At 74.0% G+C, this 57,671-nt stretch carries 40 protein-coding genes (1 of these 40 running past the window's edge); 28 read left to right on the top strand and 12 right to left on the bottom strand.

The window, feature by feature from the left end; all coding sequences use genetic code 11:
* The 4 genes from efeO to ACZ404_RS30750 form a co-directional block, all read left to right on the top strand.
* Positions 1 to 1,026, top strand: the 3' portion of a protein-coding gene (gene efeO, locus ACZ404_RS30765; RefSeq protein WP_468445531.1) for an iron uptake system protein EfeO. Its footprint begins 111 nt before the window's first position; the window shows 1,026 of its 1,137 coding nt (coding positions 112–1,137); its start codon lies off the left edge, out of view; it ends in the stop codon at positions 1,024 to 1,026.
* A 17-nt stretch (positions 1,027 to 1,043) separates the two neighbouring features.
* Entirely contained in the window at positions 1,044 to 2,330 is a 1,287-nt protein-coding gene (efeB, locus tag ACZ404_RS30760) for an iron uptake transporter deferrochelatase/peroxidase subunit (protein ID WP_468445529.1), read from the top strand.
* Between the two features lie 2 nt (positions 2,331 to 2,332).
* Positions 2,333 to 3,208, top strand: a complete 876-nt coding sequence (gene efeU, locus ACZ404_RS30755) for an iron uptake transporter permease EfeU (RefSeq protein WP_468445527.1) — start codon at positions 2,333 to 2,335, stop codon at positions 3,206 to 3,208.
* A 100-nt stretch (positions 3,209 to 3,308) separates the two neighbouring features.
* Complete coding sequence (locus ACZ404_RS30750) at positions 3,309 to 4,301, top strand: SCO2278 family lipoprotein (RefSeq protein ID WP_468445525.1); 993 nt, start codon at positions 3,309 to 3,311, stop codon at positions 4,299 to 4,301.
* Between the two features lie 24 nt (positions 4,302 to 4,325).
* On the opposite strand, the gene ACZ404_RS30745 is transcribed toward ACZ404_RS30750, so the two are convergent.
* The 4 genes from ACZ404_RS30745 to ACZ404_RS30730 all read right to left on the bottom strand — a co-directional run bounded on the left by ACZ404_RS30745 (position 4,326) and on the right by ACZ404_RS30730 (position 8,652).
* Positions 4,326 to 5,060 (bottom strand): bifunctional DNA primase/polymerase, encoded by a 735-nt coding sequence (locus ACZ404_RS30745; RefSeq protein ID WP_468445523.1) that lies wholly within the window; start codon positions 5,058 to 5,060, stop codon positions 4,326 to 4,328.
* Between the two features lie 116 nt (positions 5,061 to 5,176).
* Positions 5,177 to 6,199 (bottom strand): small ribosomal subunit Rsm22 family protein, encoded by a 1,023-nt coding sequence (locus ACZ404_RS30740; RefSeq protein WP_468445521.1) that lies wholly within the window; start codon positions 6,197 to 6,199, stop codon positions 5,177 to 5,179.
* Positions 6,200 to 6,235: 36 nt separating this feature from the next.
* Positions 6,236 to 7,405, bottom strand: coding sequence for a serine hydrolase domain-containing protein (locus ACZ404_RS30735; protein ID WP_468445519.1), 1,170 nt, complete (start codon positions 7,403 to 7,405; stop codon positions 6,236 to 6,238).
* On the bottom strand, positions 7,357 to 8,652 hold the full coding sequence (locus ACZ404_RS30730; RefSeq protein WP_468445517.1) for a multidrug effflux MFS transporter: 1,296 nt from the start codon (positions 8,650 to 8,652) through the stop codon (positions 7,357 to 7,359). Before ACZ404_RS30730 ends, ACZ404_RS30735 begins: the two co-directional genes overlap by 49 nt.
* Positions 8,653 to 8,738: 86 nt before the next feature.
* On the opposite strand from ACZ404_RS30730, the gene ACZ404_RS30725 reads away from it, so the two are divergent.
* The gene (locus tag ACZ404_RS30725) at positions 8,739 to 9,758 is read left to right on the top strand and encodes a Gfo/Idh/MocA family protein (protein WP_468445515.1); all 1,020 of its coding nucleotides are present in this window, start codon (positions 8,739 to 8,741) and stop codon (positions 9,756 to 9,758) included.
* A gap of 95 nt (positions 9,759 to 9,853) precedes the next feature.
* A complete protein-coding gene (locus ACZ404_RS30720; protein WP_468445513.1) occupies positions 9,854 to 10,612 on the top strand; it encodes an SDR family oxidoreductase in 759 nt (252 codons plus the stop codon).
* A gap of 281 nt (positions 10,613 to 10,893) precedes the next feature.
* On the opposite strand, the gene ACZ404_RS30715 is transcribed toward ACZ404_RS30720, so the two are convergent.
* The 3 genes from ACZ404_RS30715 to ACZ404_RS30705 form a co-directional block, all read right to left on the bottom strand.
* A complete protein-coding gene (locus ACZ404_RS30715) occupies positions 10,894 to 12,108 on the bottom strand; it encodes a D-alanyl-D-alanine carboxypeptidase family protein (RefSeq protein WP_468445511.1) in 1,215 nt (404 codons plus the stop codon).
* A 253-nt stretch (positions 12,109 to 12,361) separates the two neighbouring features.
* Positions 12,362 to 13,372: an aldo/keto reductase gene (locus ACZ404_RS30710; protein WP_468445509.1), complete on the bottom strand. Its 1,011-nt coding sequence runs from the start codon at positions 13,370 to 13,372 to the stop codon at positions 12,362 to 12,364.
* A 61-nt stretch (positions 13,373 to 13,433) separates the two neighbouring features.
* Positions 13,434 to 13,760 (bottom strand): nuclear transport factor 2 family protein, encoded by a 327-nt coding sequence (locus ACZ404_RS30705; RefSeq protein ID WP_468445507.1) that lies wholly within the window; start codon positions 13,758 to 13,760, stop codon positions 13,434 to 13,436.
* 128 nt (positions 13,761 to 13,888) lie between these two features.
* Between ACZ404_RS30705 and ACZ404_RS30700 the strand changes: the two genes are divergently transcribed.
* The 9 genes from ACZ404_RS30700 to ACZ404_RS30660 all read left to right on the top strand — a co-directional run bounded on the left by ACZ404_RS30700 (position 13,889) and on the right by ACZ404_RS30660 (position 23,458).
* A complete protein-coding gene (locus tag ACZ404_RS30700) occupies positions 13,889 to 14,434 on the top strand; it encodes a DoxX family membrane protein (RefSeq protein ID WP_468445505.1) in 546 nt (181 codons plus the stop codon).
* Positions 14,435 to 14,606: 172 nt separating this feature from the next.
* Positions 14,607 to 14,789: a hypothetical protein gene (locus ACZ404_RS30695; RefSeq protein WP_468445503.1), complete on the top strand. Its 183-nt coding sequence runs from the start codon at positions 14,607 to 14,609 to the stop codon at positions 14,787 to 14,789.
* Positions 14,789 to 16,528, top strand: a complete 1,740-nt coding sequence (locus ACZ404_RS30690; protein WP_468445501.1) for an acyl-CoA dehydrogenase family protein — start codon at positions 14,789 to 14,791, stop codon at positions 16,526 to 16,528. Before ACZ404_RS30695 ends, ACZ404_RS30690 begins: the two co-directional genes overlap by 1 nt.
* A 168-nt stretch (positions 16,529 to 16,696) precedes the next feature.
* Complete coding sequence (locus ACZ404_RS30685; protein WP_468445499.1) at positions 16,697 to 17,533, top strand: 4'-phosphopantetheinyl transferase family protein; 837 nt, start codon at positions 16,697 to 16,699, stop codon at positions 17,531 to 17,533.
* Positions 17,534 to 17,646: 113 nt separating this feature from the next.
* Complete coding sequence (locus ACZ404_RS30680; RefSeq protein WP_468445497.1) at positions 17,647 to 19,893, top strand: MMPL family transporter; 2,247 nt, start codon at positions 17,647 to 17,649, stop codon at positions 19,891 to 19,893.
* A complete protein-coding gene (gene sbnA / locus ACZ404_RS30675) occupies positions 19,887 to 20,894 on the top strand; it encodes a 2,3-diaminopropionate biosynthesis protein SbnA (protein WP_468445495.1) in 1,008 nt (335 codons plus the stop codon). Before ACZ404_RS30680 ends, sbnA begins: the two co-directional genes overlap by 7 nt.
* Positions 20,888 to 21,904 carry a 2,3-diaminopropionate biosynthesis protein SbnB gene (sbnB, locus tag ACZ404_RS30670; RefSeq protein ID WP_468445493.1) on the top strand — a complete coding sequence of 339 codons (1,017 nt, stop codon included), beginning with the start codon at positions 20,888 to 20,890 and terminating at the stop codon, positions 21,902 to 21,904. The genes sbnA and sbnB overlap by 7 nt, the downstream gene beginning before the upstream one ends.
* Positions 21,905 to 21,975: 71 nt before the next feature.
* Positions 21,976 to 22,944 (top strand): TauD/TfdA family dioxygenase, encoded by a 969-nt coding sequence (locus ACZ404_RS30665; protein ID WP_468445491.1) that lies wholly within the window; start codon positions 21,976 to 21,978, stop codon positions 22,942 to 22,944.
* On the top strand, positions 22,937 to 23,458 hold the full coding sequence (locus ACZ404_RS30660; RefSeq protein WP_468445489.1) for a GNAT family N-acetyltransferase: 522 nt from the start codon (positions 22,937 to 22,939) through the stop codon (positions 23,456 to 23,458). The genes ACZ404_RS30665 and ACZ404_RS30660 overlap by 8 nt, the downstream gene beginning before the upstream one ends.
* On the opposite strand, the gene ACZ404_RS30655 is transcribed toward ACZ404_RS30660, so the two are convergent.
* The 3 genes from ACZ404_RS30655 to ACZ404_RS30645 form a co-directional block, all read right to left on the bottom strand.
* Entirely contained in the window at positions 23,443 to 25,911 is a 2,469-nt protein-coding gene (locus tag ACZ404_RS30655; protein ID WP_468445487.1) for a sensor histidine kinase, read from the bottom strand. The two genes, ACZ404_RS30660 and ACZ404_RS30655, sit on opposite strands and share 16 nt — an antisense overlap.
* 114 nt (positions 25,912 to 26,025) lie before the next feature.
* On the bottom strand, positions 26,026 to 27,570 hold the full coding sequence (locus tag ACZ404_RS30650; protein WP_468445485.1) for a SagB/ThcOx family dehydrogenase: 1,545 nt from the start codon (positions 27,568 to 27,570) through the stop codon (positions 26,026 to 26,028).
* A 112-nt stretch (positions 27,571 to 27,682) separates the two neighbouring features.
* A complete protein-coding gene (locus ACZ404_RS30645) occupies positions 27,683 to 27,859 on the bottom strand; it encodes a hypothetical protein (RefSeq protein WP_468445483.1) in 177 nt (58 codons plus the stop codon).
* Between the two features lie 212 nt (positions 27,860 to 28,071).
* Between ACZ404_RS30645 and ACZ404_RS30640 the strand changes: the two genes are divergently transcribed.
* Entirely contained in the window at positions 28,072 to 28,902 is an 831-nt protein-coding gene (locus ACZ404_RS30640) for an AfsR/SARP family transcriptional regulator (RefSeq protein WP_468445481.1), read from the top strand.
* A 65-nt stretch (positions 28,903 to 28,967) separates the two neighbouring features.
* Here the strand turns inward: ACZ404_RS30640 and ACZ404_RS30635 are convergent, their stop codons facing one another.
* Positions 28,968 to 29,327, bottom strand: coding sequence for a DoxX family protein (locus ACZ404_RS30635; protein ID WP_468445479.1), 360 nt, complete (start codon positions 29,325 to 29,327; stop codon positions 28,968 to 28,970).
* A 135-nt stretch (positions 29,328 to 29,462) separates the two neighbouring features.
* Here ACZ404_RS30635 and ACZ404_RS30630 point away from each other — a divergent pair, with 135 nt between their 5' ends.
* Positions 29,463 to 30,068, top strand: coding sequence for a response regulator transcription factor (locus tag ACZ404_RS30630; protein WP_468445477.1), 606 nt, complete (start codon positions 29,463 to 29,465; stop codon positions 30,066 to 30,068).
* Positions 30,069 to 30,105: 37 nt separating this feature from the next.
* Here the strand turns inward: ACZ404_RS30630 and ACZ404_RS30625 are convergent, their stop codons facing one another.
* Complete coding sequence (locus tag ACZ404_RS30625; RefSeq protein WP_468445475.1) at positions 30,106 to 30,390, bottom strand: DUF6059 family protein; 285 nt, start codon at positions 30,388 to 30,390, stop codon at positions 30,106 to 30,108.
* 256 nt (positions 30,391 to 30,646) lie between these two features.
* On the opposite strand from ACZ404_RS30625, the gene ACZ404_RS30620 reads away from it, so the two are divergent.
* From ACZ404_RS30620 to ACZ404_RS30570, 11 genes are all read left to right on the top strand, one after another.
* The gene (locus ACZ404_RS30620; protein ID WP_468445473.1) at positions 30,647 to 32,959 is read left to right on the top strand and encodes a TOMM precursor leader peptide-binding protein; all 2,313 of its coding nucleotides are present in this window, start codon (positions 30,647 to 30,649) and stop codon (positions 32,957 to 32,959) included.
* 94 nt (positions 32,960 to 33,053) lie between these two features.
* The gene (locus ACZ404_RS30615) at positions 33,054 to 34,304 is read left to right on the top strand and encodes an FAD-dependent monooxygenase (RefSeq protein ID WP_468445471.1); all 1,251 of its coding nucleotides are present in this window, start codon (positions 33,054 to 33,056) and stop codon (positions 34,302 to 34,304) included.
* Between the two features lie 162 nt (positions 34,305 to 34,466).
* Entirely contained in the window at positions 34,467 to 35,534 is a 1,068-nt protein-coding gene (locus tag ACZ404_RS30610) for a 3-oxoacyl-ACP synthase III family protein (RefSeq protein ID WP_468445469.1), read from the top strand.
* On the top strand, positions 35,524 to 37,419 hold the full coding sequence (locus ACZ404_RS30605; protein ID WP_468445467.1) for an HAD-IIIC family phosphatase: 1,896 nt from the start codon (positions 35,524 to 35,526) through the stop codon (positions 37,417 to 37,419). The genes ACZ404_RS30610 and ACZ404_RS30605 overlap by 11 nt, the downstream gene beginning before the upstream one ends.
* Entirely contained in the window at positions 37,409 to 37,654 is a 246-nt protein-coding gene (locus ACZ404_RS30600) for an acyl carrier protein (RefSeq protein ID WP_468445465.1), read from the top strand. Before ACZ404_RS30605 ends, ACZ404_RS30600 begins: the two co-directional genes overlap by 11 nt.
* A complete protein-coding gene (locus ACZ404_RS30595; protein ID WP_468445463.1) occupies positions 37,651 to 38,412 on the top strand; it encodes a 2-oxo acid dehydrogenase subunit E2 in 762 nt (253 codons plus the stop codon). Before ACZ404_RS30600 ends, ACZ404_RS30595 begins: the two co-directional genes overlap by 4 nt.
* Before the next feature lie 76 nt (positions 38,413 to 38,488).
* Positions 38,489 to 44,728 carry an SDR family NAD(P)-dependent oxidoreductase gene (locus ACZ404_RS30590; protein WP_468445461.1) on the top strand — a complete coding sequence of 2,080 codons (6,240 nt, stop codon included), beginning with the start codon at positions 38,489 to 38,491 and terminating at the stop codon, positions 44,726 to 44,728.
* A 17-nt stretch (positions 44,729 to 44,745) separates the two neighbouring features.
* On the top strand, positions 44,746 to 53,655 hold the full coding sequence (locus tag ACZ404_RS30585) for an SDR family NAD(P)-dependent oxidoreductase (protein ID WP_468445459.1): 8,910 nt from the start codon (positions 44,746 to 44,748) through the stop codon (positions 53,653 to 53,655).
* Between the two features lie 10 nt (positions 53,656 to 53,665).
* The gene (locus ACZ404_RS30580) at positions 53,666 to 56,182 is read left to right on the top strand and encodes a beta-ketoacyl synthase N-terminal-like domain-containing protein (RefSeq protein WP_468445457.1); all 2,517 of its coding nucleotides are present in this window, start codon (positions 53,666 to 53,668) and stop codon (positions 56,180 to 56,182) included.
* Positions 56,179 to 56,937, top strand: a complete 759-nt coding sequence (locus tag ACZ404_RS30575) for a thioesterase II family protein (protein ID WP_468445455.1) — start codon at positions 56,179 to 56,181, stop codon at positions 56,935 to 56,937. Before ACZ404_RS30580 ends, ACZ404_RS30575 begins: the two co-directional genes overlap by 4 nt.
* Positions 56,934 to 57,671, top strand: a 738-nt coding sequence (locus tag ACZ404_RS30570; protein WP_468445453.1) for a thiamine pyrophosphate-dependent enzyme, incomplete at its 3' end; no start/stop codon positions are given. The genes ACZ404_RS30575 and ACZ404_RS30570, both read left to right, overlap by 4 nt.

The following is a 57,671-nucleotide window of genomic DNA, read 5'->3' as shown; positions in this document are numbered from 1 at the left end:
ACCGCGGCCGACGCCAAGTGCGAGACCTCCACCAAGTCGGTGCCGGCCGGCCAGGTCACGCTGAAGATAGAGAACAAGGGGTCGAAGGCCACCGAGGTCGAGATCCTGTTCCCGGACGACCGGATCGTCTCCGAGAAGGAGAACATCGGGCCGGGCACCAAGTACACGCTGACCGCCGAGGTGAAGGCCGGGTCGTACGAGATCGCCTGCCGCCCCGGCATGAAGGGCCACGGCGTCCGGCAGAAGCTCACCGTGACCGGCGGCGCCGCGACCGCCGAGCGCGACCCGAAGCTGGACCAGGCCGTCGCCGAGTACCGGCAGTACGCGCAGGACCAGGCCGACCGGACGCTGCCGCTCGCCGAGACGTTCGTGAAGGCCGTCAAGGCCGGTGACGTCGACGCCGCCAAGAAGGCCTACGCGCCCTCCCGCCTCGGCTGGGAGCGCACCGAGCCGGTCGCCGAGTCCTTCGGCGACATCGATCCCAAGGTCGACATCCGCAAGCCCGACCTGGAGCCCGGCCAGAAGTGGACCGGCTGGCACCGCCTCGAGCAGGCGCTGTGGCAGGACAAGAAGATCGGCGCCGAGGAGAAGACCCTCGCCGACCGGCTGCTCACCGATCTGAAGGACTGGAAGGAGCGGGTCGGCAAGGCCGAGATCACCCCGACCTCCATGGCCAACGGCGCCAAGGAGCTGCTGGACGAGGTCGCCCAGGGCAAGGTCACCGGCGAGGAGGAGTACTACTCGCACACCGACCTGGTCGACTTCAAGGGCAACGTCGAGGGTGCGCAGAAGGCCTACGAGCTGCTGAAGCCGGTCGCCGGCAAGAACGACCCGGCGCTCGCCAAGGAGCTGGACAAGCAGTTCGCGGCGCTGAACACGCTGCTGGACAAGTACCGCTCGGACAAGGACTCCTACGACTTCGTCTCCTACGACAAGGTCGGTGAGGACCAGCGCAAGGAGCTGTCGGACGCGGTGAACGCGCTCGCCGAGCCGCTGTCCAAGCTCGCCGCCGCGGTCGTGAAGTGAGCCAGGGGGACAGGGCGATGACCGAGATCCAGGACAACCGGGAAGCCCCGCAGAGCACGGCCGGCAGCCCGTCGCGGAGGGCGCTGATCGGCTGGGGAGGCGCCGGGCTCGCGCTCGGTGCCGCCGTGGCCGGCGGTGCCGTGGCGATGGCGAACGCCGGCGACGACATGGCGCCGGCCGCCGCCGACGCGGGCGGCGCGGTGGAGTTCCACGGCGCGCACCAGGCGGGCATCGCCACCCCGGTGCAGGACCGGCTGCACTTCGCGGCGTTCGACGTGAAGACCGACGACCGCGCCGAGTTCGTACGGATGCTCAAGGACTGGACGGAGGCGGCCCGGCGGATGACGGCCGGCAAGCCGGTCGGCGAGGGCGCGTTCGACGGGCTCGCCGAGGCGCCGCCGGACGACACCGGTGAGGCGATGGGCCTCAAGCCGTCCCGGCTGACCCTGACCATCGGCTTCGGCCCGTCCCTCTTCGGCAAGTTCGGGCTCGCGGACAAGCGGCCCGCTGCCCTGGTCGACCTGCCCGCCTTCCCCGGGGACAACCTGGACAAGACCCGGACCGGCGGTGACCTGTGCATCCAGGCGTGCGCGGACGACCCGCAGGTCGCCGTGCACGCCATCCGCAACCTGGCCCGCATCGGCTTCGGCAAGGTCGCCGTCCGCTGGTCCCAGCTGGGCTTCGGCAAGACCTCCTCCACCACCCCGGACGCGCAGACCCCGCGCAACCTCTTCGGGTTCAAGGACGGCACCCGCAACATCGCGGGAACCGAGACCGACCGCCTGAAGAAGTTCGTGTGGGTCGGCGCGGGGGACACCGGCGCCCCGGACGCCTGGATGACCGGGGGGTCCTACCTCGTCGCCCGGCGCATCCGGATGAACATCGAGACCTGGGACCGGACCTCGCTGCAGGAGCAGGAGGACGTCTTCGGCCGCGACAAGCGCGAGGGCGCACCGGTCGGCAAGGCCAAGGAGCACGACAAGCCGTTCCTGAAGGCGATGAAGCCGGACGCGCACGTGCGGCTCGCGCACCCGGACGCCAACGGCGGGATCACCATCCTGCGCCGGGGCTACTCCTTCACCGACGGCACCGACGGCCTCGGCCGCCTGGACGCGGGCCTGTTCTTCCTGGCCTACCAGCGGGACGTGCGCGAGGGATTCATCCCGCTGCAGCGCAAGCTGGCCGCGCACGACGCGCTCAACGAGTACATCCAGCACGTGGGTTCGGCGGTCTTCGCGGTGCCCCCCGGTGTCCGGGACTCCGGCGACTGGTGGGGCCGCACGCTGTTCTCCGAGGAGGCGTAACCGTGTTCTCCAACTACCTGATCGGCCTGCGCGAGGGCCTCGAGGCGTCGCTCGTCGTCTGCATCCTCATCGCCTACCTGGTCAAGACCGGCCGCCGGGACGCCCTGCGGCCCATCTGGACCGGCATCGGCATCGCGATCGCCATCGCGATGGGCTTCGGCTGCGCGCTGGAGTTCGGCTCCCAGGAGCTGACGTTCGAGGCGCAGGAGGCGCTCGGCGGCTCCCTGTCCATCGTCGCCGTCGGCCTGGTGACCTGGATGGTGTTCTGGATGCGGCGCACCGCCCGGCACCTGAGGTCGGAACTGCACGGCAAGCTGGACGCGGCCCTCGCGATGGGCACGGGCGCGCTGGTCGCCACCGCGTTCCTGGCCGTGGGCCGGGAGGGGCTGGAGACGGCGCTGTTCGTGTGGGCCTCGGTGCACGCGGCCAGCGACGGCACCCCGCGCCCGCTGATCGGCGTGGCGCTCGGCCTGGCCACGGCCGTGCTGCTCGGCTGGCTGTTCTACCGGGGCGCCCTGCGGATCAACCTGGCCAAGTTCTTCACCTGGACCGGCGGCATGCTGGTCGTGGTCGCCGCGGGCGTGCTGGCGTACGGCTTCCACGACCTGCAGGAGGCCAACTGGATCCCGGGCATCTCCGACCTCGCCTTCGACATCAGCGGCGCGATCCCGCCGGACAGCTGGTACGGCACCCTGCTCAAGGGCGTGTTCAACTTCCAGCCCGACCCGACGGTCGTCCAGCTCACGGTGTGGGCGGTGTACCTGGTCCCGACCCTGTCCGTGTTCCTGATCACGCCGGAGTTCCGCGCGTGGCTGAAGGGCCGGCAGAGCGAGGGGGCGGCTCCCGCGGTCGAGACCCAGGTGCCCGCGTCCGAGTAGGCGCACCGTGGCGTCGTGCCGAGTCGGGGGAACCGGCCACCCGCCCCCCTCCCCGTCCCGGTAGGGTTCGCCTCCGGAAAGGGGAGGGTGAAGGCACCTCATGAGCAGGGATCGCAGTCGTCGTGGGCTTCGCAGGCGGGACCGGAACGCACTCATAGCGGCCTCACTGACCGCTTTGTCGCTGACGGCGAGCGGATGTGTGGTGGTGCACGGGGAGCGCGAGGTGCTCCCGGCCGCCACCCGGGCCGAGGCCGCCAAGGCGCTCGCGCAGTTCACCGCCGCGTACAACAGGGCCGACCAGGCCTACGACCGCTCCCTGGACGCCGATCACGTCACCGGCGCCCTCGCCGACATCGACGGCGCCCGGCTGAAGGCCGGACACGCCAACAGTCCGTCGGGCAACGCGAACCACACGCCGCTGACGCTGACGGACGCGAAGTTCACCATCCCGAAGAAGGCCGGCTGGCCGCGCTGGTTCGTCGCCGACGCCCGGGGCAACAAGGGCGGGAACGTCCGCTGGCTGCTGGTCTTCACCCGCCAGGACCTCGGTGAGCCGTGGAAGGCGGCGTATCTGACGCTGGTCGCGCCCGGTGCCGTACCGGAGTTCAAGAAGGACAAGGACGGCTGGGCCGAGGCCGTGCCCGCGGATTCCACGCGGTTCGCCGTGCCTCCCGCGGACCTGAGCAAGGAGTACGCGGACTATCTGCAGGACGGCGGGAAGACGTTCGCCGACGGCCGCAACACCAGCGGCTGGCGGGCGGACCGCAAGAAGCAGGCGAAGAAGCCGGGCCTGGTGCGGCAGTACCTCGACGAGCCGCTGACACACGGCGACTACGCGCCGCTCGCGCTGCGCACGGCGGACGGCGGGGCGCTGGTGTTCTTCACCGCGCACCACTTCGAGAAGCAGACCGCCGCCGCGGGCACCTCCGTGCGGGTCCCCAACAAGGACGTGCAGGCGCTGACCAAGGGCGAGATCAAGCAGTCGCTGACGCTCGAGTCCATCTCCAACGAGGCCGCCCTGGACCCGGCGGGCAGCGGCCCGGTGCAGGTGCTGGGGCAGGTCCGGGGCCTGACGGCCGCACAGGGTTCGTAGCGGCGTCCGTACCGCCGGCCGGGCTCAGTGGCGCAGCGGCCAGGCGCTGCCCGGCCGGTCGGCCGCCGCGCCGACGTGGCGGGCGCAGGCGTCGGTGAGCGCCTCCAGCAGGCTCAGCGGGTCGGGCAGCGGATGCTCGGGGCCGCGCACCCAGCGCACCCGCCGGTCGTCGCCGGGCAGCCGGGCGGGCGGTACGAGGACGTAGGAGCCGCGGCAGTGCCAGCGCAGGCCGGGATGCTCGTCCATGGTCTCGGGGTGGCAGTCCAGTTCGCAGGGCCACCACTCGTCCTCGTCCTCGGGGGTGCCGCGGGTGAGGGTGAAGAACAGCATGCGGCCGTCGTCGCTCTCGGCCACCGGGCCGGTCTCGACACCGGCGCCCAGCAGCCGCTCCAGCGCCTCCCGGCCGGCCTCCAGGGGCACGTCCAGCACATCGTGGACCATGCCGGTGGCGGTGATGAAGTTGGCCTGCGGCTGGTGCCGGGCCCAGCGCTCGATCTGGGCGCGGTCGGTGGTGGACTGGGTCTGCCAGGCGAACGACACCGGGTGCCGGGCGGGGGTGGGACAGCCGACCCGGTCGCAGGAGCAGCGGTAGCCGTCGGCGGGGTGCGCGGCGGGGGCGAGCGGGAGTCCCGCCGCGGCGGCGGACAGCAGGAGGGCCTCGCGGCCGCCGTCGTCGGCGGCTTCCTTCGGGCGGCGTCCGAGCAGCCACTGGGAGAGTTTGCCCTGCCGGCCGGCCCGGCCGCCGAACGTCGCGCTCATCTGTCCCCTCAGTCCGTGGTCGCCTGCTGGTGTGCGGACAGCATGCCTCATGCTCCCATCTCCGTGAGCTTCGGGGGTCACCGGGGCGGATCCGGAGGAAGCGGACGAGACGTGCCTCACAGGGGTGACGGGCGGTCAGCAGGGTCGGGCCGCGGGTCCTCCGGGGGCCAGGGGTCGCCCCAGTCGGTGTCCCTGGCCGCCTTGTAGAGGTCGCCGTGACGCTTGGTGACCGTGGTGCGGCGCAGGTGTCCGTCCGGTTCGCACAGGTCGAGCAGCACCTGGCCCTTGCGGATCTGCGGGCGCCGGACGACGCGGGCGGGGGCCGGGGTGACGGGGAGCCGGGTGGCGGCGACGTAGGCGAACTTCTCGTCCTCGTACGCCAGTGAGCCGCCCTTGACCTGGCGGTGCAGGGAGGAGCGGCTGACCCGGGCGGAGAAGTGGCACCAGTCGGTGCCCGGGGCGATGGGGCAGGCGGCGCTGTGCGGGCAGGGGGCGGCCACCTGGAACCCGGCGCCGACCAGGCGGTCGCGGGCCTCGATGACGCGGGCGTATCCGGCGGGGGTGCCGGCCTCGACGATCACGACGGCCCGGGCGGCGGCCGCGGCGGCGTCGACGAGGGCGGTGCGGTCGCCCTCGGTGAGCTCGTTGAGGACGTACGACACGGTGACGAGGTCGGTGCTCTCGAGGGTGAGTGCCGCTCCGATCCGGGCGCGCTGCCAGCGGGCGTCGCGCAGGGCGGGGTTGGCCTCGGCGATGTCCCGGCCGAGCGCGAGCGCGGACTCGGCCCAGTCCAGCACGGTCACCGGACGCACCCCGGCCCAGGTGGCCGTCACCGCCCAGGTCGCCGCGCCGGTGCCGCCGCCGACGTCGGCATGGCTGCCGGGCGTCCAGCCGGGCACGGCCTCGGCGAACGCCTCCAGGGCCGCGCGGACCGCCTCGAACGTGGCCGGCATGCGGTAGGCCGCGTAGGCGGCGGCGTCGGCGCGGTCGCGCAGGATCGGGGCGGCGGTGGGGGTTTCGCCACGGTAGTGGCCGATCAGCCTCTCGACCGCTGCGGTGGCTTGCCTGGGCGGGAGGCCTGCGAGCAGCTCCGCGAGGGCTGCGCGGAGGGTTTCGGCCGGGGACAGGGGGTCGTTCACCTGCCGATTGTATGGCTGGGCGCCTTCCCGCGAGGTTCAGATCACCGCCCGCGCCAGACGTGTGCCCAGCCTCGCCCTCGGTGCGCTGTCCGGTGGCCGGCGCCTCGGGTGGACGGTGTTCGCCAGCAGTACCAGGAACGTGTCCGTCGCCGGGTCCAGGACCAGCGACGTCCCCGTGAAGCCGGTGTGGCCGGCCGCTCCCCGGCCCGCCAGCTCGCCCATGAACCAGGGCTGGTCCACGGCGAAGCCCAGGCCCGGCGGGGTGAGCAGGAGTTCCACGAAGTCGCGGCCGAGGATGCGGGCGGGGCCGTACGCGCCGCCGCCCAGCAGGGCACGGCAGAAGACCGCCAGGTCGGTGGCGGTGGAGAAGAGGCCCGCGTGACCGGCCACGCCGCCGAGCGCCCAGGCGTTCTCGTCGTGGACCACACCCCGCAGCATCCCCCGGTCCGCCTTGGCCCACGGCCGCCGCTGGTCCTCGGTGGCCGCGGCGCCGGGGCAGGGGCCGAAAGCGGTCGCCGTCATGCCGAGCGGGCGGGTGATGCCGTCCTCGATCAGGACGTCCAGGCTCCGGCCGGTGATGCGCTCCAGTACGTGCTGGAGCAGGAGCATGTTCAGGTCCGAGTAGAGGTGCGTGCCGGGCTCGGCCACCGGTGCCTCGGCACGGAGCAGCGCGAGCCGGGACGCGTCGTCCGGGCAGTCGTACAGCGGGAGTTCGGGGCGCAGCCCGGAGGTGTGGGTGAGCAGCTGCCGGACGGTGATGCCGTGTTCGGCCGCCGCCGTGAACTCGGGCAGGTAGGCGCCGACCCGGGCGTCCATGCCGAGGGTGCCGCGCTCGATCTGCTGCACGGCGGCGACCGAGGTGAACAGCTTGGTGAGGGACGCCAGGTCGAAGGGGGTGTCGACGGTGGCCGGGACCCGGTCGGTGGGCGGCAGTTCGACGCCGGTGTCGCTCTCGGGGTCGTAGCCGCGATGGCGCACCGCCCAGCCCGCGGCCTCGGCCAGGGCGAGGACGGGGCCGCGTCCGGCCACCACGACGGCACCGGCCGCCCAGGGGCGCGCTCCGGTGGTGAGGGCGTGCGCCTCGCCGGCCAGGTGCCCGAGCTCCCCGGGGTCGAGCCCGGCCCGCTCGGGTGTGCCGGTGCGCAGTCTCGGCGTGCTCAGCTGCCCACTCCCTCCGTCCTCGTACGAGTGTTCCAGGGACGGCACATTCCCACGAAGCAGGCCGCCGCGACCAGTGATCCCGCCAGTTGGACGATCGCCATGGGTACGGCGGTGCGCTCCCCCGCGATCCCGACGAGCGGGGAGGCGACGGCGCCGACGAGGAAGGAGCAGGTGCCGAGCAGCGCGGAGGCGGAGCCGGCGGCGTGCCGGGTGCGCAGCAGGGCGAGGGTCTGGGCGTTGGGCAGGGTGATGCCCATGGCCGACATGAGGACGAACAGGGCGGCGGCGACCGGGACGAGGCCCGCCCCGCCGAAGGCGCCCGCGGCCAGGAGCAGCAGGGCGGCCGCCGCGAGCACGATCACCGCGAGGCCGGTGGCCAGCACCTTGTCCAGGCTGACCCGGCCGACCAGGATCTTGCCGTTGACCTGCCCCGCGATCACCAGCCCGACCGAGTTGAGGCCGAACAGGAGGCTGAAGGTCTGCGGGGAGGCACCGTAGATCTCCTGGATCACGAACGGGGACGCGGCGACGTAGGCGAAGAGGGCGGCGAAGGCGAAGCTGCCGGCGAGCATGTACCCGGTGAAGGGCAGGTCGGCGAGCAGGGCGCGCATCGTGCCCAGGGCCTGCGCCGCTCCCCCGCCGTGCCGGGCGGCGGGCGGCAGGGTCTCGGGCAGCCGCAGCCAGACCACGGCCGCGAGGGCGGCGCCGACCGCGGTGAGGACGACGAACACGCCCCGCCAGTCCGTCACCCGCAGGATCTGCCCGCCGATGAGCGGGGCGACGATCGGGGCGGCCCCGGAGACCAGCATCAGGGTGGAGAAGAAGCGGGCCATGGCCACGCCGTCGTAGCGGTCGCGTACGACGGCCCGTGCGATGACGATGCCGGCCGCGCCCGCGAGCCCCTGCACCAGCCGGAAGGCGACGAGGACCTCGACGTCCGGTGCCACCGCGCACAGGGCGGTGGCGAGGAGGTAGACGGCGAGGCCGGTCAGCAGCGGCCGGCGGCGGCCCCAGCGGTCGCTCATCGGGCCGACGGCCAGCTGCCCGAGCGCCATGCCGAGCAGACACGCGGTCAGGGTGAGCTGGACGGTGGCGGCGGGCGCGTGCAGGGAGCGGGTGACCTCCGGCAGCGACGGGAGGTACATGTCCATCGCCAGCGGCGGCGTGGCGGTGAGGCCGCCGAGCATGAGGACGGTGAGCAGTCCGGTGCGGCGGGTGGCGGCGATGGCGGGCGGTGGGGTGAGGGACGTGCGCTCCGTTTCGGGTGTGTGTGCCGCCGCGTGCTCGGGCATGTGTCCCTCCCTCTGGTGCTGATCCGCCACCTATGCTCTCAGCTCGTACACGGTGCCGAAGAACACATATACGAGGGCGGGGCGGGATGGCGGAGCAGAGCGTGCGGTGGGGGATCCTGGCGACGGGCGGCATCGCCTCGGCCTTCGCGGCGGACCTGGTCGATCTACCGGACGCGGAGATCGTGGCGGTGGCCTCGCGGCGGCCGGCGGCGGCTGAGGCGTTCGCCGAGCGGTTCGGGGTGGCGCGGGCGTACGGCGACTGGAACGCGCTGGCGGCGGACGAGGACATCGATGTCGTGTACGTCGCCACACCGCACTCGGCGCACCGGGCGGCGGCCGGGCTGTGCCTGACGGCGGGACGCAATGTGCTGTGCGAGAAGCCGTTCACGCTGAACCTCCGCCAGGCCGAGGAGCTGGTGGAGCTGGCGCGGGAGCACGACCGCTTCCTGATGGAGGCGATGTGGATGTACTGCAGTCCGCTCGTGCGGCGGCTGAAGGCGCTGGTGGCGGACGGGGCGATCGGCGAGGTGCGGACGGTGCAGGCCGACTTCGGGCTGGCCGGACCGTTCCCGGCGGCGCACCGGCTGCGGGATCCGGCGCTGGGCGGCGGGGCGCTGCTGGACCTCGGGGTGTATCCGGTGTCGTTCGCGCAGCTGCTGCTGGGCGAACCGGACGGGATCACCGCCAGAGCGGTGCTCTCGGAGGAGGGGGTCGATCTCCAGACGGGTGCACTGCTCTCCTGGGAGAGCGGCGCTCTGGCCTCGGTGCACTGCTCCATCGTCGGTGGTACGGCGGTCACGGCGTCGGTCACCGGCTCGCGCGGCCGCATCGACATCCCGTCCGGCTTCTTCCACCCCGACCGCTTCGTGCTGCACCGCGAGGGCCGCGACCCGGAGGAGTTCACCGCCGATCCCGCCGACGGGCCGCGCACCAGCCTGCGGCACGAGGCGCGGGAGGTCATGCGGGCACTGCGGGCGGGCGAGAAGGAGTCGCCGCTGGTGCCCCTGGACGGCACCCTCGCGGTGATGCGCACGCTGGACGCGATCCGGGAGCGGATCGGGGTGCGGTACCCGGGGGAGGCGGGGGCGGCGGCCGTCGCCGGATAGCCGGGGCGGCGCCCGGCAGCACCGACGGGCGCCGAGCAGCCGTATGGCGGACATGGGATTCCGTATCGCGGACTTGCCGCCTACGCTGCTCAGCCATGACCGACAGGCAATCGAAGATCGCGGTGGTGACCGGCGCCGGCTCCGGCATCGGGCGGGCCGTCTCCGTGGAGCTGCTGCGGGCCGGCTGGTCGGTGGTCCTGGCCGGCCGGCGCACCGGGGCGCTGGAGGAGACGGCGGCCCTGGTGCCGCAGGGCCCGTGGCTCGCCGTACGCACCGACGTGTCGCGGCCCGAGGACGTCGAGGCCCTGTTCACGGCGGCCGTGGAGCGGTTCGGGCGGATCGACCTGCTGTTCAACAACGCGGGAACCTTCGGCCCGGGCGGGGTACCGGTGGAGGAACTGCCCTACGAGGCCTGGCGGCACGTGGTGGACACCAACCTCAACGGGGCGTTCCTGTGCGCGCAGGCGGCGTACCGGCGGATGAAGGAGCAGGAGCCGCAGGGCGGCCGGATCATCAACAACGGTTCCATCTCCGCCCACGCGCCCCGCCCGCACTCGGTCGCCTACACCGCGACCAAGCACGCGCTGACCGGCCTGACCAAGTCGCTGTCGCTGGACGGGCGGCCGTACCGCATCGCGGTGGGCCAGATCGACATCGGCAACGCTGCCACCGACATGACGGCCGGGATGCAGACAGGGGCGCTCCAGGCGAACGGGCAGACCGCTCCCGAGCCGGTGATGGACGTGGCCGACGTGGCGCGCACCGTGCGGCACATGGCCGAACTGCCACTGGAGGCGAACATGCAGTTCGCGACGGTGCTGGCGACCGCGATGCCGTACATCGGACGGGGCTGAGGATCCCCGGGGCGGACCGTGCGCCCCCGTGCCACCCCCCTTGCTCCCCTGTGCACAAGTGGAATTTGAACATCCGGGCCATTGCGGCCCGTCGGCCGCATATGCTCAACTCTCCTCCACGAGAGCTTCACAGTTGGAGCACATTGCTTCCGCAGACCACACCGACGGGGGGATGCGGCGGCCGTTCCACGGGCCGGAGTTGGGGGTGGACCTCGCGAGGGACCGCGAGGTACGCACCGGCCGATGGGGAACGGCCGCCGCACACATCGTGCGGCGGCCGGTCAACGCCGGTGCCGGCCCCCGGACTCGGCGGCCTCTCCCCCGCTCTCCTCCACGGCCACGGTCCCGGCCCCCGGAGCCGCCGCCTTGCGCCGCCTGCGCAGCGCCCAGGCACCCGCGCCCAGCAGCGCCGCCGTTCCGGCCGCGCCCTCCAGCAGCCGCCACGACGAGGGGTGCTTCCCGGACGCCGCGCCCGGCGCCCCGGCCGCGGCCCGGGCCGGCGTGTGCGCGGGCGCGGGGCTCGCGCTCGCCCCGCCCTCGCTGAGCGGGTCGACGAGCATGCCCACCGCCTGCGCCGAACGCCCGCGCCCGAAGCCCCAGTCGAGCAGCGCGGCGGTCTGCTCGTAGACGGCGTTGCTGCCCGTGGCGGGATGCATGACGGTGACCAGCAGGGTGCGGCCGCCCCGGGTGGCGGCGCCGGTGAAGGTGTTGCCGGCGTGGCTGGTGTAGCCGTTCTTCACGCCGAACAGGCCGTCGTACGTGTGCAGCCCCCAGGCCCCGGTGAGCAGACGGTCGGTGTTCTGGATCTGGAAGGTCTTCTTGCCGCCGGCCGGGAAGTCGGCGGTCCTCGTGCCGCAGTAGCGCCGGAAGTCGTCGTCCTTGAGGCCGTGGCGGGCGAACAGCGTGAGGTCGTACGCCGAGGAGATCTGCCCCTTGTGGTCGAAGCCGTCCGGGCTGACCACATGGGTGTCCAGGGCCTGCAGGTCCTCGGCCTTGGCCTGCATCTCGGCGACCGTCCTGGCGACGCCGCCGTTCATGTGCGCGAGCACGTGCACGGCGTCGTTGCCCGAGCGCAGGAAGACGCCCTGCCACAACTGGTCGACGGTGTAGGTGAGGCCGGGCTTGATGCCGACGAGGCTGGAGCCGGCCGGGACGTCGGCGAGGTCGGCGTCGGTGACCTTGTACCGCTGGGCGGGGTCGAACTTCTTCAGCACCGTGTCCGCGAAGAGCATCTTCAGCGTGGACGCGGGCGCGAGCCGCCGGTGCGCGTTGAACGACGCGAGCACCTCACCGCTCTCGCAGTCGGCGACCAGCCACGCGCGGGCGGTGAGCTTCTTGGGCAGCCCGCCCGCGCCGCGCACCTGGACGCCACCGCGTGCCAGTCGCTCCCCGCCGACGATCGTGGTGGCGGAGGCCGGGGCGGCCGCGGACAGGGGAAGGGCGGCGGCCGTCAGCCCGAGGACGGCACGCCGGCTGAGCCGGGAACAATCACGCACCCCGGGACCGTACACCGGGGCGAGCAGCGGATTCGCGGCAGGACGCCCGGTGCGCCCCAGGAGTTTGCCACCTCATGAAAATCTGATGAAGTACCCGGCTTTCTCAGCCCTCACACATCCCTTGCCCAGGCCGGTTCACCATCAGGGCGGGGCGGACCACCCCCACCGAGCAGGCCGCGGCGGCGGAGGAAGTCCGAGGGGCAGGGGGCGGTTCGCGCGGGAGCCGTCCTCGTCGTACGGCGGTCACGGGTACTCACCGTCCGAGCACCTGGTCGACCTCGGCCAGCTGCGCGGCGGTCAGGGGACCCTTGGCGATCGCACCGGCGTTCTGCTCGGCCTGGGCGACGGTGCGGAAGCCCGGGATCGGCACGGTGCGCGGGCTGCGTGCCCACAGCCAGGCCAGGGCACCCTGGGCGGGGGTGCGGCCGTCGCTGGTGAGGATCTCGCGCAGCGCCTCGACCCGCTCCAGCCAACGGGGATCGGCGCCGGAGCCGTCGCCCTCGAAGCCCGGCAGCCAGGCCGGCGGCCTGCTGCGGATGTCGCCGGACTCCAGCGCACCGCGCCGGACGCCGGTCAGCAGGCCCATGGCGAGCGGGCTGCGGTTGATGCTCGCCAGCTCCAGCCGCTCGCACAGCTCCACGAGCTCCGGCGCGTCCTGCAGCACGTTGAGCCGGTGCTGGACGGCCGCGGCGTGCGGGCCCTCGGCGAAGACGGCGGCCCGCTCGGGGTCGTCGGTGCTCCAGCCGTAGGCGCGGACGAGCCCCTCGCGGACGAACTCCTCGCACAGGTCGCGGAGTTCGGCGGCACGGCCGGGGTCGGCGTCGGAGAGGTGGAGCTGGTAGAGGTCGACGTGGTCGGTGCCGAGGCGGCGCAGGGAGGCGGTGAGGGCGCGGCGGGCGTAGGCCGGGGTGTCGTCGGTGCCGGTCAGGGTGCGGGTGTCCGGGTCGAAGACGTTGCCCCACTTGGTGGCGAGGACGACGTCGTCCCGGCGGCTGCCGAGGGCGCGGCCGAGGATCCGCTCGCTGTGGCCGGCGCCGTAGCAGTCGGCGGTGTCGAAGAAGGTGACGCCGAGGTCGAGGGCGCGGTGGATCGCCCGTACGGACTCCTCGTCGTCGACCTTGCCCCAGCCGAGGGGCTGCCCGTCGGCGGCCTGGTGCTCCCCGCCGATGGCCCAGCAGCCGAAGCCGAGCGGGCTCACCTCGATGCCGCTGCGTCCGAGGGTCCTGGTGGGTGTGGCGGTGGCGGGTGTGGTGGTGGTCTCCATGCCGGGGACGCTAGAAGTTGGAGTGCACGCGAGGGCAAGCCCTTTCGGCGCGGAGGTTCTCTCACGCCTGGCCGGTCTCGAAGCGCGAGATACGGCCGTCGTCCTCGACGGTGAAGGTCCACTTGGTGCGCATCTCGCCCCAGGTGTCGTTGCTGTAGCGGGCGAGGAGGGTGTGGCCGCCGTTGGACTCGTTGTCGACCTGCAGGTGGCCGTGGGAGGAGAAGATCTCCCGGTCGATCCACTCGGCGAGGTCGCGGTCGGAGCCGTCGTCGGACATCGTCGCGTCCGGCGCGAGCAGCGCCATGAAGCCGTCGCGGTCGTGGGAGTTGACGGCGGTGACGAAGGCCCGGACGGCCGGGTCGCTGAGCTTGGCCGGCTGAATGGTCATGGCAGTCAGGCTCACACCGGCGCGCCGGGGCCGCCACCCGAACGGCATCCAGGACGGGCCCGGTGGTGTGAGGGGTGCGACGGTGGAAACGCGGGAGAGGACCGCGCACCTGTTGATGGGGAGTCACCGTGAGCTGTTACGACCGACGTGATCTGGGCCTGCTGCTGCTCCGGCTGGGGACGGGCGGAGTGCTGGCCGCGCACGGCGCGCAGAAGCTGTTCGGCTGGTTCGGCGGGCACGGGCTGGAGGGCACCGGCCAGTTCATGGAGTCCGTCGGCTATACGCCGGGCAAGGCGAGCGCGACCGCGTCCGGCCTCGCGGAGACGGGCGGCGGCACGCTGCTGGCGCTGGGGCTGGCGACGCCGGCGGCGGGTGCGGCTGCGGCCGGTGCGATGGCGGGGGCGGCGGCGGTCCACGTGCCCAACGGCTTCTTCGCCCAGGAGGGTGGTTACGAGTACGCGGCGACCCTGGGCCTGGCAGCGGCCGGCCTCGCCGTCGCGGGCCCCGGCCGTCTCTCCCTCGACCACGCCTTCGGCCACGTCTTCGACCGCGGCTGGATGGTCCCGGCCGCCCTCGCCACGGCCGCCGCGGCAACGGCAGTGGTCGTCGGCGCCCGCACCAAGCGGGTCCGAGCGAAGAAGGAGGGCGAGCAGGAGGCCCTGTTCGAGGAGTAACCGCTGCACGACGCCTGCCCGGCCGGCCGGCCGGCCGCTGGATCATGCGCCGCCCGGTTCCGTCCCCCGCTGCTCCAGAGATCCTCAAGCGCCGTACCGCACCTTGAGCGTGGCGGTGCAGGTCAGGCCCGGCCCCCGGTGCGGGGCGGCCTTGGCGGAGCGGAGGAGTGGGATGGCAGGCCTGGCAGAGGCGGCGGGGGCCGGGACGGCCCGCCCCGCGACGGAGGCCGGGGCCCGGCGGCGGGCGGACGGGGCCGCGCCCCGCAGGCACGGCCGTGCCCTGCTCGTCGCGGGCGCGGTGAGCCGTGCCGAGCGGCCGGAACGGGCCGCCCGGACCCGGGAGAAGACGTTCTGATGCTGCTGCACAGCGAGCGGACGTCGCGGACCGGGGACCGCTGCGACGCCGTACGGCGTCGGGTCGGCGAGGTCGACCGCGCGTTCGGGGATCCCTGGGACGAGGCCAACCCGATGGGTTTCGGCCGGGTGCTGGCGGCGGACGCCACCGGGATGCCGGCCCGGGCCTCACTGGAGTGCTACGACCGGCTCGGCCTGAACGCGGAGTTCGTGCCCCGGGAGCTGGGCGGACGCCTGAACGGGCTGGACGTGGTCGGGGCGGTGTTCCGGCCGGTGATGCGGCGCGACGCCCGGCTGGCCGCGGTCGGCGGCATCTCCTCGCTGCTCGCGGCGTTCGTGGTGTGGGCCGGGGGCAGCCCGGCCCAGCGCCGGCGCACCGCCGACGTGCTGCTCGGCGGCTCCCGGCTGGCGATCGCCTGCCACCAGCTGGAGCACGCGAACATCTTCTTCCAGGAGGAGTTCCGGGCCCGCCGGTCCGGTGGCGGCTACCGCCTCTCGGGCCGCAAACCGGCGATCAACAACCTCGACCACGCCGAGCTGATCCTCGCCTACGCGGCCAACGGCGAGGCGGAGGGTCCGCCGTCTCCGCAGGAGAGCCACTCGCTGTTCCTGCTGGACCGCACCCAGCTGCCCGCCGCCTGGACCCGCCGGCTGACGAAGCGGTCCACGAGCTTCGGCCAACTGCCGCTGGCGGGCCTGGAGTTGCTGGACTGCCCGGTGCCCGGCGAGGCCCTGGTGGGCGGCTGGGGGCAGGGCGTGACGGTGGGCGCGAGCGCCTATCCGCTGATCAACGCCACGGTGGCGGCCATGCTGGTCGGCCTCGGTGACACGGCACTGCGGGCCGCGCTCCGCTTCCGTACCGGCGGGTCCGGGCCGGGCGGGCAGCGAGCCGAGCGGCAGGTGCGCACGATCGTCAACGGCGCCTTCGCGGATCTGCTGGCCGCCGACTGCCTGGCCCTGGTGGCCACCCGGGCGCTGCATCTGCTGCCCGCCGAGTGCGATGTGCTGGCGGCGGTCGCCAAGTACCTGGTGCCGAAGCTGCTGAGCGAGTCCATGCACAGCCTGTCGGTGGTGCTCGGCGGTGCGTTCCACACGGAGTCGGGGCCGAGCGCGCTGGTGCGCAAGCATCTGCGGGACCTGGACACGGTGAGCTTCGGGCACGTGGGCAGCGCGGTGTGCCAGACGGTGATCGTGCCGTATCTGCCGCTGGTGGCGTCCGGGGAAGGGGCGGGTACGGCGCAGCCGCCGTCCGGCCTGTTCCGGCCCGCCGAGCCCGTGCCCGCGCTCGATCCGGCCCGGCTCGCGCACTTCGGCGGCGCCGACGGGCTGTGGGGGTACGTGGCGCGCGCGGTGGGCGAAGGGCCCTGGCCGGGCGCGGAGTTCGAGCCGTACGTGCGGGAACTGAAGGCGGAGATGGACTGCGCCGTGCGCGAGTTCGCCGATCTGGCCCCCGCGGGGGCGGGTCCGGTGCCCGACGCCCGGTCCTTCCCGCTGAGCGAGCGCTACGCGCTGGTCCTGGCGGCCGCGGCCTGCGTCGGCGTGTGGCGGAACTCCGGTGCGGACGGCTTCCTCGCCGACCCGGCCTGGCTGCTGTCCGCCCTGCACCGGGTGCTGCGCCGGCTGGGCCGCCCGGTGCCCGCGCTGCCCAAGGACGTCGAGGAGCGCCTGTTCGCCGAGGCCCGGCAACGGGCCGAGGAGCGTACGGCGTTCGACCTGTACGGGGCCGAACTGGCGGGCTGAGCACCGGCTGCCGCGCACCGCGGGGCCGGGACACCGCGGCATTGCCGCACCCGAGGTGCCCGACGGCGCGCGTCCCGCGGGACCGGTGAGGCCGCACGACGGGCCGTGGCACCACACGACCGGCCCATGAGCCATCGCGCCGGGCCCCGGGGGAGAGAGGAGAACATCATGACCGTGCCGCCCGTCCGGACGACGTTTCCGTCGCTCAGCTGGACGCGGACGCCGAGCGGCCCCTGGGAGGCGCTGCGCGGGGATCTCGCCGTGCACGGGGTGGGGCTGGTGCAGGCGTCGCTGCGTCACTGGCGGCAGCACCGGCCGGCCGAGGACCAGGTGCGCCGGATGCTGGGCCGCGACCTGCACCGGTACGACGCCATCGGCAGCACCGGCGTGCGGGAACGTTTCGCTGCTTCACGCACCCTGCTGCGCTGCGCGGTCGGCGCCGCCGTGAGCACGGCACCCGAGCACGTCGAGATCGGCTACCACCTCAGCGGCCGGCCGTTCGTGCGCGGCTGCGACCAGGTCGACATCAGCCTCAGCCACACCGAGGACCTGCTGCTGGTCGGCGTCACCTCGCTGGGCCGGATCGGCGTCGACGTGGAGAACGTCGCCCGCGCCTCCAGCGTGGTGGAACTGGACCGGCACGTGTGCACCCCCGCCGAGCTGGCCGCCATCACGGGGCTGCCGGCCGAGGACTACGAGGCGGCCGTGCTGGAGCGCTGGATCCTCAAGGAGGCGTACAGCAAGGCGCTCGGCCAGGGACTGCACTTCCCGTTCACGGAGTTCGGCTTCGAGGTGGACGGCGAGCGGGCGGTGCTGTGCCGGGGCGACGGCGTCCCGGTGGACGACCCGGCCTGGAGCTTCCACAGCCTGGCGGCGGACGGCGACCACCGCGCGGCCGTCGCGCTGCAGGACCTCAGCGACGGCGAGGTCGGCGACACCCGCGTGGGCACGGCCGTCGACGAACGGACCGCACGCGCGGTCTGGGGCGACGGCGCGCGCGTGTGAATCCGTCACACCCGTGAACGGGAGCCCGTCATGTCCTGGCTCGAGGGGGACTCCAGGGCCGTCGCGCACGCTGTCGGGAGCCAGGTGAGGCGACAGACCTACAGGAGGACCACGTGGCAGCCAAACAAGGCATTGCCGCCGCAATCGGCGGCTGGAGTGCCCGGCATCGAAAGGCAGCCGTCATCGGTTGGCTGCTCTTCGTCGTGCTCGTCTCGATGGGCAGTGCTATGGGGACGGTCCAGTCCGACGACGTCGACAACGGCGTCGGCGAGTCCGGACGGGCCGCGCGGATCCTGGCCGACGCCGGGATCACATCACCGGCGCAGGAGGTCGTCCTGGTCTCCAGCGCGTCCCTGACCACCGACAGCGCCGGGTTCAAGAGTGCCGTCACCGACATCGAGAAGGCCCTCAAGGGCTCCGGCGAGGTCGCGACGGTGCGTTCGCCGTACGCGACCGGTGCCGTCTCCCGCGACCACCACGCGGTCCTCGTCGGTTACTCGATGAAGCAGCCGCGCCAGGACGCGGCGAAGACCGTCGGCGACGTCGCCGACGCGGTGACGGCCACGGCGGCCAGGCACCGGGGCGTGAAGGTCGAGTCGTACGGCGAGGCGACCGCGCAGAAGGCGCTCACCGACACCACCAACGAGGACCTGGCGGGCGCCGAGTACGCGGCGGTGCCGCTGGCCCTGGGCATCCTGCTGGTGGCGTTCGGCGCGCTGGTGGCCAGTGTGCTGCCGGTGGTGCTGGCGCTGACGGCGACGGCCGGCGCGTACGGCCTGCTGGCGTTCAGCAGCCATCTGCTGCCCTCGGACCTCAACGCCAACGTGGTGCTGATGCTGGTGGGCCTCGCGGTCGGCGTCGACTACAGCCTGTTCTACCTGCGCCGGCAGCGCGAGGAGCGGGCGGCCGGCCGGACCAACGAGGAAGCGCTGAGCATCGCGGCGGCCACCTCGGGCCGCGCCGTCGTCGTGTCCGGACTGACCGTCGTGGTCGCCATGTCGGGCATGTTCCTGACCGGGATCGCGACCTTCAAGGCCATGGGGGCCGCCTCGATCGCCGCCGTGGTGGTCGCCGTGGCGGGCTCCGTGACGGTGCTGCCGGCGCTGCTGTCGATGCTCGGCGACAAGGTGGAGAAGGGGCGCATCCCGCTGCTGCGGCGCCGCTCGGGCAGTGGTGAGAGCCGCTTCTGGCGGGTGCTGACCGACCGGGTGCTGCGCTTCCCGGTGGCCTCCGCGCTGCTCGCCACGGCGGTCCTGCTGGGCCTCGCGGCGCCGCTGCTGGGCATGAAGACGGCGATGCCGTCCGTCACCCAGGACCTCTCCCCCGACACCCCGTTCGTGAAGGCGGCCCGCGACATCGACCGGGCCTTCCCGGGCAACGCCACCACCGCCAAGGTCGTGGTGAAGAGCAACGACGTGACGGCGCTGAGCGGCACCGTCGACGACTTCAAGCAGCGGGCGCTGGCCAGCGGCAAGCTGTTCGACCCGATCGAGGTCACCACCCACGCCAAGCAGGGGGTGCTGGAGATCGAGGTGCCGGTCGCCGGCCGGGGCTCGGACCGGGCCAGCGTGGCCGCGCTGCACGAGCTGCGCGACACCGTCGTACCGCAGACGTTCGGCAAGGTGAAGGGCGCCGAGACCGCCGTCACCGGAGTCACCGCGCAGTCGGTGGACTTCAACGAGCAGCTCAAGAAGAGCGTGTTCCCGGTGCTGGCGTTCGTGCTGGCCCTGGCGTTCGTGCTGATGCTCACCTCGTTCCGGTCGCTGACCATCGCGGTGACGGCCATGGTGCTCAACCTGCTGTCGGTGGCAGCCGCGTACGGCGTGCTGACGCTGGTCTTCCAGGACGGTGTCGGGCTGTCGCTGACCGGGGCGCACTCCAAGGGCCCGATCGCGGCCTGGCTGCCGCTGTTCCTGTTCGTGATCCTGTTCGGCCTGAGCATGGACTACCACGTGTTCGTGGTCTCCCGGATCCGGGAGGCGTACGACCGCGGGAAGGACACCCGGTCCGCGATCTCACACGGTCTGCGCTCCACGGCCGGGGTGATCACGGCGGCCGCGGTCATCATGGTGGGCGTCTTCGCGATCTTCGCCACGCTGTCGGTGCAGTCCATCAAGCAGATGGGCGTGGGCCTGGCCGTCGCGGTGCTCATCGACGCCACCGTCATCCGGGCCATCCTGCTGCCCGCCGTGATGGCGCTGCTCGGCAACGCCAACTGGTACCTGCCGCGCTGGCTGGCATGGCTGCCGGACCTGTCGGAGAAGTCCGGCACCGACCTCGCCCCGGAGCGGGAGACCTCGACCGGGAAGGCGCCCGTGCAGCCGGTGGCGACCCGGTCGGTCGAGGAGCCGACATGGTGACGGAGCCGTCCCGGGGCATCCTGGGCACGGTCGGCAACACCCCGCTGGTCGAGCTCGACGGACTGATGCGCGGCTCCAGCATCCGGGTGTTCGCCAAGATGGAGCGGTTCAACCCGGGCGGCAGCATCAAGGACCGCTCCGCCCTGAGCATGCTGCTCGGCAAGATCCGCGCGGGCGAGCTGATCCCGGGCGTGTCCACGGTGGTGGAGTCCAGCTCGGGCAACCTGGCCATCGGCATCGCCCAGATCTGCCGGTACTTCGGTCTGCGTTTCGTCTGCGTGGTGGACGCCAAGACCACCACGCAGAACCTGGCCATCCTGCGGGCGTACGGCGTGACCATCGAGATGGTGGCGCGGCCGGACGCCGACGGCGAGTACCTGCCGGCCCGGATCCGCCGGGTCAAGGAGCTGCTCGCCGACATCCCGCACTCGTACTGCCCCAACCAGTACGCCAACCCGCTCAACCCTGCCGCGCACGAGGGCACCATGCGGGAGGTGTCCCAGGCGCTGCGCGGCCGGGTCGACTACCTGTTCTGCCCGGCCAGCACCACCGGCACGATGCTGGGCGCGGCGCGGTACATCCGCAAGAACGGCCTGCGGACCAAGGTCGTGGCCGTGGACGCGGTGGGGAGCGTGCTGTTCGGGCACGCTCCCGCCCGTCGCCTGATCCCCGGGCACGGGGCGTCGATCACCCCGCCGCTGCTGGACCCGACCGCGGCGGACCTGGTGGTCCATGTCTCGGACCTGGACTGCGTGGTGGGGTGCCGGCGGCTCGTGGAGGACGAGGCGATCCTGGCCGGCGGCTCCTCGGGGGCCGCGGTGGCCGCCCTGGAGAAGGTCCGCGACACGATCCCGGCGGGCTCGCACTGCGTGCTGGTCTTCCCGGACGGCGGGGACCGCTATCTCGACACCATCTACTCGGACGCATGGGTGGAGCAGCACTTCGGTGAGGTCGGCCACCTGTGGAAGCGGCTGGAGACGACGGAGGCAGCCCGGTGCTGATCATCGGACACGACGACGTGCGCGACATTCTCGCCGGGCGCGAGAAGGACGTGCTGGAGGCGGTACGCCGGGCGTACGTCCTGCACGACGAGGGGCGCAGCGCGGTACCGCACTCGGTGTTCCTGCGCTTCCCGGACAAGCCGCGCGACCGGATCATCGGTCTGCCGGCCTTCCTGGACGGCGACGGTGACGAGGCGTCACCGGACGCGGCGGCGGCCGGGTTCAAGTGGGTGTCGTCCTTCCCCGGGAACCTCGCGGAGGGGCTGCCCCGGGCCAGCGCGGCCATCGTGCTGAACTCGCTGCGCACCGGCCGCCCGGAGGCCCTCGTGGAGGGGTCGCTGGTCTCGGCGGCGCGCACCGGGGCGAGCGCCGCGCTCGCCGCCTCGGTGCTGTTGCAGGGCCGGGACACCGACGAGGCGGCGCTGGTCGGCTGCGGCCCGATCAACCTGGAGGTGCTGCGCTTCCTGGCCGTCGCCGTGCCGGCTCTGGCCTCGGTGACGGTGTACGACCTGTCGGCGGAGCGCGCCGCCGCCTTCGCCGAGCAGGCGGCCCGGGTGGCGCCGGGCGTGCGGGTGACGGCGGCGGCGAGCCTGCCGGAGGCGCTGGCCGGCCGCGAGCTGGTGTCGATCGCGACGACGGCGGCGACCCCGCACATGGACCTGCGGCACGTGGACCCCGGTGCCGTGGTGCTGCACGTCTCCCTGCGCGACCTCCAGGCCGAGGCCGTGCTGGAGCAGCACAACATCGTGGACGACGCCGACCACGTCTGCCGGGAGCGGACCTCCCTGCACCTGGCGGAGCAGCTGTCCGGCAACCGGGACTTCATCGACGCCTCCCTCGGCCAACTGCTCCGCGGCGCCGTGGACTTCACGCCCGACCCGCAGAAGGTGACCGTGTTCTCCCCGTTCGGGCTCGGCGCCCTCGACATGGCCGTCGCCCAGCTCGTGCGCGCCACGGCGCTCGGCGAGGGCCGGGGCACCCGCGTCGAGGGCTTCCTTCCGGCCCGCTGACCGCCGGGCCGGGCGGCCGAGGGCGCCCGGCACCCCACCACACCCACGACTGTCGAAAGGGTCAGACGACCATGCTCGTATCCGAACTGCCCGGCCAGACGCTGCCGGTGGTCATCGAGGGCGACGGCGACGGCCTGCCGGTCCACGAGGTGATCACGGCCGAGCGTGCCAAGATCCGGGAGCTGCTCACCACGCACGGGGCGGTGCTCTTCCGCGGGATCGGCGAAGGGGGCGTGGAGGCCCTGGACGCCGCGGTGCGCGCGCTGTCCGGGGAACCGCTGCACTACACCGAGCGTTCCTCGCCGCGCACCACCATCAAGGGCCGGGTCTACACCTCCACCGAGTACCCGGCGAACGAGGAGATCTTCCTGCACAACGAGTGCTCCTACCAGCTGAGCTGGCCGAACCTGGTGTACTTCACCTGCCTCGCCGAGCCCACCAGCCAGGGCGCGACCCCGCTGGCGGACGTCCGGCAGGTGTATCGGGCCATCGACCCGGAGGTGCGCGAGGAGTTCCGCCGGCGCGGCTGGATGTACGTGCGCAACTTCGGTGACGAGGAGGTGGGCGGCACCTGGCAGTACTTCTACGACACCGAGGACCGCGCCGAGGTGGAGCGGTACTGCGCCTCGCAGGGCATCGACGTGGAGTGGGTGGGCGAGAACGGGCTGCGGACGCGCGCGGTGCGCAAGGCGATCCACACGCACCCGGTGACCGGCGAGGAGGTGTGGTTCAACCACGCCACGTTCTTCCACGTGACGACGCTGCCCGCCGAGTACCGCGACGGGCTGCTGGACATGTACGCGGAGGAGGACCTGCCCAGCACGACGTACTACGGCGACGGCGGCCGCATCCCGGAGGACGTGCTGGACCATCTGCGCGCGGCCTACCGGTCGGCGTCCACCCGTTTCGACTGGCAGCGGGGCGACCTGCTGGTGCTGGACAACATGCTGGCCGCGCACGGGCGTGAGCCGTTCACCGGGCCGCGGAAGATAGCGATCTCCATGGCCGAGGCCTCGAACGGGACGCCGGCCGATGCCTGAGACCGGCACGGCCCTCGCGGGCGGCGCGGCGGGGCTGCTGACCGTACGGCTCACCGGTCCCGCCGACCTGGAGGTGGCGGCCCGCTACGAGTCGCACCCCTCGGCGGCGGGCTGGCTCGGGGTGAAGGGGCTCGCCTGGCACCGCCGGGCGCTGGCCGACCCGGACCAGGAGCATCTGCTGGCCGAGGTGGACGGCGAGAGCGCCGGGTTCGTCGTTCTGGCCGGGCTGCGCGACGGGCGGGGTGTGGTGGAGCTGCGCCGGATCGTGATGGGCGACGCCTTCCAGGGCCGCGGGCTCGGCCGGCAGCTGTTCCGGGCGGCGGTGGCGCGGGCGCACGGGCGGCACGGGGCCCGGCGGGTGTGGCTGGACGTCAAGCCCGGCAACGCGCGGGCCCGGGCGCTGTACACCTCGGAGGGGTTCACGGAGAACGGGATGATCGCGGGTCCGCCGGAGGATCCGGAGGACCTGATCCTGATGGTGCACGACGCGCCGGGGGCTCAGGAGACCACGTAGAGCCATTCCTCGGCACCCGGTTCGAGGTCCTCGCGGTCCGGCGGCACCGCGGGGGCCTCGGCGCGCAGGCGGAAGCGTCCGTCGTCACCGAGCCCGGCCGTCAGCGCTCCCCCGACCTGCTCCAGACGCGCGGTCAGATTCCCGAGCCCGCTGCCGCCCGCCTCGCCCGGCGGGCGTTCCGGTACGGCGATCACCCCGTCGTTGACCACCTCCAGGCACACCACACCCTGCTCCTCACTCACCCCCACCCGGCACCACTGCGCCCGCGAATGCCGCAGCACATTGGTCACCGCCTCGCGCAGCACCGTCGCCAAAACCGTGTCCAACCGGCCCGGCAACCCCGCCACCGACACCGCCATCTCCACCTCGATGTCCGCCGCCCCCAGCACCGACCGCGCCGAATCGGCCTCCGCCTCCAACGACATCTGCCGGAACCCCGACGCCACCAACCGCACATCCGCCAGCGCCTGACGCGAGATCGCCAGCATCTCCGCCACCTCCACCCGCGCCCGCTCCGGCGACCGGGGCAGCAACCGGTACATCAGCTCCGACTTCAACGTGATCGCCGACAGACTGAAACCCAGCAGATCATGCAGATCCCGCGCCACCCGCAACCGCTCCCGCATCACCGCCAACCGCGCCAACTCCACGCGGGAGGAGCGGACCTCGATGACGGAGGCGGACAGCCTGCTCATGCCGTAGACCACCATGCCGGTCAAGACGGTCGTCGCCACGGTGTAGACGCTGTCGACGCCACCGAGGCCCTGCATCCGGGTGAGCGGCACCATGCTGAGCACGACCGCACCGCACAGCGTCCAGCCCAGCCGTCCTTCGACGAGCAGCAGCAGGCAGCCGGCCAGGAAGCCGGCGACGGCGTCCCAGGCCCAGCCGAACCAGAACAGCGGGAGATAGGTGAGGAGGGCCTGGACGCCGAGGGTGACGACGAGGACCGAACGGCGCCGGCTGCGGGCGCGGACGGAGGAGTGGAAGAGCTGCAGGGCGAGGACGACGACGGCCAGGGCGCCCAGCGCGGCGGCGTTGGCGCCGGAGGCGAGGACGTTGAGCATCGTCATCAGCAAAAAGCCGCAGAACACGACCTGGGTGACGGACCAGGCGAGCCGGGGTGCGGAGGCGTCGGAGATGGCGTGCTCGGGAGTGTGGGGCGGCAGGTCCGGGCCGGGTACGGCGGCGGGGCCGGTGCGCGCGGGGCGGACGGTGTCGCCGGCCTCCCGCTCGGCGTCGGACAGGGGCACATCGGCGCGCAGGCGGAAGCGTCCGTCGTCACCGAGCCCGGCCGTCAGCGCTCCCCCGACCTGCTCCAGGCGCGCGGTCAGATTCCCGAGCCCGCTGCCGCCCGCACCTCTGCGCGGCTCCGGCACGGCCGTCCCGGCGTCCTCGTCCACGGCCGTCTCCGCCGGCGGACGCCCGGGAACGGCTGCCATCCCGCGGTTGAGCACGCCCGCCTCGCCCGGCGGGCCTTCCGCTGCGGCGATCACCCCGTCGTTGACCACCTCCAGGCACACCACACCCTGCTCCTCACTCACCCCCACCCGGCACCACTGCGCCCGCGAATGCCGCAGCACATTTGTCACCGCCTCGCGCAGCACCGTCGCCAAAACCGTGTCCAACCGGCCCGGCAACCCCGCCACCGACACCGCCATCTCCACCTCGATGTCCGCCGCCCCCAGCACCGACCGCGCCGAATCGGCCTCCGCCTCCAACGACATCTGCCGGAACCCCGACGCCACCAACCGCACATCCGCCAGCGCCTGACGCGAGATCGCCAGCATCTCCGCCACCTCCACCCGCGCCCGCTCCGGCGACCGGGGCAGCAACCGGTACATCAGCTCCGACTTCAACGTGATCGCCGACAGACTGAAACCCAGCAGATCATGCAGATCCCGCGCCACCCGCAACCGCTCCCGCATCACCGCCAACCGCGCCAACTCGCCCCGGGTGATCTGCACTTGGACCACGGAGGAGGACAGCCGGCTCATGCCGTAGACGATCAGGCCGGTCAGCAGGCCGGACAGGGCGAGGTAGCTGGTCACCAGGGCGCCGCCGCCGTCGAGCAGGGACAGCGGGACCAGGCCGGCGACGACCGTCCCGAACAGCAGCCACCCGGGCAGGCCGGGCACGAGCAGCAGGACGGAGCCGGACAGGAAGGCGGTCATGCTGCCCCAGGGCCGGCCGAGCCAGAGCAGCGGGAGGTAGGTGGCGGCCGCCTGCACGGTGAGGGTGAACGCCCGGTAGGCGACCGGGCGTTCGTGCGCATCGGGGGCGAGGTGCAGCAGATGCAGGGCGAAGGCCGCGGCGACGCAGGGCAGGGAGGCCCAGAGTTCGGCGGCGCCGTGCTTCAACGACAGGATGTTGAGCACCGCGACGACGAGGAACCCGCAGAAGGCGACCAGTGCGATGAACCGGGCCATCCGGGGTGCCGTGAGTCTGGGCATCGAGCCTCCGTCAAGGGGGGCGGCCGGATCCCCACAGGATCAGACCAATCAGCAAGACCGACTCGATAGTATGTCCGACCTCGCCGTGACGGTGGCGAAAACCGCTCAATCCGACTACTGGCCGTGACGACCGGCGCGGACGGGCCAGTCCGCGTCGTTCACCGCTGCCCAACTGCCGTCGGCGCGGCTGTCGGTACGGTCCGTTCCGGGGCCGATGGCCATCTCCCCGACGCTGGACTCCACGCGCCAGTCCAGCTCGAAGGCGCGGGCAGCGGCGTCGACGTCCCCGGAGGCGATGGCGCAGGCGTCCAGCCCCATGGCCGTACTGACCAGGTACAGCGTCTGCATCACCACGCCCACGTGCTTGAGCGTCAACGCGTAGCCCAGGCCGTTGTATTCGGCCAGTATCCGGCCGAAGCGGGCGGTCATGGTGATGAGCAGCGGCGGCAGCTCGGCGGCGTCCACCGCCACCCGGCCGCACTCCAGCAGTTCGCGGGCCGGTTCGGTGCGGATGACCTCCAGGCGGTGGCCGAGCGGGTCGTAGCGGTAGACGCCGCTGGGGATGCCGGTGCACGCGGTGACGGTGAGGTAGAACTCCAGCTCGTGGGCGGCAGCGGCGCTCGGATAGGGGCGGTCGGTGCGCACCCAGGCGGCCTCGGCGCGGTCGTCCGGCGGCGGGGCCGTCAGGGCGCGGATGCGCAGGCAGCGGTAGAGGAGTTCGCCGAGCTGGCGCGCGGTCAGCGGGACCGGGCGGAAGGAGCGGGCGGAGCGGCGTGCCTCCATCGCCACGGTCAACGGAGGGTCGGCGGCCAGGAGTTCGTCCCAGTCCGGCCGGTACAGCTCGATGGTGGGGGCGTGTTCGACGGGTTTGACCGCGGGTTCGGACAGCGGTTCGCCGTCGGGGGTGGTGGCCGCGCCGACCGGGTCGTCGTGCCGGCCGAGCCTGCTGCGGCTGTGGAACATCAGGCCGTACGCCGTCCAGCCGGCCAGGGCGGGGTCGCGGTCCTCGGCGAACTCGGCGGGGAAGGTGTCCGCGCCGCCGACCGACCGCACCACCATGCCGGCCGACATCAGGTAGGACAGCGCCTGAACCGCCACCTCCGGGGTGTGCCCGGAGGCGCGTGCCGCGTCCTTGGGAGTGGCGGGCTGGGCGAGGGCCGAGATCAGCGGCAGCGCCTCGGCGCGGTGCAGCACCACGCGGTACAGCGAGAGCGGCGACTCGATGACGAACTCCCGGCCGTCGCTGCGCAGCACGGCGAACCGGGACAGCTTCAGCAGGCAGTCCCCGGGGACGGGCACGAACGCGAAGTGGGCGTCCGGTGCCAGCGGGACGGCGGACAGCAGCGGCTGGCCGCCGTCCAGGCCCAGGGAGCGTACGACCAGCGGCTGCAGGGCGCCGAGGGCCCGGATCAGCGCGGCGAGCCGGGCCAGGGCGCCGCGGCCGGGGCCGAGGGCGTTCTCCAGGTGCACCGGCCCGTACGTCATCCGGTGCAGTACCTCGCGCATCACGGGATCGGGACGCTCCAGGACCGTCCGGCCCCAGCGGCTGTGCAGCACGAGCCGTTCGTCCGAGGCGGTCTCCTCGACCGTCACGTCCTCGCGCAGCGACCAGAGATGGGCGGGCACGGGTGGTGTGTCGAACTCACCGGCGGACCACATTCGGGGGCTCCTGCGGGTCGGGGGGAACGAGGACCGCCGGGCGTCGGAAACAGCACGCCCGGCGGTCGGTGGGGGGAGGGACTTGCGTATCGGCCCTGTGGGGTGGGGCCGCTCAGATGGTGTCCGAGAAGCAGAACGTCAGCAGGGCGACACCCGTGTCGCTGAGGTGATCCAGGTGCTCGACGACGAGGCCGGCGCTGTCGGTCCGGGCGCGGGAGCCGGTCCACGGCAGGTGCGCGTCGGCGTCGGCGTCGCTGACCACGGCGTCGGAGAAGTCCTTGACAAGCATGTCTCCACCTTCTGGGCGCTGGTACGTTCGGAGACTCCAGGATTCGGCGCCGCGGCCCCGTCGGGGTAGTGAAATCTTCACGTGCTCCGCATGGATTCTTAACGGGCGCACTCGTGACGGGATAACTGGGCCGCGAGCCCCTCTCCCCGCAGACTCGAGCGGTATTCGGGCCATCACTGCGACACGGCCCCTGGCGTCTTGGAGGAGTGGGTATGGAGATCAAGCTCCTGGGTCAGCTCACGGCCCGTTACGACCACCGGTCCATCGTGCCGAGCGCGGCCAAGCCGCGCCAGGTGCTCTCCCTGCTGGCGCTGAACGCCGGCCGGGTGGTGACCGTGCCGACCCTGCTGGAGGAGCTGTGGGGCGACCATCCGCCGCGCAGCGCCCAGACGACCCTGCAGACCTATGTGCTGCAGCTGCGCCGGCTGATCGGGCGCGCCCTCGGCGACGGCTCCGGCCGGGCCGCGAAGGACGTGCTGGCGACCCGGCACGGCGGCTACTCGCTGGTGGTGCCGCCGGAGACCGTCGACGTGCACGCCTTCCACCGGCTGGCGCGCTCCGGCCGTACGGCGTACGAGCTGGGTGACGACCGGGAGGCCGCCGCGCTGCTCGGTGACGCGCTCGACCTGTGGCTCGGCGAGGCGCTGCTGGACGTGCCGCACGGGCGGGTGCTGGAGCTGGAGATCGCCTCGCTGGAGCAGTCGCGGATGGCGGTGCTGGAGCAGCGCATCGAGGCCGACCTGCGGCTCGGGCGCCACGCGGAGCTGCTCAGCGAGCTGTTCACGCTGGTGGCGCGCCATCCGATGCACGAGAACCTGTACGGCCTGCTGATGGTCGCCCTGTACCGCGCGGGCCACACCGCGCGGGCGCTGGAGGCGTTCCAGCAGCTGCGCGGGGTGCTGATCGCGGACCTGGGTCTGGAGCCGTCGCCGCGGGTGCAGCGCATCCACCGGGCGATCCTGTCCGGCGACCCGTCGCTGGACTCCCCCGTGCCCGCGTCGTTCGGCGGACTGGACCTGCTGGTGCCGGCGCGCTCGGCCTGACCCCACCGGTGTGGCGCCCGGGTCCGGCCCCCGCGGGGTCCGGTTCCCGAGCGCCGGCACCGCGGTCAGCCGGCCGCGCGGGTAATCAGCAGCAGCAGGGCCGAGACGAAGAAAAGAATGCCCGTGTTCAACAGCATTCCCCGGTTTCCGCGGCGGAGCTGAATGCCGAGCATGATGCCGGTGAACACGGTGAAAAACGCGCCGGCGAGCACGGCCCAGGCCGGCTCCCAGAATCCGGCGACCGTTCCGGCCACGCCGAGCACGTCGAGCACGCCGAGCGTCAGCGTCAGTGACCTGCCGGGCCGGTGTCCGGTGACGGCGGCGAACTGGACGAGCTGGGCCTCCATGTGTGTGAGCATCCCGAGGGCCTGGAGCGAGAACTCGAGGATCACCAGGGCGGACGCGATCGCTGCTACGACATTCATGCTGAACTCCGTTCATTTGTGGGGGGTTTGACGCCCGAAAGGGGCGTGTCTCACAGGTCGTGGACGACGCGCCGGGGTAAACTGGCATCTCAGCCGGATCGCAGGGGGCGCGAATTCTTGCTCGGGGGGCCAAGAATGATCAAGATCGTGCTGGCCGAGGACATGCACATGATCCGCGGGGCACTGGTCGCCCTGCTCGCCTTCGAGCAGGACATCGAAGTCGCGGCCGAGGTGGACAACGGCGACGACATCCTGCCCTCGGTGCTCAGGCACCAACCGGACGTGGCCGTGCTCGACATCGACCTGCCGGGCATGGACGGCCTGACGGCCGCCGACGTGATCCACCAGAAGCTGCCGCGCTGCCGCACGCTGATCCTGACCAGCCTGGGCCGGCCGGGGAACCTGCGCCGGGCGCTGGACGCCCATGTGTCGGGCTTCATCGTCAAGGACGCCCCGCCGACCAAGCTCGCCGACGCCATCCGCCGGGTCGCGGCCGGCGAACGGGTGATCGACCGTCAACTGGCCTTCGCGGCCTGGGAGACCAAGACCAATCCGCTGACCCGGCGCGAGGCCGAGGTGCTGCGGATGACCGCGGAGGGCGCGCAGGCCTCGGAGATCGCCTCCCGGCTCTTCCTGTCGGTGGGCACGATCCGCAACTACCTGACGACGATCGTCACCAAGCTCGGCGCCCGCAACCGCGTCGACGCCATTCGCATCGCCCGCGACCAGGGCTGGTTCTGACCGCCCCGGGGCGGCCGCACGGCGCATGCCGCGCCCCTCAGCCGAGATCCCGGAGCTGGTGCTCCAGGGCCCGCTCGGTCTCGGTCAACGGCACGTCGTAGCAGAGGCGTTCGGGATGCCCGAGCGGCATGCCGCCCGGTGGCAGTGGCCGTGACAGCGGCAGCAGGAGCGGCCGGTGGCCCTCCGGTGCCGGGTTCACCGGCAGATCCCCCGTCACGGCGTCGACCGGCGGGGTGGGCACCCACAGGCTGCCGTAGGCCACCAGGGTCCGGTAGGTCGAGCGCAACACCCTGCGCATGAGTAGAGCGCCTGCGCGCACCATGGGTCCTCCTCGGCTCGTCGTGGGCGGCACGCCTCCGCATGGTTCCGGGACCCGCTCGCGTCCCGCTGTATCCGAACTTCAAGCCGTTCGCCCGGAAGGTTTCGCTCCGGTGCGCGGGCCGGGTTGTCAAGCGGATCCCCGGCCGTGTGTCAAGTGAAAGTTTCACGGAGGGGTGATGACTGCCGCACTGTCATGACCACCTCCGGAGAGAAAAAAATCGGGTCCGAACACCGGTTCATCCAAGGGGGGAGTGAACATGAGTGCAGGGGGAACGGGCCTCGACCGCAGAGAGGACGAGAACGACCTGCTCGGCTTCAAACTGCATCTGCAGGCGGCCGTCGTACCGGGGGAGGCGGCCTATCTGGTGTCGCAGGCGGGGGTGACCGCACTGCACGGGGCCCATGCCGAGGTGCTGGTGCCGCTGCTGGACGGCACCCGGACCGTGCGGTCCCTGATCGAGGCGGCGAGCCCGGTGCTGTCGGCCCAGGAGGTGCGCGCGTCGCTGCGCGTCCTGCAGCAGGCGCGGCTGCTGCGCCGGACGCCGGCCGGCCGGTGCCCGCAGGCGCCGTCCCCGGCCGCGCGTGCCGCGCAGGCCTACTGGGAGCTGGCGGGCCTCGACGGGGACGGGGCCGCCGGGCGCGTCGCCTCCTCGTCGGTGGCCGTCCTGGACCTCACGGGCGCGGACGCGGGACGCCTGGAGCGCGCCTGCCGGGACTCGGGGCTCACGGTCACCGGCGAGCAGGACGCGGATCTGCTGGTGGTGCTCGTCGACGACTACCTGGACCCGGCCCTGCGCAAGGTCAACGCCCGCCTGCTGGCGGAGGGCCGGCCCTGGCTGCTGGCCAAGCTGTCGGGCTGCATGCCGTGGGTGGGGCCGCTGTTCCGGCCGGGCCCGCAGAGTGCGTGCTGGTCGTGCCTGGCCGACCGGCTCGGCTGCCACCGCCGCAACGAGTCGCCGCTGCAGCTCGCCCTCGGCATCGACGGCCCGCTGCCCCGGCCCGAGGCCTCGCTGGCCGCCGGGTGCTCGCTGGCGATGCACACCGCCGTCCTGGAGTGCGCCAAGTGGCTGGCCGGGGTCCGCTACTCCCGGCAGGACGCGGTGCACACCTTCGACACGGTGGCGCTGCACGTGGACAGCCACCCGGTGACCAGGCGCCCGCAGTGCCCGGCGTGCGGCGACCCGGGACTGACCGCCGCCCGGGTGCGCGCCCCGTTCGTGCCCCGGTCGCGGCCCAAGGCCGTGCAGGACAGCAACAGCCACCGGGCGCTGACGCCCCAGCAGATGCTGCACCGCTACGGCCATCTGGTCGACCCGCTGACCGGGATCATCAAGGAGGTCCGCCGCGACCCGCGCAGCCCCGACTTCGTGCAGAGCTTCGTCTCCGGGCCCAACCTCGCCATGTCCGCGCACACCCTGGCCGGACTGCGGGCCGGGCTGCGGGCGCTGAGCGGCGGCAAGGGGACCACCGAGACCGAGGCGCGCGTCAGCGCCCTGTGCGAGGCGGCCGAGCGCTACAGCGGCACCCGGCAGGGCGACGAACCCGTCGTCCTCGACCACGCCCGCGGGCTCGGCGACTGCGCGGTGCTCCCCAACGACCTGCAGCTCTACCACGAGCGGCAGTTCCGCGACCGCGACCGCTGGAACGCCGCCGGGAGCCCCTTCACGCATGTGCCGCCGCGCTTCGACGAGAACCGGGTCGTCGAGTGGACGCCCACCTGGTCGCTGACCCACCAGCGCCCGCGGCTGGTGCCGACCTCGCTGCTGTACTACGCCCCGCACGCGGACGCCGGCGGCGCCCTGCGCGCCGACTCCAACGGCAACGGCGCGGGCAGCAGCCCGGAGGACGCGCTGGTGCAGGGGTTCCTGGAGGTCGTGGAGCGCGACGCGGTGGCCCTGTGGTGGTACAACCGCACCCGGCAGCCCGCCGTCGACCTGACCGCGTTCGCCGAGCCGGGCACCGAGCGCCTGATCGAGGGCTGCCGGCGGATCGGGCGCGAGGTGTGGGCCCTGGACCTCACCTCCGACTTCGGGATCCCGGTCGTGGCCGCGCTCTCCCGGCGCACCGACAAGCCCGCCGAGGACATCATCTTCGGCTTCGGCGCGCACTTCGATCCGCGGGTGGCGGTGCGCCGGGCGGTCACCGAGATGGCCCAGCTGCTCCCGGCGGTCTGCGCGGCGGGTCCGGACGGCGGCGGGTACGGCATCGACGCGCCGGAGCCGCTGCACTGGTGGAGCACCGCGACCGTCGCCCGCCAGGCCTACCTGCGCCCCGACGGGACCGTGCCGGCGCGGACGCCCGCCTCGTGGCCGTACCGGCCGCGCGCCGATCTGCGCGACGACGTGACCGCCGTGACCGACCTGGTGCGCGAGCGCGGCATGGAGCTGCTGGTGCTGGACCAGACCCGGCCTGACATCGAGCTGCCGGTGGTCAAGGTGATCGTCCCCGGGATGCGGCACTTCTGGGCCCGCTTCGCGCCCGGCCGGCTGTACGACGTGCCCGTGGCGCTGGGCCGGCTCGCGGAGCCGACGCCGTACGAACGGCTCAATCCCGTCCCCTTGTTCGTCTGAGCCGAGGCTTTAGCTCCGTACGAGGGGGCCTGCATAGCCTCAGCTCAAAGCCCTGATTCAGCACAGGTGTTCACTCTCGACCCGGGGAGCTGTCATGAGCATTCCAAGCCGCACCGATGTCCTGATCGTGGGAGGAGGTCCCGCCGGCGCCCTGCTCGGCTGTCTGCTCGCGCGGCGGGGCATCGAGGTGCTGGTCGTGGAGAAGCAGCGGCAACTCGACCGGGACTTCCGCGGGGAGACCCTCGCCGCACCGTCCGTGGTGACCCTGCGCAACCTGGGCTTCGGCCCCGCCCTGGAGGAGCACGGCTACCTTCAGACGCGGGCGGTCTCCATGCGCATGGAGGGCCGCCGGGTCCTGCACGTCGACTATGGCCGGTTCGGGATCGGGGTGCTGCCCATCGACATCCCGCAGCCGGCGCTGATCGGCATGTTCAACGAGGAGTCCGCCGGGCTGCCGGGCTACACCTACGCCTCCGGCACCACCTGCGCCGGCCTGGTGGAGGAGGACGGCGTCGTGCGCGGCGCCGTCCTCAAGCGGGGCGGCGAGCGGATCACGGTCCGCGCCCGGCTGGTCGTCGGCGCGGACGGGCGGTTCTCCAAGGTGCGCAAGGAGGCCGGCATCCAGGCCCGGATCACGCCCATGGAGCGGGACTTCCTGTCCTTCAAGCTGCCCCGGCCCGCCGACTGGGGCACCACCGCCGAGCTGGTGGTCGACCGGGACAAGCACCTGGTCGTCCTGCCGACCTTCCCCGACTTCCTGCGGATCGGGCACAACCTGCCCAAGCGGGGCCTCGGGGACCTGCGCAAGGAGGGGTTCGAGGCCTTCCGCGACGGCATCGCGGCCATCGACCCGCGCCTCGCGCCGCTGCTCGCCGAGCACCTGCGCTCCTGGGACGACACCAGCTTCCTGGAGATCTTCACGGCCGAGGTGGACGACTGGGCCCGCGACGGGCTGATCCTGATCGGCGACGCCTCGCACACCTGCACCCCGATCCTGGGCCAGGGCGTCAACCTCGCCATCCAGGACACCGTGTGCCTCGCCCCGGTCATCGCCCGCGCCCTGCGCCGCACCGGCGCCGAGAAGGCCGTACCGGCCGCGGAGTTCGGCGAGTTCGTGGCCACCCGCCGCACCCACAAGAACCGGGTCACCCGCTTCCAGCGCATGCAGGAGGCGGCGCTCGCGCAGCACACCCCGCTGGGCACCCTGCTGCGCCGCGCCCGGTTCCGCACCATGGACCGGCTGCCGTTGAAGTACGCCGTGTTCGGCAAGGTCATCAACGCCCCGCACCCGATCGACCCCGTCGACCTGCGGGTGCCCGGCCAGGAGCCGCTGGCCGTCTCCTGACTCCCGGCCGTACGGCGGCCGGGGGCACACCCCGGCCGCCCGCCACCCGACCCCACCAAAGCGCCAATAGCACCTTAGTTCGGCTCAAGTAGGGGTTTCTACGGTCGTATCACCTGATCGCACAGCACCTTCCGAAAGCTTCCGAGCAAGGGATCCGACGTCGTGAAACTCACCGCCCTCAGCGAAGTCCTGCCGGGTGCACCGGTGACCAACCGGGACATGGCGGAGCGCTTCGGACTGCATGAGAAGTGGCTGGAGCGGATGACCGGCAACCGCAGCCGGTACTTCTGCGACCCGGCCTCCCCCGACGGCACACCCAAGAACACCGGGGACCTGGCGACCCTCGCCGGGGAGCGGGCCCTCGCGGCGGCCGGCGCCGACCCCTCCTCCCTCGACTTCATCGTCCTGACCACCGCTTCGCCGGACCTGCTGATGCCGGCCACGGTCAACACCGTCGCCGACCGGCTCGGCGTCAACGACATCCCGACCTTCCAGCTCACCTCCGGCTGCGCCGGCGCCCTCACCGGCCTCTACACCGCCCGCGCCCTGCTCGCGAGCGGGCTGCGCCGGGGGCTGGTCATCGGGGCCGACACCGTCGTCAAGCTCTGGCCCGCCGAGCGCGACATCCAGGCGATCCGCCCCGCCGAACTGGCCAATTTCGCCCTCTTCGGCGACGGCGCCGGCGCCGCGCTGGTCGACGCCGACGACGACGGGCCGGGCTTCGTCGTCGAGCACATGGTCCTGCGCACCACCGGCAAGGGCCGCAAGCCCGCCCAGGTGGTGCGCTGGTACGGCGCCGACGGCGCGCCCCTGGTGCCGGGACCGGACGGCACCGAGGTGCGCGAGCCCATGAGCGACGAGGACTACAAGGCCATCGAGGAGCACGTGCCCGCCCTCGCGAGCACCGTCCTTCAGGAGCTGCTGGCGGCCACCCGGTGGCGCGTCGGCGAGGTGGAGCACATCCTGCCCCCGCAGCTCAACGGGGCCATGACGGAGAAGATCCGCGCGCACATGGGCGTGACGCCCGAGCAGGCCGTCTCCTGTGTCGCCGACACCGGCAACAACGGCAACGCGCTGCCCTTCATCCAGCTGCACCGCGCGGCCGAGCGGATCGCCGCCGGGACCGGCGCCGGCGGCCGGGTGCTGGTGACCACCATCGAGTCCTCCAAGTGGATCGTGTCCGGCCTGGCGCTGCGCCACCAGAGCGGGGAGAGCGCCGATGTCGCCTGACACCGACCCGCTGCGGGAGCTGCGCGCGCTCAGGCGCTCCGGTCTGGAGACGGCCGTACCGCGCGTGCGGGAACTGCTGCGGCAGGTGCCGGACGCGCTCGGCCTGGAGAGCGCCGGCACGCTGCTGTCCGGCGCGGCGGCGCACGGACAACTGGCCGCCTCCGGTGCGCTGGCGGCGCAGCGCGTCGCCGTGCTCGGCAGCTCGACGCTGGACGCGCTGCCGCCGCTGCTGACCGCCGTCATGGTCCGCGAGGGGCTGCTGCCCGAGATCCGGCTCGCCGGCTTCAACCAGTGGCGCTTCGAGATCCTCGCCGGCGCCCCGGCGCTGAAGGACCTCGAACCCCGCGTCGTGGCGCTGCTCCTGGACGACGTGGCCGTCTTCGAGGAGGTCGCCGACCCACTGGACCTGGCCGAGGTCGAGGAGCGCTGCGCCGCGTTCCCCGGCGTCGTCGCCGAGTGGGTGCGGGCCGGGCGGGAGGTGCTCGGCGGGCTCACCGTGCTGAGCACCGTGCCGCTGAGCCCGCTGCGCCGCGACCGCCTCGTGGACTACGCGGGCCGGGCCCGGCTGGAGGCCGCCTGGCACCGGATGAACGCCGGGCTCCTCGCGCTCGCCGGGGAGCTGGAGTCCACGGTGGTGCTGTCCCACGAGTCGCTCGCCGGGCGCGCCGGGTCCGTCTTCGGCGGCGGGCGGATGCGGCACATCGCCGCCCATGTGTACTCCCCCGAGTACCTGGCCGCGTACACCGAGGAGCTGGCCCGGGTGGCCCGGGCGGACCTGGGCCGCGCCGCCAAGTGCCTGGTGCTGGACCTGGACAACACGCTGTGGGGCGGGGTCGTGGGCGACGACGGGGTCGCCGGACTGCGGCTCGGCGGCGCCTACCCCGGCTCCGCGCACCGCGAACTGCAGGAGCTGGCCCGGGACTTCATGCGCCAGGGCGTGCTGCTCGCGGTCGCCTCGAAGAACGAGGAGGCGACGGCGCGGGAGGCGGTCGCCACCCATCCGGACATGGTGCTCGGGCCGGAGGCGTTCGTCGCCTTCCACGCCCACTGGGGTCCCAAGCCCGACTCCGTGCGGCAGCTGACCGCCGACCTCAACATCGGGGCCGACGCGCTGGTGTTCGTCGACGACAACCCGGTGGAGCGGGGCCTGATGCGCGAGGAGCTGCCCGCCGTCGCGACCGTGGAGCTGCCCCGGGACCCGGCCGAGTACGCCGCGCACCTCGCGGCCCGCGGCGACTTCACCGTGCTGCGGCTGACCGAGGAGGACCGCGACCGCACCGGCCTGTACCGGGCCCGGGCCGAGCGCACCCGGCTCTCGCAGACCTCGACCGACCTGGAGAGCTATCTCGCGGCTCTGGGGTCCCGGCTCACCGTCGAGCCGGCCGGCTCCCTCAACACCCCGCGGATCGTGCAGCTCTTCGGCAAGACCAACCAGTTCAACCTCACCGGCGTCCGCTACGGCGAGCCGGAGGTGGTCCGCCGGCTCGCCGACGGCAGCGGGGCCTTCTTCGGGGCCCGGCTGACCGACCGGTTCGGTGACAACGGGCTGATCGCCGCGCTGGCGCTGGCCGCCGAGGAGGACGGCGCCTGGCGCATCGAGAACTTCGTGCTGAGCTGTCGGGTCTTCTCCCGCCGGGTCGAGGAGGCCCTCGTCGGCCTGGTGCTGCGCGCCGCCCGCCGGGACGGGGCGCCCGCCGTCACCGCCCGGTTCACCCCCTCCGCGAAGAACACGGCGTTCGCCGGCTTCTACCCGGCCCTGGGCTTCACCCGGACCGGCGAGGAGTCCGGATCCACGCTCTACCGCCACTTTCTGACCGACCTGCCGGAACTGCCCCCGTCCCTGGGCGGCGCCGGCGAAGCCGAAGGAGTCTTCCATGTCCGCTGAGCCTGTGGTCGCCGAGGCGTTCGGGCAGCTGCTCGACCTGGACCCCGGCGAGCTGACCGGGAGCACCCGCCTGGAGGAGGCCGAGGGCTGGGACTCCGTCAACCAGATGCGGCTGCTCGTCCACCTCGAACGCCGGCTGGGCACCTCGCTCGACTACGACCGGTTCATGCAGGCCGTGACCTTCGGCGACCTGGTCGCGGTGGCCGCGGACGCGGCGGCGGACGTGGCGGCATGAGCGCGGCCACCGTGCAGGCGTTCCCGCGGGCCCGGCGCGGCACCCTCACCTTCCTGCACCACGCCCGCGAGACCTGCCACGTGTATCTGTGGGCCGACGTCGACGCCACCCGCATGGTGGCCGCGCGCACCGCGAGCGGCGGCAAGCTGTCCTACGTCGGCCTGCTGGTCAAGGAGGCCGCCCACGTCGTCGCCGACTGCCCGGAGGCCCGGGCGATGCTGCAGGGCGGGGCGCTGCGGCCCCGGCTGGCCGTGCCGGACGCCGTCGACGTCAAGGTCCTGTTCGACAAGACGGTCGACGGCCGGCGCTGTGTGGTCTCCGGGACCGTGCCGGACGCGGCCCGCCTGTCGGCCCTCGAGGTGCAGGAACGCATCACCGCCTACAAGGACGCGCCGGTGGACGCCACCGGCCCGTTCCGGCAGCTGCTGACCATGCAGCGCCTGCCGCTGCCGGTGGCCCGGCTCGCCTACCGGGCGGCGCTGCGCGACCCGGCCCGCCGGGCGGCGCTGCAGGGCGCGTTCTCCGTCACGTCCGTCGGCCAGGAGCAGGTGCGGGCCATCTTCCCGATGATCTCCGGAACGCTCGGGTTCGGCATCGGCCGGATCACCGACACCCCGGTGGCCGACGGCGGCGACGTCCGCGTGGCCCCGGTGTGCACCCTCTCGCTGGCCTTCGACCACCGAGTGATCGACGGGGCGCTCGCCGCGGAGGTGCTGGCCCGGGTGAAGGGCCGGCTCGAGGCCCTCGAGACCGCCTGAGCGCCCCCGCCGCCCCGCCGCCCCGTCGGCCGCGCCGTACCCGACGTACTTCCGACTCTCTTCCACCGAGGTAGACATGCACGCGGACGAAACGACCCACGACCCCTCCCAGCTCATCGCCGTCGTCGGGATGGCGGGCCGGTTCCCCGGCGCCCCGGACACCGAGAGTCTCTGGAAGCTGCTCACGGACCGCGGCACCGGCATCCGCCCGGTCCCGCCCGACCGCTGGGACGCGGGCGCCCAGCTCGATCCGGAGAAGAAGATCCAGGACGTCGGCGGGTTCATCGACGGCGTCGACACGTTCGACCCCGCGTTCTTCGGCATCTCCCCACGCGAGGTCGAGGACATCGACCCGCAGCAGCGGCTGGTCCTGGAGGCGGGCTTCCGGGCCCTGGAGGACGCCGGGGTGCGCGCCGAGGACGTGCGCGGCACCCGCACCGGCGTCTACGTGGGCGCGCTCTGGCACGACTACGAGCTGCTGCGCAAGGACAACGGCGGCGGCGCGACCCAGCGCAGCGCCGTCGGCCAGGCGATCGACGTGATCTCGGCCCGGCTGTCGTACTTCCTCGGCGCCGGCGGCCCGAGCCTGAGCGTCGCCACCGGCTGCTCCTCCTCGCTGGTGGCGCTGCACCTGGGGGCGCAGGCGCTGCTGCAGGGCGAGATCGACGCCGCCCTCGTCGGCGGCGTCAACCTGATGCTCACCCCGGACGTGTCGATCGGGCTCACCCACTTCGGCGGGCTCTCCCCCGACGGCCGCTGCGCCGCCTTCGGCGCGGGCGCCAACGGGTTCGTGCGCGGCGAGGGCGTCGCCGCCGTCTACCTCAAGACCCTGGAGCGGGCCCTCGCCGACGGCGACCGGGTGCACGCGGTGATCGTGCGCACCGCGGTGAACAACGACGGCGGTGGCGACAGCCTGGTCACCCCCAACTCCGCGGCGCAGGAGGACCTGCTGCGCCGCGCGTACGCCGACTCGGGCGTACCCCTGGACAAGCTCGCGTACGTCGAGGCACACGGCACCGGCACCCGCCGCGGCGATCCCGTGGAAGCCGGCGCCATCGGTCGCGCCCTCGGGCAGCGGCGGGATCCCGCCCACCCGGTCGCGATCGGCTCGGTGAAGTCCAACCTCGGGCACCTGGAGGCGGCTTCCGGCATGGCCGGCCTGTTCAAGGCCGTGCTCGCGCTGAAGCACCGTGTCGTGCCCCCCTCCCTGCACGCCGAGGAGCTCAGCCCGTCCATCCCCTTCGACGAGCTGAACCTGCACGTCGTGCGCGAGCCGCTGCCCCTCCCGGAGGAGGGTCCCCTCTACATGGGCGTCAACTCCTTCGGGTGGGGCGGCACCAACGCCCACGTCATCGTGATGACCGCCCCCGAGCAGCGGCCCGTACCGGCGCCGCCCGCCGAGGCCGAGTCCGGCCCGGTGCTGGTCCCGCTGTCCGGGCACACCGACGAGGCGCTGCGCCGGCGGGCCGCCGACATCCGCGAGCTGGCGCTGCGCGACGAGGTGCCGACGGCCGAGCTCGCGGGCACGCTGGGCCGGCGGCGCGACAGCTTCGCGCTGCGTGCCGGCGCCGTGGCCCGCACCAACGCCGAACTGGCCGAGCTGCTGGGCAGGTTCGAGGCGGACCCGGAGGCGGAGACACCGGGCCTGGTCACCGGACGGGCCCGGCGCCACGGCCGTACCGCGTTCGTCTTCCCCGGCCAGGGCTCCCAGTGGGCCGGCATGGGCCGCGAACTGTACGCCTCCTACCCGGCGTTCGCGGCCGTGATCCACCGCTGCGCCGAGGCGCTGGCCCCGCACACCGACTGGGACCTGACCGCCGTGGTCTCCGGCGCGGCGGGCGACGGCTGGCTGGGGCGGCTGGACATGATCCAGCCGACGCTGTGGGCGGTGTCCGTCGGCATCGCCGAGCTGTGGCGCGAGGCCGGGGTCGAGCCCGACGTGGTCGTCGGCCACAGCCAGGGCGAGGTCACCGCCGCCACGGTCGCGGGCATCCTGTCGTACGAGGACGCGGCGCTGATCATCGCGCGGCGCAGCGCCATCGCGAAGAAGATGTCCGGCAAGGGCCGCATGCTCGCCGTCGACCTGGACGTCACGGCTGCCCGGGAGGCGCTGGCCGGGTTCGAGGAGGTCGTCTCCCTCGCCGTCAACAACGGCCCCACCTCCTGCGTGCTGTCCGGCGACACCGACGCGGTCGAGGCGCTGAAGGAGATCCTGGAGGCGGAGGGCACCTTCTGCCGCATGGTCAACGTCGACTACGCCTCGCACAGTCCGCAGATGGACGAGCTGCGCGAGGAGCTGACCGAGGCACTCGCCGGCGTCCGGCCGCGCCAGGGGCACACGCCCCTGATGTCGACGGTCCGGGTCACCGGCCTGGCCGGCCCCGAGATGGACACCGCGTACTGGGTGGAGAACCTGCGCAGCCCGGTGCTGTTCGCCGACGCGCTCGGCGCGGTGCTCGACGACGGGGTCACCCATGTCGTGGAGATCAGCCCGCACCCCATCCTCGCCCCCGCCATCGAGCAGCTCGGGGCGCTGCGCGAGGAGCAGCCCGCGGTGCTGACCTCGCTGCGCCGGGACACCGGCAGCGCCGCCGACTTCACCGCGGCCCTCGCCCGCGGCTTCGTCGCCGGCCTCGAACCGTTCGGCACGCTGCCCGCCGACGCGCTCGCCCCGGTGCCCGGCTACCCCTGGCAGCGCGCGTCGTACTGGCTGCCCACCGGCAAGCGGCGCGGCGGACGCGGCAGCGAGCTGGTGCTCGCCCCGGCGGTCGCCGAGCAGGACGCCTGGCAGGGCGAGCTGGAGACCGGCGTCGAGGCGGCGCCCTGGCTCGCCGACCACAAGGTGGACGACGCCGTGGTCCTGCCGGGCGCCGCGATGCTCGGGTACGTCCTGGACGCCGCCCGCTGCCGGCACGGCGCCCTGCCCGGCCAGGTGCACGACGTGGCGTTCCGCAGCGACCTGACGCTCGCTGAGGAACCGGCGCGGCTCAGCGTGCTGTGGCGGGACGACGTCACCGAGGGCGGCAGCTTCACCCTGCTGTCGCTGCCGGAGGGCTCGACGCGGTGGACCGAGCACGCGGTCGCGCGGGTGCTGCAGGGCGCCGGGGACGGGCCGGGTGCTGCGTTCCCGGAGGAGCTGGCGGCCCTGCCGGCGCAGTCCGCCGAGGACTTCTACGCCGCCTGCGCCGCCCGGGGCCTGCACTACGGGCCCGCGTTCCAGGGCGTGCGGGCCCTGCACCGGGCGGAGGGCGCCGCGCTGGCCGAGGTCCGCCTCGCCGAGCGCTGCCGGGCCGGTGCCCGCCCCGGCACCCTGCACCCGGCGCTGTGGGACGGCGCGCTGCAGGCCTGCCTGGCCCTCGCCCCGGAGGGCGTCACGGTGGTGCCGACCGAGGTGCGCCGCATCGACTTCCACGACCCGCTGCCGGAACCGGTCACCGAGGTGTGGTCGTACGCGGTGCGCCGCGGCGACGAGCTGTTCGACCTGCACCTGTTCACGACCGGCCGGACGCCGCTGCTGACCATGTCCGGGCTGCGGATGCGGCCCCTGGCGGCCGGTGCCGCGGCGGGCGCCGACGAGGAACGCCAGTACGTGCTCGACTTCGTGGAGGCGGCACGGCCGGAGCCGTCCGGGCAGCCGGGCACCTGGCTGGTGTGCGGGCAGCCCCCGCTCACCGGCGCGCTCGCCCCGGCGCTCACCGCCGCCGGTGCGACGGCCGCCGTGGCCGGCGGCACCGACCCCGAGCGGTGGGCCGCCGAGGCCGGGAACACCGCCGGCCTGACCGGCATCGCCCTGGCCGTGCCCGACGCGGCGGCCGGGCTCGCCGCCCAGCGCCGGGTCCTGGCCGCGCTGCCCGCCCTGGTGCGCTCCCTCACCGCGCTGCCCGCCGTCCCCCGGCTCGTGCTGGTCACCGCCGGCGCGCAGGCCGCGGCCGGGGGCGAGTCGCCCGACCCGGGCGCCGCGCTGTTCTGGGGCTTCGGCCGCGTCCTGCGCCGCGAGCACCCCGAGCTGTCCCCGCTGCTCCTCGACGTCCTGCCGGGCGACGACGGCTGGGCCGCCGAGGCCGCCGCGGAACTCCTCGCGGACGACGGCGAGGACCAGGTGGCGCTGCGCGCCGGACGCCGGCTCACCGGACGTCTCACCGGCGCTGCCGGTGCCCAGGCCGGTGCCGAGGTGGCCAAGGCTCCGTGGCAGCCGTCCGCGCAGCCGTTCCGGCTGGTGCCGGCCCGGCCCGGGTTCTGGGACGGCCTGGAGTACCGGCCGCTCACCCGGCGGGCCCCGGGCGCCGGTGAGATCGAGGTGCGGGTGACCGCCGCCGGGCTCAACTTCATCGACGTCATGAAGGCCATGGGCACCTACCCCGACCCCACCGGCGGCGCGTCGCTGCTCGGCGGCGAGTGCGCGGGCCGGGTCGTCGCCGTCGGCCCCGGCACCGAGGGCGTCGCGGTCGGCGACCGGGTCGCCGCCTGTGTGATGGGCGCCCTCGCCTCGCACGTCACCGTGCGCGCCGACCACGCCCAGCCGGTGCCGGACCACCTGACGGACGCCGACGCGGCCGGGCTCCCGCTCGCGCTGTCCACCGCCTGGTACGGGCTGTACGACCTGGGCCGCCTGGCCGAGGGCGAGACGGTGCTGATCCACTCCGCCGCCGGCGGTCTGGGGCTCGCGGCCGTGCAGGTCGCCCGGGCGCTCGGGGCGCGGATCATCGCGACGGCCGGCAGCGAGGACAAGCGGCGCCACCTCCGAGAGCTGGGCATCGAGCACGTCTTCGACTCGCGGAGCCTGGCCTGGGCCGACGAGGTCCGTGCGGCCACGGGCGGCCGGGGCGTGGACGTCGTCCTCAACTCCCTCACCGGAGCCGCCCTGTCGCTCGGCATGGAGGTGCTCGCGGAGGACGGCCGGTTCGTGGAGGTCGGCAAGAAGGACATCTACGCCGCCCGCAACGTCAGCCTCTCCGCGTTCCGCAAGAGCATCAGCTTCGCCGCCGTGGACCTCGCGGGTCTGCTGGACCGGCGCCCGGAGAAGTTCGCCCGGCTCTTCGCCGACGCCTGGCGGCGGGTGACACCGGACGGGATCCGGCCGCTGCCCCGCATCGACCACGACTTCGCCGACGCGGCGGAGGCCCTGCGGGCGATGTCCCGCGGCACCCACATCGGCAAGTTCGTGCTCGGCGCCCCCGAGTCGGTGCGCACGGTGGCCCCGGAGCCGCTGACCGACGGCAGGTTCCGCGCCGACGGCAGCTATCTGATCACCGGCGGCCTCGGCGGGCTCGGGCTGTCCCTGGCCGGCTTCCTCGCCGACCACGGCGCCGGCGCGCTGGCCCTGCTGGGCCGCTCCGCGCCCTCCCCGGAGGCGGCACGGCGGATCGCGGCCTGGCGCGAGCGCGGGGTGCGCGTGCAGACGTACGCGGTGGACGTCTCCGACGAGACGGCGCTGCGCACCGCGCTCGGCCTGGTCCGCGAGGAACTGCCCCCGCTGCGCGGCGTGGTGCACGCGGCCGGCCTGCTGGACGACGCCACCGTGCGCAACGCGACACCCGAGCAGATCGAGCGCGTGCTGGCCCCGAAGGTCGACGGCGCCCGCCACCTGGACGCGGCCACCACCGGGGAGAGCCTCGACTTCTTCGTGATGTTCTCCTCGGTGGCCTCCCTGATCGGCAACGCCGGACAGGCCGGGTACGCGGCCGGCAACGCCTACCTGGACGCGCTCGCCCACGCCCGCCGGGCCGCCGGACGTCCCGGACTCGCCGTGCAGTGGGGCCCGTTCGCCGAGATCGGCCTCGCCGCGCAGGAGGACGTGCGCGGCGCCCGGCTCGGGGACCGCGGCATGGGCAGCTTCCCGGCCGCCGAGGCCTGGGCGGCGCTCGTCCGGTTCCTGGAGGAGGACCGGCAGGTCGTCGGCTACCTGCCGCTCAACCTGCGGCAGTGGTTCGACGCCTACCCGGACACCGCCGCCCAGCGGACCTGGGAACTGCTGCGCCGCGCCGAGCGGTCCGGCGCCCAGGGCTCCGGCGCCGACGGCGCCTTCCTCAGCCTGTACAGCACGGCGCAGGAGGACGACCGGCTCGGCCTCGTCGAGGCCCGGGTGCGCGAGAACGTCGGCCGCGTGCTGCGCCTGGACCCGAAGAACATCGACCACGACGTGCCGTTCAAGGCGCTGGGCCTGGACTCCCTGATGAGCCTGGAACTGCGCAACCGGCTGGAGGCCGCCTTCGGGCTCAAGCTCTCGCCGACCCTGCTGTGGACCTACGGCAACACGCGGGCCCTCTCCGGCGCGCTCAGCGACCGCATCCAGCAGACCGTGGCCTCCGCGGCCTGATCACGAGGACTTCACCCATGACTTCGAAGAACACCGAGGGCGGCGCGGTCACCCCGCTGACGCGTGCGCTGAACACCATCAAGACCCTGAAGGCCCAGCTCGACGAGCGGGACGGCACCCAGCCGCTCGCGGTGGTCGGCGTCGGCCTGCGGCTGCCGGGCGGCATCGACGACCTCGACGGCTTCTGGGACGCGCTCAGCGGCGGCGCCGACCTGGTGCGGGCCCGGCCCGCGGAGCGGATGGGGCCGTTCGCCGCCGAGTGGGCGACGACCCCGAACCGGGGCAGCTTCCTGGACGGCGTCCTGGACTTCGACGCCTCCTTCTTCGGCATCAGCCCCCGGGAGGCCCGCGCGGTCGACCCGCAGCACCGGCTGCTGCTCGAAGTGGCCTGGGAGGCGCTGGAGAACGCCGCCCTGCCCCCGGACCGGCTGGACGGCACCACCGTCGGCACCTACGTCGGGATCACCGGCCGGCAGGACTACCAGGACTGGCTGACCGGAGACCCGGACGCCTACTCGGCCACCGGCAACGGGCACAGCTTCGCGGCCGGCCGCATCGCCTACGCCATGGGGCTCACCGGTCCCGCGGTCGCCATCGACACCGCCTGCGCCTCCTCGCTGGTCGCCGTGCACCAGGCCTGCCAGGCGCTGCGCCGCGGCGAGGTGGACGTGGCGCTGGCCGGCGGCGTCAGCCTGGTGCTGTCGCCGCGCTCGACGCAGGTCATCGCGCAGACCCGGTCGCTGTCGCCGGACGGGCTGTGCAAGGCGTTCGACGCGCGGGCCAACGGGTTCGTGCGCGGCGAGGGCTGCGGCGTCGTCGTCCTCAAGCGGCTGGACCAGGCGCGGGCGGCGGGCGACCGGATCCTCGCCGTCGTGCACGGCACCGCCACCAACCAGGACGGCCGCTCCTCCGGGTTCACCGCGCCGAACGTGCTCTCGCAGATCTCGCTGATCGAGGCGGCGCTCGCCGACGCGGGCCTGGAGCCCTCCGACATCGGTCTGGTGGAGGCCCACGGCACGGGCACGGCCCTCGGCGACCCGATCGAGATGGAGGCCATCGTCGAGGCCCTCGGCCGGCGCAACGGCGGGGCTCCGCTGCACGTCGGCTCCCTGAAGACCAACCTCGGTCACCTGGAGGCCGCGGCCGGCGTCATGGGGATGATCAAGGCCATCCTGGCGCTGCGCGAGAGGGCGGTGCCGCCGCTGGTCCACTTCCGCACCCTCAATCCGCGCATCGACCTGGACGGCACCGGCGTCACCCTGTCCGGCACGCTCCAGCCGTGGCCTGACGCGGAGGGCGGACGCTACGCAGGCATCAGCTCGTTCGGCATGGCGGGCACCAACGCGCATGTGATCGTGGGCCCGGCGGACCCCGTGGACGACGCGGGGGCGTCCGTGGCACCGGAGGGCTTCGAGCTGTCCGCGAAGAGCCCCGAGGCGCTGGCCGCGCTGGCCGGGCGCTACGCCGACCGCCTGGAGGGCGCGGCCGACGAGGACTACCCGGCGTTCGCGTACACCGCGACCGAGGGCCGCTCCCGGCACGCCGTACGGGCCGTGGTCCGGGCCGCCGACCGCACCTCGGCGGTGGCCGCCCTGCGCTCCCTGGCCGAGGGCGCCCCGACGCCCGCCGTCACCCTCACGGAGGGCGCCGAGGGCGCGCCCGCCGACGGCACCGGCCTGCCGCGCCGGGTGCTGCCGCTGCCCCCGTACCCGTGGCAGAAGCAGCGGTACGCCCCCGAGGGCACCGGCACCGAGGCCCCGGCGCAGGAGCCTCCGCTGTACGAACTCGCCTGGCACCGCGTCGAGTCCACCGACCCGTCCGGCACCGGGATCGTGCTGGCCGGCGACGACGCCGAGCTGCTCGGCCTGCTGCTGGCCGAGGCGGAGTCCGCCGGCCTGCACGGCACCGTCCTCGCCCCGCCGTCGGCCGGACCGCTGCCGGGCACCTGGGAGCGGGCGGCCCTGCCGGAGGACGACGCCGCGTGGGCGGCGTTCTGGGCGGGCCACGACACGGGCCGGCCGACGACGCTGCTCCTGGCACCGGCGGCACATCAACTGCCCGCCGCCCTCCAGGACTCCCCCGACCCCGCCGGCACCGCCGCCGCCCTCTGCGCGGCCGTCACCGTCGCCGTACGGGCTCTGCACCGCTCCCCCGTGAGCGGCCGGGCGCATGTCCTCACCCGGGGGGCGCGGCAGGTCACGGGCGCCGATGAGATACCGGCCACCGACCACGGCACGCTGCACGGGCTCGGGGCGGTGCTCGGGCTGGAACTGGGCGACGCCTGGGGCGGCGTGACCGACCTGCCCGCCGTTCCCGGTCCCGCGGACGCCCGAGCGGTGCTGCGGCTGCCCGCCGGTGCCGAGGACGTCCTCGCGGTGCGGGGCGGCGAGGTGCTGGCCGGACGGCTCGCCGAGGCCCCGGCCGGGTTCCGTCCCGAGACCCCGGTCGGCGCCGACGGCACGTACCTGATCACCGGCGGCCTCGGCGGCATCGGCCGCGAGGTGGCCGCCGACCTGGTGCGCCGGGGCGCCCGGCACCTGCTGCTGATCGGCCGGACGGCGGAGGCGGACCTCGGCGAGCAGGCCGTGTCGGCCCTTCGGGCGCTGCGCGCCGACGGCGCCGAGGTGCACTACCGCGCCGCCGACGTGGGCTCGGCCGGCGAACTCGCCGCCGCGCTGGAGGCGTTGGCGGACCTGCCGCCCGTGCGCGGTGTGGTGCACAGCGCGGGCACGCTCCCGCACGCGCCGCTGGCCGGCGCCGGGGCGGCCGACTTCACGCCGGTGCTGCGCGGCAAGTTCGCCGCCGCCTGGTGGCTGCACCTGGCCGCCCGGGACTGGCCGCTGGACTTCTTCGTGCAGACCTCGTCGGTCTCCGCCCTGTGGGGCAACGAGGGCCGCGGCGCCTACGCGGCCGCCAACGCGGGCCTGGACACCCTGGCCGCGCACCGGGCCGCCCGGGGCCTGCCGGCGACGAGCATCGCCTTCGGCACCTGGAGCCTGGACGGCATGGCCGACGCGGACAAGCGCGCCCGGCTGGCCCGGATGGGCATCGTGGACCTCACTCCGGCCCAGGGCCGCGCTGCCCTGTCCGCCACGGCGCCCGGACCGTCGGGCCACTTCCTGGCCTGCGCGATGGACTGGCCGCGCTTCGTCGAGGTGATGGCCGCGGTGCGCCGCCGCCCGCTGTTCGACGTGCTCGTGCCCGCCGCCCCCGCGGCGGACGCCACCGAGCGGACGTCCGGCGCCGAGGGCACCGGACGGCTGCGCGCCGCGCTGCTGGAGGTGCCGGAGGGCCGCCGCCCGCAGGCGGCACGCGAGGGCGTGAGCGAGCTGGTCGCGGCGATCCTGGGCCACGCCGACCCGCGGGCGGTCCCGCAGGGCACCGGCTTCTTCGACCTCGGCATGGACTCCATCATGGCCGTCGACCTGGCCCGCGACCTGGGCACCGCCTACGCCCTGCGCCTGGACGTGGCCGACGTCTTCGACAACCCGACGGTGACCGCGCTCGCCGCCGCCGTCGTCGAGCGGGTCGCCCAGGGCCCGGCGCAGGCGCCCGCCCCGACCCGTCCCGCCGTCGCCGCGCCCGCGGCCGCGGTGGCCGCAGCGCCGGAACCCGCCGAGCGGGAGCCGATCGCGATCGTCGGCATGGCGGGCCGCTTCCCCGGCGCCGACTCCCCCGAGGAGCTGTGGGAGCTGCTGCGCACCGGCACCGACGCGGTGGGCCCGGTGCCCGCCGACCGCTGGGACGGCGCGGGCCTGCACGACAGCGACCCGCTGAAGACCGGGAAGATCAGCACCGACCAGGGCGGCTTCCTCAGCTCCATCGACCGTTTCGACGCCTCCTTCTTCGGCATCCCGGCCCGCGAGGCCGAGAGCCTGGACCCGCAGCAGCGGCTGCTGCTGGCCACCGCCTGGCACGCGCTGGAGGACGCGGGCACCGCGCCGACCTCCCTCACCGGGACCCGGACCGGCGTGTTCGTCGGCATCAGCAACAGCGACTACGCCCGCCACATGGAGGTGGGCGGCCTCCCCCAGCTCGACGCCTACTTCGCCAGCGGCACCGCCCTGAACGCCGCCGCCGGGCGCATCGCCTACACGCTCGGCCTGAACGGCCCGGCGATCGCCGTGGACACCGCCTGCTCCTCCTCGCTGACGGCGCTGCACCTGGCCGTACGGTCGCTGCGCCAGGGCGAGAGTGACCGGGTGCTGGCCGGCGGGGTCAACGTGATCAGCGCGCCGGCCACCTCGGTCGCCATCAGCCGCGCCCACATGCTCTCCCCCGACGGCCGCTGCAAGACGTTCTCGGCGGAGGCCAACGGGTTCGTCCGGGCCGAGGGCGTCGGCGTGCTGGTGCTCAAGCGGCTGTCGGACGCGCTGCGCGACGGCGACCGGGTGCACGCGGTGATCCGGGGCACGGCCGTGAACCAGGACGGCGCCTCCTCGGGCCTGACCGTGCCGAGCGGCACCGCCCAGCAGGCCGTCATCGGCGAGGCGCTGGCCGACGCCGGCGTGGCTCCCGCCGACATCTCCTACCTGGAGGCGCACGGCACCGGCACCTCCCTCGGCGACCCGATCGAGCTCAAGGCCGCCTGGGCGGTGCTCGGGCGGGACCGCAAGCCCGGCGACCCGCTGCACGTCGGATCGGTGAAGAGCAACATCGGGCACGCCGAGTCCGCGGCCGGCATGGCCTCGCTGTTCAAGACGGTGCTGGCGCTGCGGCACGGGAAGATCCCCGCTTCGCTGCACTGCGACGAGCTCAACCCGCATGTGCCGTGGGACGAGATGAACCTGCGGGTGGCCGACTCGCTGATCCCCTGGCGGGTCCGCTCCGGCACCCGGCTGGCCGGCGTCTCCGGCTTCGGGTTCAGCGGCACCAACGCGCATGTCGTCCTCGGCGAGCCGCCGGCCCCGGCGCCGGTGGCCGAGACCGACCCGCAGGGCCCGTTCCTGCTGCCGGTGTCGGCGCCGGACGCGGCGGCCTTCGAGCGGGTCGCCGGCGCCTGGCGGGACCGGCTGGCCGGCTCCCCCGACCCGGTGGAGACGGCCGGGCTGGCCCGCACGGCGGGCGCGGGCCGCGCCCACTTCCCGGTGCGCCGCGCGCTGCTCGGCAGCACGCCCGAGCAGCTGCTGGCCGCGCTCGACCAGGACGGCGGCGCGGTCACCGGCCCCGACCAGCCGCGGGTGGCGTTCCTGTTCACCGGCTCGGGCAGCCAGTACTTCGGCATGGGGCGGGAGCTGTACGAGACGGAGCCGGTGTTCCGCGCGTCCGTCGACGACAGCGACGCCGTGCTGCGCCCGCTGCTCGAGGTGAGCCTGCGCGACCTGGTGTTCTACGGCACCGACGAGCAGTTGCTGGACCGCATCGAGTACGCCCAGCCGGCGATCGTCGCCCTGGAGCTGGCGCTCGCCGACCTGTGGCGCTCGTGGGGCGTGACGCCGGCCGCGGTCACCGGGCACAGCGTCGGCGAGATCGCCGCCGCGGTCGTCGCCGGGGTCCTGGACCGCGCCTCGGGCCTGCGGCTCGTCGCGCACCGGGCCCGGCTGATCGCCGCCACCGGCGAGGGCGCCATGCTGTCGCTGTCCACCACCCCCGACCGCGTCGAGGAGTGGCTGTCCGGCCGTGAGGTCGACATCGCGGCCGTCAACGGACCCAGGTCCACGGTGATCTCGGGTTCGCCGGCCGACGTCGAGGCGGTCGCCGCGCTGGCCAAGGAGCACGGGGTGCGCGGCACGCGCCTCGCGGTCGCCTCGGCCATGCACTCCCGGTTCGTCGAGCCCGTCGTGGCCGAACTCGAGGCGTTCACCGGCGCGTTGGAGTTCCGCGCGCCGCGGATCCCGGTCATCTCCAACCTGACCGGAGACGTGGCCGGACCCGGCACGTACGACGCCTCGTACTGGTCGCGGCACCTGCGGGAGCGGGTCCGCTTCCAGGAGGGCGCGGCCGCGCTGCTCGGCCTGGGCGTGGACGTCTGCCTGGAGATCGGCCCCGACCGCACCCTGGCCAACCTGGTGCAGCTCGCCGGGCTCGCCCCGGAGGGCGGCGCGCTGCCGTCCCTGCGCCGTCGCGGCGGCGACCGGACGAGCCTGCTCACCGCGGCCGCCGCGCTGTACGAGCGGGGCCAGGAGCTGGACTGGGGTGCCGTGCAGGCGGCCCTCGGCGAGGTCCGGGCGTCGGCGCCGGCGTACCCCTTCGCCCCCACCCGGTACTGGACCAAGGTCACCCCGCACAGCGAGCCGGCCGCCCCGGCCGCGGTGCGCGAAGGGGCCCACTGGGGACGTGAGTTCACCTCCCCGGCGGTCAGCGGCCGGGTGTTCGCGACGAAGCGCAGCGCCACGTTCCCGCCGTACCTGACCGACCACCGCATCGAGGACACCGTCCTGACCCCCGCCTCCTCCCACCTGGCCGCGATCCTGTCGGCGCTGGCGGGCGGCGGCCGGCCGCTCGCGGTGGACGACCTGATCTGCCCGCGCCCGCTGGTCATCAAGGACGGCGAGGAGTACGACGTGCAGATCCTCGTCGACGGCGACAGCGCCACGGCGAACGGCCGTACGGTCAGCCTGCACAGCCTGCTCGACCCGGAGCAGGGCGTGTGGGAGAAGCACCTGGCGGCGAAGCTGACGGACAGCGCCGGCGAGGTGCCGGTGCCGGTGCCCGACACCCGGGCGTTCCTGGCGGACGCGGACCGCTACATCAGCGGTGAGGCGTTCTACGCCTTCTTCTACGCGCTGGGCTACAACCTCGGCCCGTCCTTCCGCTGGATCTCCGACGTGTGGATCCGGGGCGAGGAGGCCCTGGTCCGCTACACCGCGCCCGAACTCCCGGACCGGCTCGGCGACTACGAGCTGTACCCGGGTCTGATCGACTCGGTGTTCCAGAGCACCGCCGCGTTCATGGTGGACGACGAGATCAGCAGCGCGGCCACGCTCGCCATCCCGTTCTCCGCCGCCCGGATCGCCTTCCCGGCCCGGCCGGACCACCCGGCCGAACTGTGGGGCCACGTCAGGGCGCTGCAGTCGGAGGAGCTGCCGAACGACCGCCGGCGCATCGAGACCGCGCGGCTGCACCTGTTCACCGCCGAGGGACAGAGCCTGCTGGTCGCGGAGGACTTCCGGGTGCGCAACGCCCGCCGTGCCACCCTGCGGCAGAGCCTGCGCGAGGGCCAGGCGCACGCCTACGAGCTGACCTGGATGGCCGAACCGCGGTTCGACGCGCGCGGCCGCTCCGGGCGCCGGGTCGCCGTGCTCGGCGCGGACGGGCCGGTCGGGGCGTCGCTCACCGAGGCGCTCACCGCGCAGGGGCACGTGGTCCTGGACGCGGCCGGGCCGGACGCCGAGCTGGTGCTGGACCTGCGGGTCCCGGCCGGCACCGGGGCCGGGGACGCGCTGGCGGCGGCGCGCGGACTGACCGAGGCGCTGCGCTCGGCGCCGCGCAGGACGCCGTACGCCGTCGTCGCCGAGGGTGGCGCCGAGGCGGCGCCCGTACGGGAGGCGCTGTGGGGGCTGCTCGCCGCGCTGGAGGCCGAGGACGCCGAGCGGCGGCTGCTGCGGGTCACGCTGGAGGCCGGCTGGCGCCCGGAGTCGGTCGTCGGCACGCTCGCGCTGCTGCTCGACGAGGAGCTGCCCGAGACCCGGATCACGGTGGACGCCGACGGCACCCGGGTGGCCCGGCTCACCTCGGTGCTGCCCGCGCCCGAACAGCCGCGCCCGCAGGGCGGGGTGCTGCTCACCGGCGGACTCGGCGCGCTCGGTCTGAGCGCCGCCCGGATGCTCGCCCGGCAGGGCGCGCCCTCGCTCACCCTGATGGGCCGCTCGGCACCGGACGCGACGGCCACGGCCGTCATCGAGGAGCTGCGGGCGCTGGGCACCAACGTGCACGTGGTCTCCGGTGACGTCGCCGACCCGGAGGCCTGCGCGGCCGCGGTGGCGGCGGCCGGCCGGGACGTGCCGCTGCGCACGGTGCTCCACCTGGCCGGCACGACCGCCGACCACGCCTTCGACCAGCTCACGGAGGCCGACTTCACGGCCGTCTTCCATGCCAAGGCCCGCGGCGCCCAGAACCTCGCGGAGGCCACCCGGGACCTGGAGCTGGACGCGTTCGTCCTGTTCTCCTCGGCCGCCGGTCTGCTCGGCAACGCCGGACAGGCCAACTACGGCGCCGCGAACGGCTACCTGAACGGTCTGGCGCTCCACCTGCGCGAGCGCGGGGTGCCGGCGACGGCCGTCGAGTGGGGCCCGTGGGTGGCCGGCGCAAAGGGCGGCATGGCCGACTCGGCCGCGGTGCGCCGCCAGATCGGGCAGCTCGGCATCGAGCCGCTGACCGACGACACGGCCGAACCGCTGCTGGCCCTCGCCACCACCACGGCCGGGCCCCGGCTGCTGGCCGTGCACCTGGACCCGGCCCGCTACCTGGACGCGCTGCGCGGCCACCCGCGCTCCCAGCTGGTGCGGGAACTGGCCCGCTCCGGACGCCCGGAGAACGCCGCCGAGCAGCGCACCGGCAGCGGCGGCCAGGAGGAGCCGGGCGCACGGGCCCGGGGCTGGCTGCGCGACCTGCTGCTCGGCCTGGAGCCGGCGGACCGGGACAACCTGCTGCGCGAGACGCTGCGCGTCGTCATCGGCGAACTCCTCGGCGACCCGGACGCGGTGGCCGACCCCAACCGGGGGTTCGAGGAGGCGGAAATGGACTCGATCATGGTGCTGGAACTGGGCGACCAGCTCTCCCACGCCCTGGACACCGAGCTTCCCGCCACCGTCGCCATCGACCACCCGACCGTCGCCGAACTGTCCGCGTACATCAGGCAGCTGCCGGCCTTCGCCGCGCCGCCCGCCGACACGCCGGACACCTCCGTCGACGCCCTGTCCCTGGAGGACCTGAGCGACGAGGAGCTGCTGCAGGCAGTGCGCGACGACCTGACCGCGGATCTGTGAGGGGGATGAGATGAGCAGCACCAACAGCACCGACACCAGCACCGAGACCACCGACCTGCGCCGGGCGGTCCAGCAGCAACTGGTCCTGTCCCGGAAACTGAAGGCCCGCATCCGGGAACTGGAGGCCGAGCGGGACGTCCCGCTGGCGGTCGTCGGCATGGCCCTGCGCCTGCCGGGCGGCCTGACCACCCCGGAGGCGTACTGGGAGTTCCTGCTCGGCGACGGGGACGCGATCCGGGAGATCCCCGAGGACCGCACCGGCCTGCGCGCCGTCCACTCCCCCGGACCGGCCGCCCCGGGCCGCTCGTACGTGGGACACGGCGGCTTCCTCGACGACGTGTCCGGCTTCGACCCGGCGTTCTTCGGGCTGTCGCAGCGGGAGGCGGACGTCCTCGACCCGCAGCAGCGGCTGCTGCTGGAGACCTCCTGGGAGGCGATGGAGCGGGCCGGGATCGCGGTGCGCCGCCAGGACCGGCTGAACGCGGGCGTGTTCGTCGGCATCATGACGTCGGAGTACGGCGACCGGCTCGCCCACCGCGCGGACCGCACCGGCATCGACCCGTACTACGGCACGGGCGGCGGCCACTGCATGGCGGCCGGCCGGGTCAGCTATGTGATGGGCCTGTCCGGGCCGTCCCTCAGCGTCGACACCGCCTGCTCCTCCTCGCTGGTGGCGCTGCACCAGGGCGCGCAGAGCCTGCGCCGCGGCGAGTGCCGGTACGCCCTGGTGGGCGGCGCCAACGTGTTCTTCTCGCCCGACCTGATGGTGTCGCTGTGCCAGAGCCGGGCCCTCGCTCCCGACGGCCGCTCCAAGGCGTTCCTGGACAGCGCCGACGGCTACGGGCGCGGCGAGGGCGTGGGCGCGGTGGTGCTGATGCGCCTGGACGAGGCCGAGCGCGAGGGCCGCACCGTGCTCGCCGTTCTGCGCGGCAGCGCCGTCAACCACGACGGTGCCTCCTCCGGTCTGACCGTGCCGAACGGGCCGGCCCAGCAGGAGGTCGTCCGTGCGGCCCTGGCCGACGCCAAGGTGCGGCCCGAGCAGGTCGGTTACGTCGAGGCGCACGGCACCGGCACGGCGCTCGGCGACCCCATCGAGGTGGGCGCGCTGGACGCCGTGCTCGGCACCGGCGCGCCCGGCCGCCCGGAGCCGCTGACGGTCGGCACGGTCAAGTCGCGCATCGGGCATCTGGAGAGCGCGGCCGGCATCGCCGGGCTGATCAAGGTGGTGCTGATGCTCCGGCACGGCCGGATCCCGGCGAGCGCGCCGGAGGAGGCGGGCCCGCTGAACCACCTGATCCCCTGGGAGCGGCTGGGCCTGACCGTGCCGCGCCGCCCGCTGAACTGGCCGGCCGTCTACGAGCGGCGCATCGCGGGCATCAGCGCCTTCGGCATGAGCGGCACCAACGCACACGCGGTCCTGGAGGCGTACGAGCCGCAGGCGCGGGCGGAGGGGCCGGTCGCGGTCGGCCGGGACGAGCTGCTCACCGTCTCGGCCCGCAACCCCGACAGCCTGCGCGCCCTCGCCGAGGAGACCGTCGCCCACCTGGCCGGCACCGGCCCGCAGGAGCTGACGGCGGTGTGCGCCACGCTGCGCGACGGCCGGACGGCGTTCGAGCACCGGCTCGCGGTGGTCGGCGCGACGGCCGCCGAGCTGGCCCAACGGCTGGCCGCCGCCGCGGACGCGTACACCGCCGCGGAGCGAACCGCCCCGCCGGCCGGGATCCGGCTGACCGCCGGCGGCGAGAGCGCCCTGCTGGAGAAGGGGCTGGCCGAACTGCACACGGCCTTCCCCGAGCTGGCCGACGACGACACCGCCGGCGAACCCGCGCTGCGGCTGCGGCGCCTGCTGGGCCGGCTCGGCGTGGGCCTCGACCAGGCCACCGGACCGCGCCCGGCGGGCGCCGTCCAGGCCGCGCTGTCGTGGGGCGGGCGGACGCTGCCGCTGCTCACGGACGATCCGCAGGCGGCCCCGCGGCTGCTCGCCGAGGCGCTCGCCGCTCTGTTCACCGAGGGCGCGGACCTGCGCCTCGACGCCCTGCGCGCACCCGGCACCGGCCGCCCCGCCAACCTGCCCACCTACCCGTTCCTGCGCCACCGCTGCTGGATCGAGGAGCCGCCGGCCGGGGACGGGCCGGCGCAGCCGGCGGCCCCGGCGATCGCCCCGGGCACGGCCGTGGTGCAGCCGGGCGCCCAGCCGGGCGGCAGCCTCGCCCAGTACGCCACCTGCGCCCCGGCCGCCGTCACCGCCTTCCTGCAGGCGGAACTGGCCCGCATCATGCGCGCCGAACGCGCCCTCGACCCCAGCGACACCTTCCTCGCCGTCGGCGGCGACTCGTTCACCGCCATGCAGCTCACGATGAGCATCGAGGAGGAGTACCGGATCGAGGTGCCCATCGACGAGTTCGAGATCGAGCTGACCCTGGCGGAGCTCTTCGAGCGGCTGAGCACGTACGTCGTACGCCACCACCCGTCCCTGACGGGACCGACCGCATCGACCGCACCGACCGAACAGGAGTCCGCCGCATGACCCCCTTCGTCCGCCCGCGTCCGGTGGACGGGCCCGCGCTCCGGCTGATCTGCTTCCACCACGCCGGCGGCTCGTCCACGTCGTACTACCCCATGAGCCGGCTGATCCCCGACGACTGGGAGCTGCTGCTGCTCGACCTGCCCGGCCGGGGCAAGCGGTACCACGAGCTGCCCCTGGAGCACATCGACGACGTGGTCGACCTGGTGGCGCGCGACGTCGAGCCGTGGCTGGACGTTCCGGTGGCCCTGTTCGGGCACAGCTACGGCGCGATCGTCGCCACCGAGGTGGCCCGCCGGCTCGGCGACACCGGGCGGCCGCCGCTGTGGACCGGTGTGTCCGGGCGGGTCTCCCCCGGTTACCGCACGCAGCGCCGGCTGTCCGAGCTGGACGACCGGGGCCTGCTGGAGCAGATCCGCGCGATGGGCGGGCTGCCCGAACAGCTCGACGAGGTACCGGAGTTCGTCTCCCGCTTCGTCCACCTCACCCGCGCCGACCTGCGCTCGGTGGAGTCCTACCGGCCGCCGGCCGACCGGGCCCCGCTGTCCTGCCCGCTGACCGTCTTCTGCGGCACCGACGACCTGTGGGCGCCGCCCGCGGCGATGTCCGGCTGGGCCGCCGAGTCCCGGCACGGCGCTCGCCGCCGCGTCTTCGACGGCGGCCACTTCTACTTCCTGGGCGACGCCTTCCCCGGCTTCGCCCGGGAACTGGTCGCCGAGGTCGACGCCGTACGGGCCGCCGTCATGGTCGAGGGATGAGGGAGCGACGAGACGCGATGGGCGAGTACGGCTTCGTACAACTGCTGAGTCCGCAGGGCGAACGCGTCCCGCACGACACGTTCGCCGCCGACCCCTCCCCCGGCGAACTGCGCGGCCTGTACCGGGACATGGTGCTGGTGCGCGCCTTCGACCTGGAGATCACCGCGCTGCAGCGCCAGGGGGAACTCGGCCTGTGGACCCCGCTGCTCGGCCAGGAGGCCGCCCAGATCGGCTCCGGCCGGGCGCTGCGGGACACCGACTACGTCTTTCCCAGCTACCGGGAGCACGGCGTCGCCTGGTGCCGCGACCTGGACCTGCTGGACCTGGCCCGGCTGTTCCGCGGGGTGACCCACGGCGGCTGGGACCCGGCCGCGCACAACTTTCACCTCTACACCCTGGTCGTCGGCGCGCATCCGCTGCACGCGGCCGGCTACGCGATGGGCGTGGCCCGGGACGGGGCCGACACCGCGGTGATCGCCTACTTCGGCGACGGCGCCTCCAGCCAGGGCGACGTGGCGGAGGCGTTCACGTTCGCCGCGGTGCAGGGCGCGCCGGTGGTGTTCTTCTGCCAGAACAACCAGTGGGCGATCTCCGAGCCGACCGAGCGGCAGATGCGCGTGCCGCTGTACCGGCGCGCCGAGGGCTTCGGCTTCCCGGGCGTCCGGGTCGACGGCAACGACGTGCTGGCCTGCCTCGCGGTCACCAAGTGGGCGCTGGAGCGGGCACGGGCCGGC

This window comes from Streptomyces sp. NPDC030798, from assembly GCF_055572275.1.
Note: the sequence above shows the minus strand (reverse complement) of the source record. Positions and strands in the feature narration are given on the sequence as shown.

What these genes read in the sequence shown, in the direction of transcription:
- efeB (WP_468445529.1), top strand. Translation starts at nt 1,044, where the DNA reads ATGACCGAGATCCAGGACAACCGGGAAGCCCCGCAGAGCACGGCCGGC.
- ACZ404_RS30750 (WP_468445525.1), top strand. Translation starts at nt 3,309, where the DNA reads ATGAGCAGGGATCGCAGTCGTCGTGGGCTTCGCAGGCGGGACCGGAAC.
- ACZ404_RS30745 (WP_468445523.1), bottom strand. Translation starts at nt 5,060, where the DNA reads ATGAGCGCGACGTTCGGCGGCCGGGCCGGCCGGCAGGGCAAACTCTCC.
- ACZ404_RS30730 (WP_468445517.1), bottom strand. Translation starts at nt 8,652, where the DNA reads ATGCCCGAGCACGCGGCGGCACACACACCCGAAACGGAGCGCACGTCC.
- ACZ404_RS30725 (WP_468445515.1), top strand. Translation starts at nt 8,739, where the DNA reads ATGGCGGAGCAGAGCGTGCGGTGGGGGATCCTGGCGACGGGCGGCATC.
- ACZ404_RS30720 (WP_468445513.1), top strand. Translation starts at nt 9,854, where the DNA reads ATGACCGACAGGCAATCGAAGATCGCGGTGGTGACCGGCGCCGGCTCC.
- ACZ404_RS30710 (WP_468445509.1), bottom strand. Translation starts at nt 13,372, where the DNA reads ATGGAGACCACCACCACACCCGCCACCGCCACACCCACCAGGACCCTC.
- ACZ404_RS30705 (WP_468445507.1), bottom strand. Translation starts at nt 13,760, where the DNA reads ATGACCATTCAGCCGGCCAAGCTCAGCGACCCGGCCGTCCGGGCCTTC.
- ACZ404_RS30695 (WP_468445503.1), top strand. Translation starts at nt 14,607, where the DNA reads ATGGCAGGCCTGGCAGAGGCGGCGGGGGCCGGGACGGCCCGCCCCGCG.
- ACZ404_RS30690 (WP_468445501.1), top strand. Translation starts at nt 14,789, where the DNA reads ATGCTGCTGCACAGCGAGCGGACGTCGCGGACCGGGGACCGCTGCGAC.
- ACZ404_RS30685 (WP_468445499.1), top strand. Translation starts at nt 16,697, where the DNA reads ATGACCGTGCCGCCCGTCCGGACGACGTTTCCGTCGCTCAGCTGGACG.
- sbnA (WP_468445495.1), top strand. Translation starts at nt 19,887, where the DNA reads ATGGTGACGGAGCCGTCCCGGGGCATCCTGGGCACGGTCGGCAACACC.
- ACZ404_RS30665 (WP_468445491.1), top strand. Translation starts at nt 21,976, where the DNA reads ATGCTCGTATCCGAACTGCCCGGCCAGACGCTGCCGGTGGTCATCGAG.
- ACZ404_RS30660 (WP_468445489.1), top strand. Translation starts at nt 22,937, where the DNA reads ATGCCTGAGACCGGCACGGCCCTCGCGGGCGGCGCGGCGGGGCTGCTG.
- ACZ404_RS30655 (WP_468445487.1), bottom strand. Translation starts at nt 25,911, where the DNA reads ATGCCCAGACTCACGGCACCCCGGATGGCCCGGTTCATCGCACTGGTC.
- ACZ404_RS30650 (WP_468445485.1), bottom strand. Translation starts at nt 27,570, where the DNA reads ATGTGGTCCGCCGGTGAGTTCGACACACCACCCGTGCCCGCCCATCTC.
- ACZ404_RS30645 (WP_468445483.1), bottom strand. Translation starts at nt 27,859, where the DNA reads ATGCTTGTCAAGGACTTCTCCGACGCCGTGGTCAGCGACGCCGACGCC.
- ACZ404_RS30640 (WP_468445481.1), top strand. Translation starts at nt 28,072, where the DNA reads ATGGAGATCAAGCTCCTGGGTCAGCTCACGGCCCGTTACGACCACCGG.
- ACZ404_RS30635 (WP_468445479.1), bottom strand. Translation starts at nt 29,327, where the DNA reads ATGAATGTCGTAGCAGCGATCGCGTCCGCCCTGGTGATCCTCGAGTTC.
- ACZ404_RS30630 (WP_468445477.1), top strand. Translation starts at nt 29,463, where the DNA reads ATGATCAAGATCGTGCTGGCCGAGGACATGCACATGATCCGCGGGGCA.
- ACZ404_RS30625 (WP_468445475.1), bottom strand. Translation starts at nt 30,390, where the DNA reads ATGGTGCGCGCAGGCGCTCTACTCATGCGCAGGGTGTTGCGCTCGACC.
- ACZ404_RS30620 (WP_468445473.1), top strand. Translation starts at nt 30,647, where the DNA reads ATGAGTGCAGGGGGAACGGGCCTCGACCGCAGAGAGGACGAGAACGAC.
- ACZ404_RS30615 (WP_468445471.1), top strand. Translation starts at nt 33,054, where the DNA reads ATGAGCATTCCAAGCCGCACCGATGTCCTGATCGTGGGAGGAGGTCCC.
- ACZ404_RS30605 (WP_468445467.1), top strand. Translation starts at nt 35,524, where the DNA reads ATGTCGCCTGACACCGACCCGCTGCGGGAGCTGCGCGCGCTCAGGCGC.
- ACZ404_RS30600 (WP_468445465.1), top strand. Translation starts at nt 37,409, where the DNA reads ATGTCCGCTGAGCCTGTGGTCGCCGAGGCGTTCGGGCAGCTGCTCGAC.
- ACZ404_RS30595 (WP_468445463.1), top strand. Translation starts at nt 37,651, where the DNA reads ATGAGCGCGGCCACCGTGCAGGCGTTCCCGCGGGCCCGGCGCGGCACC.
- ACZ404_RS30590 (WP_468445461.1), top strand. Translation starts at nt 38,489, where the DNA reads ATGCACGCGGACGAAACGACCCACGACCCCTCCCAGCTCATCGCCGTC.
- ACZ404_RS30585 (WP_468445459.1), top strand. Translation starts at nt 44,746, where the DNA reads ATGACTTCGAAGAACACCGAGGGCGGCGCGGTCACCCCGCTGACGCGT.
- ACZ404_RS30580 (WP_468445457.1), top strand. Translation starts at nt 53,666, where the DNA reads ATGAGCAGCACCAACAGCACCGACACCAGCACCGAGACCACCGACCTG.
- ACZ404_RS30575 (WP_468445455.1), top strand. Translation starts at nt 56,179, where the DNA reads ATGACCCCCTTCGTCCGCCCGCGTCCGGTGGACGGGCCCGCGCTCCGG.